The sequence below is a fragment of the Hymenobacter ruber genome (assembly GCF_054783255.1).
This window is the reverse complement of sequence record NZ_BAAGQX010000004.1, coordinates 2,506,427-2,561,267: the sequence shown is the minus strand read 5'-3', so window position 1 is coordinate 2,561,267 and position 54,841 is coordinate 2,506,427. Positions and strand designations below refer to the sequence as shown.

Genomic DNA, 54,841 nt, shown 5'->3' with positions numbered 1-54,841 from the left:
CGCACGATGGCGGCCGTGCCGTCGGGCGAGTTGTCGTCGATAATCAGCACGTCGAATTCCCGGGCCAACGACATCACCTTGCGGATAATCAGCTCCGCATTTTCGCGCTCGTTGTAGGTAGGAATCAGGACGAGGCCTTCGCTCATGGAATACAAATTGACCCCAAAGATAGGGTTTCGGGGCCCGAAGCTGCACGGCCGAAATATCCGAACGGTACTATTTAGCCCGCCGCCGCGGGCAGACTGCCTGACTAGTAAGGGGCAGGCAGGTTAAAACGGGCTATTTCTCAGTTGCTAACAGGCCCGCCCGCACCCGCGCCTGTCGGATGCAATCGGGCACGCTCACGCCCACGCGCCAGTTGGCCACCGCCACAATATTGTCGGCTTCGAGGGCATCGGCGGCGCGGTGGGCCTCCACAATCCGGGCGTCGAACTGCGGAATGCTGCGCGGCCAGGCGTAGCGACCCTGCCAGCGCGGCGCACCCGTGATGCCGTAAAACTTGCTCAATTCGGCGTGTACGGCGGCTTTTTGAGCCTCCTCGGGCTGGCGCGCCGCGTCCTCGTACTGCGCGCCACCCACGAAGGTGGTAAACAGCACCTGTCCCGCCGGCACCCGGTTGGGGTAAATGCTGCTGGTCCAGACGGAGCCGGCCGCATAGGTGCCCTCCACCTTGGGGTGCAGCGCCCCAAAACCGTTGAGCGGGTGCGCCACGGCCGCCCGGTCATAGGCCGAATACACGGCCGTCATGGGCGGATAATATACGGCCGCCAGCGCGGCGGCAGCTTTGGGAAACAACGACTCCAGCAGCGGTGCGGCAGCGTAGGCGGGCAGCGCCAGCGCCAGATGCGTGTAGCCGGGGGCGGCTTCCAGGCCCTGCGGCCCTTTCAGCTCCAGCTGGTACGTGCCATCGGCGGCGCGGGAAATGGCGGTGACGGTGGTGCCGGGCTGGTAGCTGGTGAGCCTGGCCGCCAGCGTGTCGGTGATGGTCTGAATACCGTTTTTGAGCGTGATGATGCGGCGGCGGCCCGCGCCCCGGCCACTTTTCATCAGCCCGCGCAACACCGAGCCGTACTGCTGCTCCAGGCCCGGCAGCTGCTTGAAGGTTTTGTTGATAAGTAGTTTTTCGGGGTCGCCGGCGTAGATGCCGGCCATGAATGGATTGACGGCGTAGTCCACGATTTCGGGGCCAAAACGGCGGCGGAAAAAGTGGGCCACGGTTTCGTTTTCATCAATGGGCGCGGCGGGCTGGCGGAATTCTTTCAGCAGCTGCCACTTGGCTTTTAAGCTGAAGAAGCTGTTGGTGAGCAGGCTGGGGGGCGAGCCGGGCATAATCTGGTAGCGGCCATCGCGCAGCACGTAGCGCTGCTGGCTTACGGCGGCGGCGTCCTGAATCTGGTCGGTGAGGCCGAGGTCGGCCAGCAACTCTTCCAGCTCGGGGCTTAGTTGCAGCGAGTTGGGGCCGGTTTCGAGCAGGTAGCCGCCCGGCGTGGCCCAGCTGCGCAGGTTGCCGCCGGGGCGGGCGTCGGCTTCGAATAAGTCGTAGGCCACGCCGTTTTTTTGCAGGTACCAAGCTAGGGTGAGGCCGCTGATGCCGCCGCCGATGATGGCAATTTTCATGATGTCGTCGCGCAAATGGAAGGGACAAAGGTACCGTCGGTATCCTGCGGGGCACCCGTAGCTTTGCGGCAATGACAACAAAAAACAAAGCCGTATTTCTGGACCGCGACGGCGTACTGAACGAAGAAATCGGCACCTACGTCTGGCAGCCCGAAAAATTCATCATCATCCCCGGCGTACCCGAAAGCCTGGCCCGCCTCAAAGCCGCCGGCTACCTGCTCATCGTCGTCACCAACCAAGCCGGCATCGCCAAAAAGCTCTACACCGCCACCGACGTGCGCGCCTGCCACGCCAAGCTGCAAGCCGCCTGCGATAATGCGCTCGACGCCCTTTACTTCAGCGAGGCCTACCCCAGCGTGAGCGAGTCCATCCTGCGCAAACCCGGCTCCGGCATGCTGGAAAAAGCCGTGGCCCGCTTCAACCTCGACCCCGCGCAGTGCTGGATAGTGGGCGACCGGCTCCGCGATATGGAAGCCGGAGCCAACATCGGCGTGCGCGGCATTCTAGTGGGGGAGGAGGAAACCAGTTTCACGCCCCACGTAGCCGATTTGCAGGCGGCCACGGATATTATCTTAGGCGAATGACAGTCGCCGAAAACAAGCCGGGTTGGCTCGCCAAAAACCGCAACATGCTGTTTTTGCTGGCGTGCGTCATTCTTGGCCAAGTGGTTTTTTATTTCACTACCACGGCCAACAGCAAGCGCGAAATCGAACGCTACAAAGCCCTGCAGCTAGCCAGCCGCGTGGAGAGAGTCCTGTCCTATTCCCACGGCATTCAGAAGGTGAAACTGGCCACCGGCGAAACGCAAGCGCTGGTCCTGACTGCCGCCGGGCAGCAATATATTCAGGTGGGCGACTCGCTGGTGAAGGCAGCGGGCAGCGACAGCATCACCGTGTATCGGCGGTTTCCGGGGTATATTGAGGTAACGGTTTTTGGCTCGAATTCAACGGGTAAAACGGGTGTCATTAGGCGCTACCAAACCAAACAGCAATAAAGAGGTCGGTGTTTCATTCAAGAGAATGGTTTTTATAGACTTTAGTCAGTAGCCTTACGGGCCGCACGAATAGTATTTCGAAATAATGGGAGAGGGAGACTGGGATTTAATCGAAACAAAACCAACGAAAGCACGGCTAGTCGGTATTGGCCTCACGTTATTGCTCGGCATAGGGCTCTTTTACTTAATAGCTGACCACAGCGATAAGGCTTACAAACGATACGATGAGCTCCGGTTGGCAGGGAGAATAGATTCGGTATTGTCCTACTCACGAGGGTACCCGCGCGTGAAGCTTGCTACCGGAGAGAACGAGTTGATACACATGCCGTATGCAGGCCAAAAATATTTGCGAGCTGGGGATTATTTGGTAAAAGAGTCTCATAACCAAAAGATTACGCTATATCGCCGTTTTCCTGCTTATACCGAAGTGTCGGTATTCGGCGGCGATAGTACCGATGAAGGTGGCCTTGCCAAGCGCTACCAAATCAAGAAGCCATAAAAAAGGCCGGCCTCCCACGCGGGAAGCCGGCCTTTTTACTTCAAACCTGAAAGCACTACTGGCGGGCCGCCGGGGTAGCCGCGCTGGCCGTGATGGGCGAGGAAACGCGGTTGGCTTCCTTGGTGCTGCTGTAGGCGGGGCACTTCTGGCGGTTGCAGGCGCCCAGGGAGAGGGCCGCGAAGCCGGCGGCGAGCAGAACGTACTTTTTCATAATTATATAAAAACGGGTGAGGGGTTGCGGGGTTGGGCTTCAAAGATAAGCAGAGAGCCTAATATTTCGGCACAACCCGCTAACGCCGAAATTGAATTATTCGTACCCGAGGATGCGCATCATGCTGCCGGCTTCCTGCTGGGGCGCGAAAACGGTATCGGTGAGGGTACCGTCTTCGGCGCGGTCCAAAATAATGTGCTGCGGGGCCGGGATGAGGCAGTGCTTGATGCCGCCGTAGCCGCTGAGGCTCTCCTGGTAGGCGCCGGTGTGGAAGAAGCCGACGTAGAGCGGCTGGGCATCGGCGGGCTTGCGCTCGGGCAGGAAGGTCTGGTAGATGTGCTTCTCGGAGTTGTAGTAGTCCTGCGAGTCGCAGGTGAGGCCGCCGAGCTGGATTTTCTTGTATTGCTTCTCCCAACCGTTGAGGGCCAGCATGATGAAGCGCTGGTTGAGGGCCCAGGTGTCGGGCAGGTTGGTGATGAAGGAGCCGTCAATCATGTACCAGAGCTCCTTGTCGTTCTGCAGCTTTTCGTCGAGGATGCTGTAGATGGTGGCCCCGCTTTCGCCCACGGTGAAGATGCCGAACTCGGTGAAAATGTGCGGCTCGGGCACGCCTTCCTGGGCGCAGATGCGCTGGATGGTGCGCAGGATTTCGGCCACCATGTAGGGGTAGTCGTAGTCGGGCTGGATGCTGGTTTGGATGGGCAGCCCGCCGCCGATATCAATCGTGGTGAGGGTGGGGCAAACCTTGCGCAGCTCGCAATACTTGTGCACGAAGCGGCTTAGCTCGGACCAGTAATAGGACGTGTCCTTGATGCCCGTGCTGATGAAGTAGTGCAGCATGGTGAGCGTGAAGCGCGGGTCGTCCTTGATGCGCTGCTCGTAGATGGGCACGGCATCGGCGTAGCGCACGCCCAGGCGCGAGGTGTAGAACTGGAAGCGCGGCTCCTCATCCGAAGCCAGGCGCATGCCGATGTTCACGTTTTCGCGCACGTGGTCGTGGTAGTACTCGATTTCGTTGGGCGAATCGATGATGGGCATGCAGTTCACAAACCCGTCGTTGATGAGGTCGGCAATTTCCTTCTTGTAAGCCTCGGGCTTGAAGCCGTTGCAGATGATGTGCTTCTGCTTGTCGACCTTGCCCTGGGCGTGCAGGTTGCGGATGATGCTGATGTCGAACCACGACGAGGTTTCGAGGTGGATATCGTTTTTCAGGGCCTCTTCCAGAATGAAGCGGAAGTGCGACGACTTGGTGCAGTAGGCGTAGGAGTAGGAGCCGGTGTACCCTGTTTGGGCGATGCCGTCGGCAAACCATTTCTTGGCCCGCTGAATCTGGGAGCTGATTTTGGGCAGGTAGGTGAGGCGCAGCGGGGTGCCGTATTTCTCCACGAGGGCCATCAGGTCGATGTCGTGGAAGCGCAGCTCGTGGTCCTGCACGGTAAAGTCGGCCGTGGGGAAGTCGAAGGTTTGGGAGATGAGGTCGTGGTACGTATCCATGCGGTTTTGAAAACGGCGAAAAAGCCCGACCTTTGCGGCGGGTGGTACAAAAGTACCGCCGGGGTCGGGTTAACGGCCGGGAACTCTCGGATGTTCTTGCATTATCCCGCCTCGCATCGTGACGATGGAATATTAGCGACTTGGCTACGGCAGATTTTTCTGCCGCAAGGCAGCGCTCGAAGACGGCCGCAAGGTTGTTTTGGAACGATGCCGCCATTCTGCTATCCCAAATTCCCACCCTCCGATGAAACGCATCAAATTACTGGAAGTCCGCTCCGAACTCGGGGCCGGCACCCGAGGTGCCGGCATGGGCATCGACGCCCTGCGCGTGGCCTGCCTCAACAAAGGCTCCGACTATTTCCGCCGGTTCAACTCCGTGGTCGTGCCCGATTTGAATCACGTCCTGTTCGACAAAACACCGTTTCCGTTCGCCAAGCACATCGACGCCATTTATACGGTGCAAAAGGGCATTGCCAGCGCCGTGGAGCAGACGCTGCGCTTCGGCGAGTTCCCGCTGGTGCTGGCCGGCGACCACAGCTCGGCCAACGCCACCATTGCCGGCATCAAGGCCGCGTATCCGCAGAAAACGCTGGGCGTTATCTGGATTGATGCCCACGCCGACATCCACTCGCCCTACACCACGCCCAGCGGCAACGTGCACGGCATGCCCCTGGCCGCCGCGCTGGGCGTTGACAACCTGGCCCACCAGCGCAATATCCCCGATGCCGAAACCGTCTTTTTCTGGCACCGCCTCCAGAACCTGGCCGAGCCCGGCCCCAAGTTGCTGCCCGAGCACCTGGTGTATGTGGTGGTGCGCGACACCGAGGAGGAAGAAGACGCCCTCATCGCCGAGCTGGGCATCAAGTGGATTCGGCTACCCGAAATCAAGGCCAAGGGCTCGCGCCGCCTGTCCCGCGAGATTTACGAGCACCTGCGCTTCTGCGACCTGGTCTACATTTCCTTCGATGTGGATAGCCTCGATTCGAGCTTCAGCATCGGCACCGGCACGCCCGTAGAGGACGGCCTCTACCTCTCCGAAGCCGAAAACCTCTGCCAGGACCTGCTGGAAAACGACCGGGTGGTGTGCTTCGAGATGGTCGAAATCAACCCCACGCTGGACAACGGCAACACAATGGCCAAGAATGCCTTCAACATCCTGGAAAAAGCGACGGATGCCATTGAGCGCCGGCTGCGGCTGGAGGAAGTGGTGAGCCGGTAGGGCGGATTTTTCGCTACTTCAATACCTTCACACTCTCACTCGCACCCGCACAACCATCCTCCGCAATGAGTAAAACAATCAACAATGCCGTTTTCTACGTCGAGTTTCCGGCCACTGACTTAGCCGCGACGAAACGCTTTTATGCCCAGGCGTTCGGGTGGTCATTCGAGGACTATGGTCCCGATTATGTGGCCTTTGAGGACGGGCAGCTAGCGGGCGGGTTTTACCGGGCTGAGAGCGTGCCGCCTAGCAGCCCCCTAGTCGTGCTTTGGGGCGATGCGTTGGAAGAATCGCAAGCGGCGGTGGAAGCGGCCGGGGGCATCATCAGCAAGCCAATCTTTGCTTATCCGGGCGGGCGGCGGTTTCATTTCACCGACCCGAATGGCAACGAATTATCCGTTTGCGGCGCGGTGTAGGGCAGGCCGTAACAGTTGTTGCCAGTGCCACATAAGGGACCTAAATTATTTGCAAACATCCTGTACCTTTGCATCGTACCGTACAAAAAATAAGGGGCCAAGCATACGGCCCAGCCCCTTACCCAAACTACCGGAGCAGCTGCGTGAGCAGGAACAGGCCAATGGCCTTCCCTACACCGCTTGCTACTCCCATCAAAACAGCCTTGCCGGCCATTTGAAGTAGTTTTAACACACGCTTCTTACTCATTTGCCAAGAGAAGTTAGGTGCTGAATCCACCTTCTTCTTTGAAACCTCGGTTGCGCCAACAACCGGGGTTTCGTCTTTTTAGGGACTAGCCGAGGTGAGGTGGAATAACCGTGCGATGCGGCGAAGATAGAAGCCCTCGCCTGCTGCGCCGCAACACCAACCTCATCAAGGCAATCCGGGTGCAGCTCAAGCCCTACCGAACTCGCCCACCAAGCACGCCGTCTGAGAGCGGTTCCAGGGCTACACCAAGCTCATCATCCTCGGCGGGGGCGGGCTGCAAGGCGACACCGCGAGCAAGCCGAACGCCTAAGCGGCGCTAAGAAACAGAAAGCCCCGCCAGTAGCTGGCGGGGCATTTTTGGTGTGGTTTCGTTAGGGGAATTACCTTGTAAAAAATTAGTAGGCTAGAAATTCTACCGTTTTTGTAAACAGCCTGTTAAGAACTACCGGTGCGTTGCCCTAGCTTTGGCCATGCAACGATATTGCGCTCTATGGGCTTTGGGGGGACTATTGGCGGCGTGCACGCCCGAAGAGGGGTTGAACCCGGAACACCCGGATACTTCCTTCACCTTCTACCCGGCGGCGGCCGGACTCTTGCGGGCGCGGAACACGAACGGGGAGGGGGTTCGCACGCTCCGTGACCGGCGGGGACCGGGAAGAAATCACGATGCACAATGAGCCCTTTGTGGTTCGCAGTTGGGTGGGCAACGTCATTACGGTGAGCTACCGCACCAGCGACAAAGGGCGCTTCCTGCCGTGGTTTCGAAGCCGCAACAACAAGCCCACCACCCTCGTGGGGCAAGCACTGAGGTACACCTACGAGGTCATGACCGAGTCCAGTGAAGTGAGGACGGTGCCGGTGGATTCGCTGTCCGTTGACCTGGTGCACGACCGCATTGGCTTTTTTGACCACGGCAAGGCGCTCGGCACATACCCCATTCCGCTCGTGAACTTTTACGTCGACCGGGCCGAGGTCTTTTCCCCTACAACCCATTCGGTTTACGAGTATCGGCCCCGCAACGAAGAGTTGATTGGCAAATGCATCCTCAACCTGACACAGGAATACAAATAACCCTCTTTTCAGTAAACTACTAATCAAAAGCGCTGCCTGAATCTATAAGGGGCAGAAACAGACCTTAACAGGCAGGCCCGAGTTTAAGAAACCCATCCACTAATCAAAGTTTAAGAAATGCTGTTCGAACATGAGTTTCGTAAACTTCAATAGAGCAACAAAAAACCATCAGCCACTGACGGGGCTTTCTGTTGCTTTAAGTTTCGGGCATTCGGCCGGCGGTGGGCCATCATACATCCACCACTTGTCGCCCTTGCCACAGCGCCCACAGCCCCAGCGCCGGCCCCACGGCCAGCGGGAGCAGCAGTAGCTGCGGCGGCAGTAGCAGCGCCAGCCGGTTGGTGAACTGAATGCTGCCAATGGTGAGGGCAAAGCCCAAGCAGTTGACGATGGTGAGCGCGGCCCCGCGCGTGGTAGCGGGGGCGTGCCGGGCCACCAGCGTGGAAAACATCGGCGAATCGGCCACCACCACCAGCCCCCAGAGCCCCAAAAAAGCCCCCAGCACCGCCCCCGAGCCCGTGCCCAGCACCAGCCCCGAAGCCAGGCAGCAGCAGCCCGACAGTCCCAACGCCGCCCCCGCCACCCGGGCCGGCCCCAGCCGCCGGGCCAGCAGCCCCGCGCCCACACAGGCCAGGCTGCCCCCGCCAATGATGCCGAACGACAGCAGCGGCACCGGCACGCCCGCCCCCGGATGCCGGGCATTGAAGGCCGCCAGCACCACCGGCACAAAGGCCCAGAACGTGTAGAGCTCCCACATGTGCCCGAAGTAGCCAAACGCCGCCGCCCGAAACGCCGGCTGCCGGAACCCCGCCAAAAACGCCGTGAGCGCCGGGCGTGCGCCGGCCCGGCGGTAGGGGCCATCGGGCACCAGCACCAGCATGGCCGCGCCGCCCAGCAGCGCCAGGCCGGAAGTGGCCCAGGCCACCGCCTGCCAGGGCAGCGGCCCGCCCACGCTCTTAAGCAGGTGCGGAAACGCGGTGCCCAGTACCAAGGCGCCCACCAGCCAGCCCAGCGAGCGGCCCAGCCCGGCCTCGTAGTAGTCGGCCGCTATTTTCATGCCCACCGGGTAGATGCCGGCCAGGAAAAACCCCGTGAGCACCCGGCAGCCCAGCAGCGCCGCCACCGGCAGGCCCGGCAGCACCAGCCCCAGGTTGCAGAGGGCCGCCAGCGCCGCACTCAGCGCGAATACCCGCGACGGGGAGAAACGGTCGGCCACCGCCAACAGGGCAAAAGCCAGGGTGCCGGCAATGAAGCCCAGCTGCACGGCGCTGGTGAGCGCGGCCACAAAACCGGGCCCCTGGTGCAGGCGCGCCGCCATATCGGGGGCCACGGCATTGCCGGCAAACCACAGCGAGGTGCAGCAAAACTGCGCCCCCACGATGGTGGGAAGAATACGGGACATGAACGAGAGCGGGTGGGAGTGAGAGCCGGCAAAGTACCGCCATTTCGCAGAATGCCTTTTCAGTCCTTTCCATTGGCCATCGGTTGGGGCGTAGTGCCGGAATACATTGCCACGGGCGGCCGGCGAAAACCGAAGCCAGTGCTCCCGCTTTTTGGAAAGGGGGCAGGGGTGCGCTTACCGCCAGCCCGTACCTTTGCCCCGTGCAACAGTTAGAATCCTCCCTCAAAACCGCCCTGCAAACCGCCGCTCAGGCCGTTTTTGGCGTTGAAATCCCCGCCGCCAGCCTCACGCTCCAGCCCACGCGCAAGGAGTTTGCCGGCAGCTTCACCCTCGTCACGTTCCCGCTCACCAAAGCGCTGGGCAAAGGCCCCGAGCAAATCGGCCAGGCCCTGGGCGAGTGGCTGAAAGCCCACGAGCCCCGCGTGAGCGGCTACAACGTGGTGAAAGGCTTCCTCAACCTCGAAATCGCCGATGCCGAGTGGCTGGCTGTGTTTGAGCAGCTGCGCGCCCAGCCCGCCACCGCGCCCGTGGCCACCGACGGCGGCCCGCAAAATGTGGTGGTCGAATACTCCTCGCCCAACACCAACAAGCCCCTGCACCTGGGCCACCTGCGCAACAACTTCCTGGGCTACTCGGTGGCCGAGATTCTGAAAGCCACCGGCGCCACGGTTTCCAAAGTGAACCTGGTGAACGACCGGGGTATTCACATCTGCAAGTCGATGCTGGGCTACCAGCGCTTTGGGCACAACGAAACGCCTGAAAGCGCCGGCATCAAAGGCGACCACCTGGTGGGCAAATACTACGTGCTGTTCGAGAAGCACTACCGCGAGGAAGTGAAGCAGCTCGAAGCCGAAGGCGTAGCCGCCGACATCGCCAAGCGCCAGGCCCCGCTGATGCTGGACGCCCAGCAGATGCTGCAGCAATGGGAAGCCGGCGACGAAGAAGTGGTGGCCCTGTGGCGCCAGATGAATGGCTGGGTGTACGAAGGCCACAACGCCACCTACAAGGCCATTGGCGTCGATTTCGATAAGTTCTACTACGAATCCGGGACCTACCTGTTGGGTAAGGAGCGCGTGGAAGAAGGCATGAACAAAGGCGTGTTCTTCAACAAGGAGAACGGCTCGGTGTGGGTGGATTTGCAGGCCGAGGGCCTCGACGAGAAGCTCCTGCTGCGCGGCGACGGCACCAGCGTGTACATCACCCAGGACTTGGGCACGGCCGAGCTCAAGTACCAGGATTTCGGCTACGACAGCAGCATCTACGTCATCGCCGACGAGCAGAACTATCACATGCAGGTGCTGCAAGCCACGCTCAAAAAGCTGGGCAAGCCCTACGCCGACGCCATCCACCACCTCAGCTACGGCATGGTGGACCTGCCCACCGGCAAGATGAAAACCCGCGAAGGAACCGTGGTGGACGCCGACGAGCTGGTGCGCGACGTGGAAGAAGCCGCCAAAGCTGCCACCCTCGAAAAAGGCAAAACCGAAGGCCTCAGCGATACCGAGCTGGAAGAGCTCTACCACATGCTGGGCCTCGGCGCGCTGAAATACTACCTGCTGAAAGTGGACCCCAAGAAGCGCATGCTCTTCAACCCCGAAGAGTCGGTGAGCCTCGAAGGTCACACCGGCCCGTTCATCCAGTATTCGCACGCCCGCATTGCCGCCATTCGCCGCAAAGCCGCCGAGCTGGGTATTGATGAAACGGCCGATTGGAGCCAGATTTCCAGCCTCGAAGGCACCGAGCGCGAGCTGGTGCAGGAATTGGCCCGTTATTCGGCTGTGGTAGCCGAAGCGGCCCGCAACCTCTCGCCCGCCGTTATCGCACAGTACGCCTACGATTTGGCGAAGGCCTACAATCGGTTCTACGCCGAAGTGTCGATTTTCCAGGAAACCGACGTGGCTAAGCGTAGCCTGCGGGTGGCTCTGTCGGCCCGGGTAGGCGAGCAGATTAAGCAGTCGCTGAAGCTGCTGGGCATGCAGGTGCCCGAGCGCATGTAGAGACGCAATATTTTGCGTCTCGTCGTTGAACGGCTCGCGTTGAACGGCCGGAATTACGCTATTTAAACAACATCAGCAACGACGAGACGCAAAATATTGCGTCTCTACATCGTTCCAGAACATGAAAAATATTGCCGTGTACTGTGGTTCCAGCGCCGGAACCAATCCGAACTACATCATCCAGGCGCAGGCTCTTGCTAAGGCAATGGTAGCGCAAGGCCTCACGCTGGTGTACGGCGGCGGCCGGGTGGGCCTGATGGGCACCATCGCCGATGCCGTGCTAGCGGAAGGCGGCCAGGTTATCGGCGTCATTCCTGATTTTCTGGATGCTAAAGAACTGGCCCACAAAGGCTGCACGGAGCTACACGTCGTAAAATCCATGCACGAGCGCAAGCTCATGATGGCCGACCGCGCCGATGGCTTCATTGCCATGCCCGGCGGCTACGGCACCCTCGAAGAGCTGTTCGAAGTGCTGACCTGGGGCCAGCTCGGCCTGCACCAGAAGCCCGTGGCCCTGCTGAATGTAGACGGCTACTACGACCTGCTCCTGCAATCCCTTGACCGCATGCGCGACGACCAGCTGCTGCGCGCCGAAAACCGCGCCCAGCTCCTGCAATCGGCCAACCCAGTGGAATTATTGGCGCAGATGATGGCGTATAAGCCAGTGCAATTGGAGAAGTGGCTCACGCCGCCCACCACCTGATTGTAGCGCGGACTTTGGAGTCCGCGAATCGGTTGCTGGAACTCGCGGACTCCAAAGTCCGCGCTACAAACCACCGTCCGAAACCCTACTGGCCTTCGTATGGTTACGCACGCAACTGCGCAATCCATTACCTTCAACTCATGAAAAATTCCCTTCTCCTCACGCTGGCCACGGCCGCTACGGCCGTAGTCTTTATCGCCGCCAAACCGGCTGCTCCCACCGCCATGACTGCCCCCGCCGAAACCGCCGCTGCCCCCGCTTCCGTGTATGATTTCACCGTGAAATCCATCGACGGCAAAAACGTGAAGCTGAGCAAATACAAAGGCAAGAAGCTACTGATTGTGAACACCGCCTCGAAATGTGGCTACACTCCGCAGTACAAGGAGCTGGAGGAACTGTCGAAGAAATACGGCAACAAGGTAGTCGTGCTGGGCTTTCCCTCGAATAGCTTCAACCAGGAGCTGGCTTCCAACTCCGAAGTGGCCTCGTTTTGCGAGAAGAACTACGGCGTGACCTTCCCATTGTTCGAAACCGTAGCGGTCAAAGGCGACGACGCTACGCCGCTCTACAAATACCTGTCGGACAAAACCAAAAACGGCGCGGTATCGGACGCGCCGAACTGGAATTTCTGCAAATACCTGGTCGATGAAAAGGGCCACGTGGTGAAGTTCTACAGCTCGAAAGTGACGCCCCTCAGCCCCGAGCTGGTGGCTGATATCACGAAGTAATTTTTTTGACGAAATGCATTTTGAAAGAACGTCGTGCCCCGCATGACGTTCTTTTGTTTTTATTTCCGTTTGCCCCGTTGCCCATGTCGCCCTGGATTTCTGCATTCCGCCCCCGCACCCTGCCGCTGGCCCTGGCCAGCATCCTCACGGGTGCTTTCCTGGCTGCCGCCAACGGCCATTTTAATGGCCTGGTGGTCGGCCTGGCGGCCCTCACCACCATCCTGCTCCAAATCCTCAGCAACCTCGCCAACGACTACGGCGACTCGCAAAACGGGGCCGACAGCATCCACCGCGAAGGCCCGCAACGCGCCGTGCAAAGCGGGGCCATCACGCCCGCTCAAATGAAGCGCGGCATGTGGATTTGCGGCCTGCTGGCGCTGGGCAGCGGCCTCGCGCTGCTGTGGGTGGCGCTGGGCGCGGCCGGGCTGGGGCTGTTTCTGGCGTTTCTGGCGCTGGGGCTGGCGGCCATCTGGGCGGCGGTAAACTACACAGCGGGCTCCAACCCGTACGGTTATGCCGGTTTTGGTGACATTTCGGTGTTCCTGTTTTTTGGCATTGTCGGCGTTTGCGGTACTTACTTCTTGCAAACCCGGATGCTGCCGCTCCAAGTGCTGCTGCCCGCCGCCGCGCTGGGCTGCTTCGCCACGGCGGTGCTGAATGTGAACAACATCCGCGACATCAATTCCGATGTGCTGGCGGGCAAAATCACCATTCCGGTGCGGCTGGGGCCGGTGCATGCCCGGCGCTACCACTGGCTGCTGCTGGTGCTGGGCGTGGGCTGCGCCACGGTATTTGTGGCCCTCACGTACCATTCGCCGTGGCAGTGGCTGTTTGCGCTGGCCACGCCACTATTTGCCTTCAACGCCATCCAGGTATGGCAGCGCAAAGAATCGATGCAGATTGACCCGCTGCTAAAGCAAATGGCGCTGAGCACGCTGGTGTTTACGGTGCTGTTTGGGGTGGGGCAGGTGCTGGGGTAGAATGAAGAACATGGATAATCAACCAAATACCCTTTCCGCTGCTAATAACGTGCTGGCACCGGCCTTCTATTTGTTACAAGAACAAGGCTATGCAGTTTCTTATGATGCCACCCAAGAATGGTGGATAGCAAGAAAAGGCGAATTACGGTTTCTTGCTTACAGCACCATTGAGTTATGCGGGTTGATTTACATCTATGAGCAGAAGGGTGATGAATGGGCTGTATCAGATGATAAGATTAACGAGTTTTTGAAAATAGATTAAAAGCCGATGCTTTCCGAGAAGGAAACTACCCGCCGCAGTAAGCTGCTGAGCCTGGTATTGCGCCACGACCCCGCCCACATTGGCATTACCCTAGACGAACAAGGGTGGGTTGCCGTGCCCGAGCTATTGGCGCACCTGGCCCAACACCAGCAGCCGCTGACGCTTGAGCAGTTGGTTTACATTGTGGAAACGAATGCCAAGCAGCGCTTCCGGTTCAACGACGACCGAAGCCGAATCCGGGCCAGCTAGGGTCATTCCGTCGAAGTGGAACTGGGCTACACGTCGGTGGTGCCGCCTGAAGTGCTTTATCATGGCACGGCGGTTCAGCATCAGGCCGCTATCCTGCGCGACGGGCTGCGGAAAATGTCGCGCCACCACGTTCACCTGAGTGCCGATGTGGCTACGGCTCGCACGGTGGGCCGTCGGCACGGCCGGCTGGTGCTATTTGAAGTGGCCGCCGGGCAGCTGCACCGCAACGGCCAGGCCTTCTACCAAGCCGATAACGGCGTTTGGCTGACGGATGAAGTGCCGGCTGGTTACCTGCGCCAAATGCCCGAAATAGCGTAACCGTCGCGCAGTAGGCATTAGGCAGAATAGCGGATTTACCTTGCAGGCTCTACCCACTACCGCATGCAACGCGCCTACTACCACGCCCTAATTGCCGACTTTCTCGGCCACCACGAAGACCGAATTATGGGGGCGCTGGCGGTGGCGCACCAGCACGCGCTGGAGGAGCAGCAGAAAGGCGCTTGGCAGCAGCAGATTCGCATCCTAAAACGTGAGTTGGCCGGATTCGCGCACGGCTACGTGTTGTTTGAAGTAGCAATTCCGCGCATGGGCAAGCGCGCCGATGTCATCGTACTGCTGAATGATGCTGTATTCGTACTCGAATTCAAAGTAGGTAGCGACACCTATGACCAGAGCGGCCAGGACCAGGTGCTTGACTACGCGCTCGACCTGAAGAATTTCCACGCCGGTAGCCACCACGCACGCATCTTGCCGGTGTTGGTTGCCACCCGGGCGGCCGAATATGCCAACCAGCTTCAGCCTTATGCGGACGGGCTTTATGAACCGCTCTTGGCCAATGCCACGCAGCTGACGGCCGTGCTGCAACTGGGCTTGGCCGCGGCCACCAACGCGCCGCTGAATCCGGCCGAATGGGTGCAGGCCGGCTACCATCCCACGCCCACCATCATCGAAGCGGCCCAGGCGCTCTATAAGGGCCACCGGGTCGCGGACATTACCCGTTCCGATGCGGGAGCGGCCAACTTAGCCATCACCGGGACGTGCATTTCCGCCATCATCGACCGCGCCAAAGCTGCTGGACGCAAAGCCATTTGCTTTGTGACTGGCGTGCCGGGCGCGGGCAAAACCCTGGCCGGCCTCAACATTGCCAACGAGCGCACGCAGGTGGATGCGCAGGAACACGCCGTGTTTCTTTCCGGCAATGGCCCGCTGGTGGAAGTGCTGCGCGAAGCCCTGGCCCGCGACAAAGTGCAGGATGAGAAACAGCGCGGCGGTCGCCTCAACAAGAAACAGGCGGTATCGCAGGTGCAGTCGTTTATTCAGAATATTCACCATTTTCGTGACGAGGCCCTGCGCCACGCGGGGCCGCCCATCGAGAAAGTAACGGTGTTTGACGAGGCCCAACGGGCGTGGTCGGCCCAGCAGGCCAGCAAGTTCATGCAGCAGAAACGCGGGCAGGCTGACTTCTTCATGTCGGAACCCGAATTCCTGGTGGAAGTGATGGACCGCCACCCTGACTGGTGCACGGTGGTCTGTTTAATTGGTGGCGGCCAGGAAATCAATACGGGCGAGGCTGGCCTCGAAGAGTGGCTGCGGGCTTTTGAAACGCGCTTTTCGGCGTGGGATATTTACTATTCCCGCCGCATTCGGGACGACCGCAACTACCTGCCCGGTGCCAGCGCCGTAGCCCGATTGGATGCCCTGGTGGCTGAGCCGCTGGATGACTTGCACCTGGCCGTTTCAGTACGCTCCTTTCGGGCCGAGCAGTTGGCGGCCTTTGTACAGGCTGTGCTCGATACCAACCTGACCGAAGCCCGCCGGCTCTATACCAGCCATTTGCAGTCGGTGTATCCGCTATGTCTCACACGCCGGCTCGAAACGGCCAGAGAATGGCTTCGGCAGCGCGCCCGCGGCACCGAGCGGTGCGGGCTGGTGGCCTCATCGGGCGCACACCGGCTCAAGCCGTTGGGGTTGAATATTAAAGATAAGATTGACGCGCCCGTGTGGTTTTTGAACGACCGGGCCGATGTGCGCTCGTCGTACTACCTCGAAGACGTGGCCACCGAATTTGATATTCAGGGCCTGGAGCTGGATTGGGTGGGCGTGGCCTGGGATGCGGATTTGCGGCTGCACCAGGGCCAGTGGCACTACCAGAAGTTTGTGGGTACCAAGTGGCAGCAATGCCATACCGCCGACAGCCGCCGCTACCTGCTCAATGCGTATCGGGTATTGCTGACGCGCGCCCGGCAAGGGATGGTTTTATTTATTCCGGAGGGTACTGCGGCCGACCCAACGCGCTTGCCAAGCTTCTACCAGGGCGTTTATGAATTTTTTCGGGCAATAGGCATTCCCGAACTGGAGCAAGTGCAGAATTAAAGCAAAGCGGGCCCCCATCCGTCACGGATGAAACACGCTTAACAACTCCCAACCATGCCCAAAACCGCTTTTATCACCGGCACTTCCACTGGCATTGGCGCGGCCGCCGTGCGTCTCTTTGCCCAGCACGGCTGGCAGGTGGCCGCCACCATGCGCAACCCCGCCGATGCCAAATTCGAAGACCTGCCCAACGTCCGCGTCTACGCCCTGGACGTGACCGACGCAGTGGCCGCCCCCCGCGCTATCCAGCAGGCCCATACTGATTTTGGCAGTCTCGATGTCCTCATCAACAACGCTGGCTACGGCCTCGTCGGCCCTTTTGAAACGGCCACCGACGCCCAGATTCAGGAACAATTTGCCACCAATATGTTTGGCGTTTTTGCCGTGACGCGGGCGGCTCTGCCCCTGATGCGCGAGCAGAAATCCGGCGTTATCATCAACATCACCTCGGTGGGCGGCCGCACAGCCTTCCCAATGAACTCGCTCTACCACGCCACCAAATTCGGCCTCGATGGTTTCTCCGAATCCTTGTGGTACGAGTTGGCTCCTTTCGGCATTCAGGTGAAAGTAGTGGCCCCCGGCGGCGTGGCAACGGACTTTGCCACCCGCTCCCTCAAAATGACCATCGACCCGGCCAACGATGCCGACCCCTATGCCAGCCAGGTGCGCAGCGTACTGGCTGCCTTCAGCGCGCGCGGTGGCGCGGCCAGCCAGCCCGAGCAGATTGCCGAAGTCATCTACACCGCTGCCACTGACGGCACCTCACAGCTCCGCTACATTGCCGGCGACGATGCCAAGGGTATTCTTGGCGCTAAAGCTCAAATGAGCGAAGCCGATTTCGCCGCCATGATTAAGCAGAATTTCGGGGTGTAAAGCTGGCCGGTTTCGACCGACGTTGCATAAAAAAAGCGGCCTCCAGGGGCCGCTTTTTTTATTTGATATCGCGCTTTATTCGGCCGATGTTGCCGGAGCGGCGGGAGCATCGCCAGCAGCCGGAGTTGCCGAGCCTTCGGGCTTCGGCCCGCGGCTGCGGTTGCGGCCGCCACGGCTGCGGCGGCGTTCGCCGTCGGCGCGAGGCTCGCGGGTTTCGCCTTCGGGCCGCGGCTCACGTGGCGGCCGGGATTCGCCTTCCGGCCGGGGAGCGCGGGGCTCACGCGGTTCGCGCGGTGGGCGGGATTCGCCTTCGGGGCGCGGTGTGCGCTCGGGGCGGGGGCCACGGTCGCGGCGCTCTTCGCCTTCGGGGCGGGGCGGGCGCTGGTAGGGCACGGCGGGCGCGTGGCCGGCATCGAGGGCGGCCAAGGCATTTTTGGCGGCGGCGAGGCGCTCTAGGTGCTTGGGGTCTTTGGGGTCGGGGGCGTCGCGGCGGGGCGGGCGGTTGCCGTCACGTCCGCCATCGCGGCCACCGCCTTCGCGGCGCGGGCCACGGTCGCCACCTTCGGGGCGAGGACCACGGTCGCGGCCTCCGCCGCCTCCGCCGTGGCCACCACGGGCCGGGCGGCCGCCAATTTTACCACCCAGGCCAGCGAAGCGCTTGGGGTCGAACTCCGGGGCGGGGCCTAGGCCCAGCTCCTCGGTAATGGCGCGCTTCTCGATGTCGCGCTCGATGAGCTTTTCAATCTTCAGTACCCGGTCCTGGTCCTGGTCCGAGATGAAGGTGATGGCAGTGCCTTTGGTGGCGGCGCGGGCCGTGCGGCCGATGCGGTGCACGTAATCCTCGGCGGCGCGGGGAATGTCGTAGTTCACCACGTGGCTCAGCGAGTCGATGTCGATGCCGCGGCTGAGCACATCGGTGGCCACCAGAATGGGAAACTGCTTGTTTTTGAAGGCGCGCATGATTTCCTCGCGTTCTTCTTGAGTGCGGTCGGAGCTGATGCCGCGGGCTTCGATACCGAGCTTGTTCACGGCCTTCACAATGCCGCCCACAGCCGCTTTCTGGCTGGTGAAGAGTACCATGCTCTGCACGTCCTGGGTTTTGATGATGTGCTCGAGGATGTAGATTTTCTGGCGGTCGAAGGCCATGTAAAACTGCTGGTCAATACCAGCGGCGGGCTTGGACACGGCCAGCCGGATTTCGTCAGGATTTTGCAGAATCTGCTGCGAGAATTCCCGGATTTTCTGGGGCATGGTGGCCGAGAACAGCAGCGTCTGGCGCTCTTTGGGCAGCTGCCGCACGATGTTGAAGATGTCGTCCGAGAAGCCCATGTCCATCATCTTATCGGCCTCATCCAGCACCAGGTACTTTATTTGGTCAAACTTCACGTAGCCCATTTGCAGGTGCGCGATGAGGCGGCCGGGCGTGGCAATGATGATGTCGGCCCCGGAGGTGAGGGCGCGCTTCTGCTGCTCCCAGTTCTCGGATTTGCCGCCGCCGTAAATGGCTATCGAACTGGCTTCCACGTAGTAGCCGAAGCCCATCACCTGCTCGTCAATCTGGGTGGCCAGTTCGCGGGTGGGCACCAGAATGAGGGTGGTGGTGTGGCCGTGCTTGGCGTGTGAAATCTTGTCGAGCAATGGCAGCAGGTAGGCGGCGGTTTTGCCGGTGCCGGTCTGGGCGCAGGCAATCAGGTCCTTGCCCTCAATGATTTTGGGAATGGCCTGCTCCTGAATGGGGGTGGCCTGCTGGTAGTTCATGGCGTCGATGCCAGAAAGCAGGTCGTCGTGGAGGTTGAATTCGTGAAACGTCAAGGTTCAGCTGTTGAAAGTTGTTAAAGGGCTGACCTTGATGCCGTGGTCAGCAAACCGCTTGATTTGAGGTAAAGATACGGCGGGCAGCGGGTGTTGCGCGGCGGTGGATAATGGGGTGATGGATTGAAAAAGTATGTGCCATGCTGAGTGGAGTCAAAGCATTTCTGCTGCTTTGTGGTGTCGATTGGGATTACTCCTGCGGTAGAGATGCTTCGACTCCGCTCAACATGACGTTCTTTGGGGCTCCCGATAATCCCGATTCTTCATGCCCACCCTCGACCGTTTCTCCACCCAGGCCGCCGACTATGCCCGCTACCGCATTGCCTATCCCGCCGAGCTCTACGACTGGCTGCTGCCGCAGGTGCCGGGCCGCGAGCGGGCCTGGGACTGCGCCACCGGCAACGGCCAGGTAGCGGTTGTGCTGGCCGAATCATTCGTGCGGGTTGACGCTACCGACCTCAGCGAAAACCAATTAGCCCAGGCCCCGGCGCGGCCCAACATCCACTACCAGCGGGCTACTGCCGAGCACACACCTTTCCCCGACCAGCGCTTCGACCTCATCACCGTGGCCCAGGCCGTGCACTGGTTCGATAGCGAAGCCTACCACCAAGAGGTGCGCCGCGTGGCCCGCCCCGGCGCGGTACTGGCCGAGTGGGGCTACCAGCTGTGCCGCCTCGAAACGCCCGAGCTGAACCAGGTGCTCGATGGGTTTCACGACGTGACCTCGGGCCCGTATTGGGACGCCAACCGCCGCCACATCGAAAACGAGTACGCCAACCTGCCTTTCCCCTTTGCCGATGTGCGGCAGGCCCGCTTTGCTGTGGTAAAGCATTGGACGGTAGATGATATGCTGAATTATTTGCGCACCTGGTCGGCCACGGCCAACTATGCCCGGCAGCACGCCGGGGCCGATATGGTGGCCCTGGTGGCCGACGAGCTGACGCAGCTGTGGGGCCCGCAGGCGCGCCCCGCCACGTTCCCGGTCTTTGCCCGGGCCGGGCGGGTAGAATAATTGGCCGGCCGCCGCGTTGGCAAGCCAAATCAAGCCTTGTTTATGACCATTCTGGCTACCCAACTGCGGGCCGTGGCCTTGTTCTACCGCAGTGTCGTGCCCTTCATGGCAGGCGTTTCGGCCCTGATATTGCTGGCCGTGCTGCTGCCCGCATTGCGCGAGGGCTGGGGGCACAGCCTGCTGCCAGCACTGCTGCTCATTAAGCTAGCCACCGCGCCGGTGGTGTGGTACCTGTCGGAGCAGCTGCGGCCAGGGCAGTATTGGTTCTACTTCAACCTGAATATTTCGCGCCGACGATTATGGGCTGGGGTAGTGGCACTTGATGGCGGGCTGTTTCTGGGGAGTGCTTTGCTCATGCGGACGGCACTGTCATGAGCCGGAATTCAGATAAGCCAGCTGGCCCGCAGGTGCTGGAGGCGGATGGCATTCGCATCGGGTTTGGTGAGCGGCAAGTGCTGAGCGACATCTACCTGCGCGTGCAAACCGGCCAGATTGTGGGCCTGCTGGGCCGCAACGGCAGCGGGAAGTCGATGTTGCTCCAAACCATTTTCGGTGCCCGGGCGGTAGCCGATGCCTCGGTGCGGGTGAACGGCCGGCGCGTGGTACCGGCCTTTCGCCACCCGGGCCTGTTGAACTATCTGCCGCAGGAACCGCTGTTGCCGCCTTCGCTTTCAGTGATGCAGGCGGCTGATATGCTGGGTGTCGACCTCGTAAAAGCCACCGCTGGTTTTCCGGAGCTGCGCCCGCAGTTTGGCCGGCGGCTGGGCGAGTTGTCGGGGGGCTCGGGCCGGCTGGTGCAGGCGCTCCTGCTTTTGCACGCTGATACGGCTTTTTCGCTATTCGACGAACCGTTTTCGGGCGTGATGCCGGTGCACGTCGAAGCCCTGGCCGAGGAAATGCAGCACCTCAAGCACCGTAAAGGCCTGCTGATTACCGACCACCGCTACGCCGAGGTGCTGCCCATCTGCGACGTGGTGTACCTGCTGCACCAGGGCCGCCTGCTGAAGCTGGATGGCGACGTGCGCGAGCAGCTGCGCGATTATGGATATTTGGCGACTTAAGCCAATTTGTGGCCCGGCGCGTAGCTTGCCGGTTTTCCAAGCAGTCTGATATGTCGTTGCCGCTTCCCTTTGCCCATCTTCGCGTTCTCGAACTCGCTTCCGTGCTGGCCGGCCCACAGGTGGGCCAGTTTTTTGCCGAGTTGGGGGCTGAAGTGCTGAAAATCGAGAGTCCGGCCGGCGACGTTACGCGCACCTGGAAAACCAGTGCCGAAACAGCCGCTTCCCAAGCCGCTGCAGATGCTTCGGTTTCGGCCTACTTCGCCGCTTCCAACTGGGGCAAAAGCTCGCTGGTGCTCGACCTGACCACCGTCCCCGGCCAGGCAGATTTGCACCAACTAGCCGCCCAAGCCGATATCGTGCTGGCCAGCTATAAGCCCGGCGACGCCGAAAAGCTGCGCGCCGACTACGCCACGCTGTCCGCCCAAAACCCGCGCCTGCTCTACGGCCACCTCACCGGCTACGGCCCAGCTAATGCCCGCGCCGGCTACGATGCCGTGCTGCAGGCCGAAGCCGGCTTCATGTACCTCAACGCCGCCGGCCCCGGCCAGGCACCCCAGAAAATGCCCGTGGCCATGGTCGACCTGCTGGCCGCGCACCAGTTAAAGGAAGGCTTGCTGACGGCTCTGTTTCAGCGCGAAAAAACCGGCTGCGGGGCACTGGTACAAGTCAGTCTGCTCGACAGTGCGCTCTCGGCCCTGGCCAACCAGGCGGCTACTTTCCTCGTCACTGGGCATGACCCGCAGCCGCTGGGCTCGGGCCACCCCAGCATCGTGCCCTACGGCCCCGTTTATCGCGCCGCCGATGGCCGGGCTATGGTGCTGGCCGTCGGCTCCGATGGGCAATTCCGGCAGCTCTGCGCCGCGCTGGGCCGCCCCGAGTGGGCCACCGATGTGCGTTTCGCTACCAACCCGGCCCGCGTAGCGCACCGTCCCGAACTGGAAGCCTTGTTAACCGCAGCCATCGCCGCGGTGAGTGGCGACGAGCTGCTGGCCGAGCTGGAGTGCCGTGCCGTGCCCGCCGGAGCCGTGCGCACGGTGGGGGAGGCCCTGCGCCATCCCTCGGCTCGGCCCATGCTGCTGCCGGGGGCCAGCCCCGGTCCACATGGCCTGCGCACGGTAGCTTTCCGCAGCCCGCAATGGGCCGTAGCAAGCCAGCTGAGTGCGCCCCCGGGCCTGGGAGTGGCCGCAATTGCCACTTTTTCGCCGGGCTCATTGGCATCGGATGCAACTACGGCCTCGCTTACTTGCGTACCCCCTGCAACCTGAGTGGCGGCTAGTGGCCGCGCCTTGTTGTGCTTTTAATAGGTAATTTTCTGCCCCGTGCCGCGCTTATTCGTGGCTTATTCCCCTTTCGCATGGCTAAATCATCCCCCAAAAAAAGCGCCGCGCCCGCGCCGTTAGTCACTCCTGAACCAACGACTACGCCGAAGCCCGCACCCGCGCCGGCCCGCCGTAAAGCCGCGAAAACTTCTAAAGACAGCAAAGCAACGGCCGCCAAACCCAGCGCTCCTCGGCCGGCGGTGCCCGAAACCGTCCATACCGGGGCCACCGCCACCAACAACCACCCCACGGCCGCAGCCGGCTCGCCCACCGAGGCCCCGGCCGACCGCCTCAACCAGATTTTTGAGGGCCTCAAGCAGAAATCCACGGCCAAGCAGGCCATCTTCCGCAATACCCAGGCTGCATTCGACTGCTTGCGGCTGGTGTCGCAGGAGCTGGTAGTGGAGCTCAGCCGCAAGCTCACGCCCCTCGATTCGAGCGTGGTCATTGAGTACCGCTCCATCAACGACATGGAGTTTCACATCCGGTTTTCGGGCGATTTGCTGGTGTTCGTGATGCACTCCAACATCGTGACCTTCCCCGACGACTACGGTCCCATGCCCAGCAAATACGTTGAAGCTGACTTTCGCCGCCGCTTCTTCGGCCATATCATGGCCTATAACTTCATGGCCGACAGCATTAAATACCAGCGCCTTAACGACCCCGGCTACCTCGTGGGCCGCCTGCTCGTCAACATCAACAACCACTACTTCCTCGAAGGCGTGCAGCAACTCGAGCTGCCCGACAACGACATGAGCGACAACCCGGTAACGCCCGAGTCCATGCGGCTCTTTGTGGAAAGCGCCATGATTGCTGCTGTCAACAACGACCTCATTGCGCCGCCGCTGCCCGAAATCCAGAAAATATCGGTAAAGCAAAAGCTGGAAAATCAGCAGGTGAGCCGCGGCAGCAAGGTCGGCTTCAGCTTCTCGGCCCAGCAGGCATTTTAGAGCAGTCTGTCATTGCGAGGCATAGCAGAAGCAATCAGTCCTGTCAAAGCCAGTCACTTTCTTGATACCAAAAAGGCTATGTCACATCTCAGGGCGGGTCGCATTGGAAGGACGGATTGCCGCGTTGCGTCTCTGCTTAATGCGCAGAATGCTCCACTCGCAATGACAGGCAAAATCTACCGCCCGTAGCCCACTTTCTGGCGCACTTTGGCCAGTACGCCCGCGCCGTACTCCTGTGCTCGCGTTGCGCCAATGGCCAGCGCCGCATCCAGTTCGGGCAGGTTGTTCATGTAGAAATCGAACCGCTCCCGCTCCACGGCGAAGCGGCGCAGAATCAACTCGTACAGCTCCTTTTTGGCGTGGCCGTAGCCGTAGCCGCCGGCCAGGTAGTTGGCGCGCATCGTCTCCGTTTCGGCCGGCGTGGCCAGCAGCGAGTAGAGCTTGAACGTCACATCAGTGTCCGGATTTTTGGGCGCTTCCAGCGGTGTGCTGTCCGAAATAATGGTTTTGATGGCCTTCAGCAGGTCTTTTTCCGGCAGGAAAATATCGATGATGTTGCCGTAGCTCTTGCTCATCTTCGCGCCATCGGTGCCGGGAATAGTCATCAGCTGCTCGTCGGCACGGGCCTTGGGCAGCACCAGCGTCTCGCCGTAGCGGTTGTTGAAGGCGCTGGCAATGTCGCGGGCAATTTCGAGGTGCTGAATCTGGTCTTTGCCCACGGGCACTATTTCCGCATCGTAGAGCAGTATATCGGCCGCCATCAGCACCGGATAGGTGAACAGGCCGGCGTTCACGTCCGACAGCTTGTCGCTCTTGTCCTTGAAGCTGTGCGCGTTGGCCAGCATGGGGTAGGGCGTAAAGCAGCTCAGGTACCAGGTCAGCTCCGTCACTTGCGGTACGTCGGACTGCCGGTAAAACAGGTTTTTCTCGGTATCGAAGCCGCAGGCCAGCCACGCGGCGGCCACGGCGTAGGTATTGGCGCGCAGCACCTCGGGGTCGCGCACGGTGGTGAGCGAGTGCAGGTCGGCGATGAAATACAGCGAGTCGTTGGTCGGGTTTTTCGACAGCTCGATGGCGGGCAAAATGGCTCCAAGCAGGTTGCCGAGGTGCGGCCGGCCGGTGCTCTGAATGCCGGTAAGAATGCGTGACATGTAGATAATTAAGGAGTTAAGCGCACGCCCTGGTTGTAGGCGTGCACAGTGGCAACCAGCTGGGCCCGGCTGACCGCGTTAGTAGCAAATTGGCGCTGCAGCACCGGGTCGGCCGGAAACAGGGCGGCCACGAAGCCGCCGGGCGCCAGTTTCGGGTCGAACCCCGGCGTGCGGCCGGGACTGTACGCAAAGAACGTACTCGTGCCGGCTTTGCGCAGCACCGGCAGCTTCACGTGGGCCTTAAAATTGGTGCCCATCTCCACCTGATAGTAATAATAAAACAGCTCCACCGGGCCGGTTTCGAGGATTTCGAGCAGCGCGGGTTCCTTAAAATCCGCATCGGTGCCGCTGAGGAAACGGAAATCATTTACCCGCACAAACCGATGGTTTTCCACGGTGAAGGCCGTGACTTCGGCGGCGCGAAACTTGCGCTCCTTGCCGTTTTTCACGCCCACCATCATGGTGGGGCTGCCGTTTTCGGCCAGGGCCAGCTTCAGCGAAGCCTCACCTTTGGAACCGTTGGCCAACTGGTAGGTGCCGGGCGCAAAATTGAACTGGGCGCGGGCCACGGCGGGCAGCAAAAAGGCCCCGGCCGCCAGTAGAAAGTAAGAAAGTCGCATGGCGGTGAAAGGCTGGCGCGCGGGAAAAAGTTACACGCTCACGTTTTCTACGGCTTCTTCCTGTAGTTCGGCGGTTTCCTCTTTGCCTAAGTATTTGTCAATGAGGAAATGCGCCAGGTACAGCACCGGCGTGAGCAGAATGGCCGCCGCAAACTTGTACCAGTAGTTGGTGTTGGCCACGCTGATAACCTGGTCGAAACTCCAGTTGCCGAACACATAAAACGCCACGTACAGCACCACAAACGAATCGACCAGTTGTGAAATCAACGTCGAGCCCGTGGCGCGCAGCCAGATATAGCGCCCGCCTGTAGCCTTGCGCAGGGCCGTGAAAATAGTGGCATCAAGCACCTGCCCCACCGCAAATGCGGTGATGGACCCCGTGATGATGCCCAGCCCTTGCCGGAAAATGCTCTGGTAGGCAAAGTCGATGTTGAAGGGCCGCCCAACATTATCCGTCTTGTTGACATCGAGCCAGAAATCGGCCGGCGGCAGCTTGGTGGTGAGGTAGATAACCCCAAACGCGAACAGAATAAGCACCACCGTCAGGTAGCTGATGCGCAGCACCCCGGCTTTGCCGAAATACTCGTTGATGATGTCGGTGGTCACGAACACGACGGGCCAGATGAGCACGCCCGCCGTGAGGTTGCCGGGCAGCCCCATGAGCTTGTCGGCCGAGAAAATTTTGACGCCGATGATTTCGGCCAGCAGCGCATTTACCAGAAAAATCCCGCTGAGCACGAGGTAGAGCTGCTGCTTTTTATTGGCGAAGGTGTTCATAGGAAATTGGCTACAGGCTCACAACCAAGCCCTCCGTCGCCAGTTCGGCGGTGGGAAACACGGCCTGGGCCTCGTGCAGCAGCGGCTCCAGCGCCTTGTAGCGGCTGGAGAAATGGCCCAGCAACAAGCGCTTCACGCCCGCATCGTGGGCAATGGAAGCGGCCTGGCGGGCGGTGCTGTGGTGGGTTTGGGCGGCCCGCTCCCGCAGGTCTTCCAGAAAAGTAGCCTCGTGGTAAAGCAAATCGACGCCCTCAATGAGCGGCACCAGCGCGGGCGTATAAAGCGTGTCGGAGAAGAAGGCGTAGCGGCGCGGGGTAGGAGCGGGGCCGGATACATCGGCATGGCGCAGGCCGGGCTGCTGGTCGTCGGGCGGCAGGTCGTCGCCCTGGGCCAGGCGGGCCAGCTGGGCCGGGGCGAGGCCGGCGGGCAATTTCTCCTTCAGTAGGTTGGCGCGGCGCGGTCTTTCCGAGAACAGGTAGCCGGCGCACGGCACGCGGTGGCGCATGGGCAGCGTGGCTACGGTCAGGTTTTCGTCTTCGTACACCACGGCGTGGGCTTCGGTGTTTACCGCCGTGAAATCCATGGCAAACCCCAGCTGCATGTTAGAAACACGGGCCTGGGTCACCAGCACCTCATCAAGGCCGGGCGGGCCGATGATGGCCAGCGGCTGGGTGCGGCCTTGCAGGTGCATGGTGCCCAACAGCCCAAACAGCCCGAAATAATGGTCGCCGTGCAGGTGCGAGATAAAGATGGCCCGGACGTGGTGCGGCCGCACGCGGTACTCCAGCATCTGCCACTGGGTGCCTTCGCCGCAATCTATCAGGTAGTTCGATGCGCCAACGGTGAGCACCTGGGCCGTGGGGTGGCGTCCGGCCGTTGGCGTGGCCGAAGCCGAACCCAGAATCTTCAGCTCAAAAGTCATGCGTTGGGAAAAGGCTACAAGCCATAAGCTGCAAGCCGCAAGCCATTGTCCTGGCTAAAAGCAGAACAGCAGCTTGCGGCTTGCAGCTTATAGCGCGCGGCTAAAAAATTACTCTTTGTCGGTCAGGTCGCGCTCGATGGCGTGCAAAAACACGCGGTCGATGCCTTCTTCTACCGTGGGCAGAATGTGCAGAACCGACTCCAGCTTGCTGATGGTGATGAGTTTCAGCACGTGGTCTTGCAGGCCGGTGAGGACCAGCAGGCCGCCCGTGGAGTTGCACAAGCGGTTGGCAATAAGGATGGAGCTGAGGCCCGACGAGTCCGTGTACTTAACATTCGTGAGGTCGAGAATCAGGTTGTTAATGCCTTCAGCGTTGAGCTTCACGAACTCCGACTTAAGGTCGGGCGCGACGGTGGTGTCGAGCTTCTTCTCCTCAATCGTGATGATGGTGTAGCTATCTTTTTTATCAATCGTGTACTTCATACAACGTAAGCGAGGGAGGGTAAGAGAACGGCGAAGGTAAAGAAAAAACCTAAAATGTTCGGTGAAGTTTGGCTAATGTTTTGTGGGAATTCGCAACGCGGCAGCCGGACCGGCGAAAGTTAGCGATGCCCAGGTGGATTGCCAATCGGCGCGGGCGCGCAGTTTAGCGGGGGCAGCACTCATGTCCACGGCGGCCAGCAGGTAGGGGCCGGGTCCGGATAAGCGTAACAGGATTCGGCCGTTTTGGTTGGCGCGGGTGGTGTAATGGGTGGTGGGCAGACCACCGGGCTGGCGCTGCCACACCTGCACCGCTGCCCCAAACGCGGGTCGGCTGGCCCGCAGCACGCGCACGGTCAGGGCTTTGTCGGCGGCCAGTCGATAGGGGTTTTGCTCGGGCACCAGTTCCAGCGGCAGGCCGTAGACGTGGCGGCAGGCGCTGTCGGTAGCTGCCGCGGTGGCTGCGGCCTCGCCCACCTGAATCAGGGTTTTGGCGCAGCGGCGGTAGGTTTCGCGGCCGGGCTTGGCCATTTCTTCGTTTTCCTGGCGCAGCTTCAGGGCGTAGTCGAGGCCTTCTTCGCGCAGGTAGGCAGTAAACTGCTCGGCGGGCAGCTCGATGAAGGAATTGGTGGAGCGCAGCAGCACGACGTGGGTGCCAGGCTGGGCGAAGGTGAAGCCGGTGCGGAAAGTGTCGGTCTCGGTGGCGTTTTGGGGCGTGAGGTCAGTCGAATCGGTGCGGGTGGGGCCGAAGCGCACGAGGCGCTGAATTTTGACGGCTTTGGTGGTCCAAGGCTCGCCTTTGAAATCGGCCCCAATGAGGGTGTGGACGTTCACCGTTTCGCCCGGCTGCAGGCGGAAGCGCGGCGCTTCAAGCCAGAACTCGTGGGCGAGGGCGGCGGTGGTTAGAACGAGGAAAGGGAGTAGCTTGAGCAGTTTTGTCATTACGAGCGAAGCGCGGCAATCCGTCCTCTCCCTGCGACCAGCCTGATGAACCCAAAAGGCCTTCTGCGAAAAGATAAGAGGGTGAGTTTTATAAAAGGCTTTCTGGGCCAAGGGCGTTTACCACATCGGTAGGAAGGATTGCCGCGCTTCGCTCGCAATGACAGGCATTCCCTTACTGCCGCTCCAGTGCCAGCGCGTAGGCCCGGTCGTAGTGTACGCGGAGGTTTTTCCAGTCGAACAGTTCGGCTGAGCTTTCCACGGCGTTGCGCTGCATAATGCGGTCGCGGCGGTTGAGCTGCACGAATTGCCAGAGCATGTCGCACAGCTCCTCGGCCGATTCGTCGAAGGATTTTTCCTGGCGGTGGACTACGAAAATACCTTTGCCTTCGGGGTCGGGCACGTTTTGCAGGGCGTAGTCGCCGAAGCCGGAGAGGTCGGAGGTGATGGCGGGCACGCCGCGGGCCACGCATTCGAGCGGGGTGTAGCCCCAGGGCTCGTAGTAGCTCGGGAACACGCCCATGTGGCAGCCGCGCACAAACTGGCCGTACTCCATGCCCAGCAGGGGCGAGGCGGGCGACACGAAATCGGGGTGGTACACCATTTTCACCCGGTCGTGCTTGTGGTTGAGGAGTTTGGAGCGGCGCAGGTAGTTCAGGATGTCGTCGTCGGCATCGTTCACCAGGTTGTGGGTGATGACGGGGGGCAGGGCGTTGGTTTTCCAGCTCTGGAGCTGGCGACGGTAGCGCAGCTTCCAGTAGTCGTCCACCATCGCGCCGAGCTCGGGCAGCTTGTGGTCCTGGCTGGCGGCGGCGGCGTAGAAGAGGCGCTCGCCCACCTGGCGCTCGATGGCCTTGCAGGTTTCGTGCACTTCATCGAGCATGGCGCGGCGCTCCAGCACCTGCGGGTTGATGCTGGTAAAGGGCCGCTTGGTGATGAAAAACATCACCACCTGGGTTTCGAGGCCGCTTTGCTGGAGGCGGTAGTTGAGGCGGGCCAGGGCCTCGAGGGTCAGGTCGAAGCCTTTGTTGTGGTATTCATAACGGCCCGAGGTGAAGAAATACAGCGTCTTATCCAAGTCAAAAGCATAGGACTGGAAAAAGTGGGCCATCACGAATTCGTGGATTTTGGCCTTGTACTGCTGGTGCAGGTTCTGGAACTCGTGCAGGGCCACGAAGCGCTCGATGTTGAGGCCATTGGGCAGCACCGCGTCGGGAATCCTATCCAGTAGGTAGATGCACTCGCGCACCGTCAGCTCACTCACGGTGGTGAACACATGGCTGCCGTGGGCGGCGGCACGTTCCATGCGCACGGCCGGCTCGATGTTGAAATGCTTGGCCTCGGCCTCCCAGTTCACCCACATGAGGTGGTCGTAGAAGGCGGGGTCATTCATGGCCAGGTAGCGGCCCAGTAGCGTGGCGTGGGTGGTGAAGAGCAGGTGCGCAGGCACCTGCAGGCGGCGCAGCTCGGGGATGGCCACGCCGGTCATCCACTCGTGGAAATGGCCTAGCAGGCGCTGCTCGGCCGGTTTCTGGGCGGCCAGGTGCTGAAAGAAAACGGTGGTGAGGTGCCCAAAGGCGACGACCTGGTGCAGCAAGTCGTCATTGTCGGGCGCCGGGATGCCGTGGCGGCCCCAGAGGTCGGTTTTGAGCTGGCCCAGCCGGTCATAAGCCTGAAACGGGTTGATGAGCACCACCCGGGGCCGGCCGGTGATGAGCCAGGTCCCAATCTGCACGTCGTAGCCCTGGGCGCGCATGGTGCGCACGGCAGCCATGAAGGGGTCGGCGCCGGTGTGCACCGTCAGTTCGTCGTAGGGCTCAAACTCGCCCTGGGCCATGTTGGGGAAGTAGGGGCCCAGCAGGCAGTACCGCTCGCCCCAGGCGGGCACCGTGGCCGGCACCTTACTGCGAATGACGGTGTAGATGCCGCCCACTTGGTTGCAAACTTCCCAGGCCACTTCAACCAGCAGCGAATCGGGAAACAGGACGTCGGAAGCGTCGGGGGCGTGGGATATGAGCTGCGTAGGCATAAGGAAGGGGCCGGGCGGGAACAAGAACGTGGCGAAAGGTAAGCCGATTGGGGCTTAGTTGGCATAGGGGGGCATATTTTTTCAAATAATGCGGAGGGGGGCACCAAGGCAAGGGAGGGAGGTTTCGGTTGCTAGGTTTGCGCTACCTCCAGCATCCCAGGAATCATTATTGGGGCTGACATTATGCCGGTGCGCGCGAAATCAGCCCAGAGCTGCCGCACCTGCCGGCCGGCCACGTTAAAGTCCTCCCAATTGGCCTGGCCCAGCAGCGGGGTGGCGGCCCAACTGGCCTTCGTGCCCAACAGCAGCGGCAGGTCGACGACGTGCGCCGCTCCGAACGGGCTGCCGGGTGGTTGGTACGTGAGTAAAAACTGGTAGGCCCGGCCGCCGGCCCGGACCTGCTGCTCGGCAAAAGCCCGTGCGGGGTTCAGGTAGATGCGGCGCGACGTTACATCGGTGAGCAAACGCACCAGCCGCCCACCCGCCAGCGGCAGGCGCTGCAACCAATTAAAAGTGGGGTCGATGACGGCGAAAAAACGGGTTTCTTCGGCCGTAGCCCCAATGAGCACATCGATGTGCGGGGCCAGGGCCGCCCACGTTGCCTCAATCTCGGTTTCGGGTGGCAGCGGCGCGGCGCCGTATTGCGGCCCGAAGGGCATGCCGCTTTTCAAACCCTGCCAGCGGGCGGCTTTTATCACGGCGCTTTCGCGGGCCAGCACTTCGGTAGCAGAAGCGGTGGGCGGGATTTTGCCGACGGCCGCGCTCATGGCCCGCAGCATAGCCTGCCGGTTGCGGGTGAGGCCCAGCGGCGCGCTATGCAGCATCACGCGGCGGAACAGGCCCGAGGCCCTGGGTACCAGCATGAGCTGGGCAATGGCATCGGCCCCCGAGGAATGGCCGAACATCGTGACCAGTGTCGGGTCGCCGCCAAACGCGGCGATGTTGCGTTGCACCCAGCGCAGGGCTTCCAGCAAATCGAACAGCCCCAGGTTGGGTGGTGTGCTGCCGCTGCCCAAAAAGCCAAACAGCCCCAGCCGGTAGGTAACGGCCACAAACACCACCCGTTGCTCCGCTACCCAAACAGCCGGGTCGTAAATGGCCAAATCGCCTGCGCCCGACACGTAGGAACCACCGTGCACCCACACAATGACGGGCAGAGTTTCACCGGGCCGGTAGTCGGCTGGCCGCGTGATGGACAGGCGCAGGCAGTCTTCGTCGAAGCTGAGGGCGGCGAACAGCTCACCCAGCACTTGGTCCACGCGCGGGTCGGCGAGCTGCGGACAGGCCGGCGCGGGCGCGGTGGCGTGAATGGGTTCCGTGGCCGGCGGCTCGGGTTCGGGTGGGCAAAACCGGGCGGCCCGGGCGTAGCGGATGCCCGTGGCGCGCACCACCGGCCCATCGGCCCAGCCGATGATGGTGCCGGCTGGGGTGTGGAAATGGGGTGCGGTGGAGGCGGGTTGCAAAGGGATGTTTAGTAATGGTTTGGATTTAAAAGTCAGTCATGCAGAGCGCAGCGAAGCATCTTGCCCGCTACCACTAACCCTTCTCCTTGCGATTGGATTAGTGACGGCGGGCAAGATGCTTCGCTGCGCTCTGCATGACCGTTCTTTTGTGACAAGCAACCTCTAGTGCAGCGCCCGTTTCTTGATGATGCCGCCCTGCGCGTCATCGATGCGGTACTGCACGATGAAGGCATTTGGGTCGACTTCCTGCACGGCCGTGCGCAGGGCGGGCAGCTCCAGTCGGGTGACCACCGTGAACACGATGTCGCGCTCCAGGCCCAGCTCGCCGCGCTTGCCGTAGCCCGATTTGCCCTGGTACATCGTCACGCCCCGGCCCAGCTTCTCGGTGATGACTTTGCGCACAGCGTCGCTGTACTCCGACACAATGGTGACGCCGGTGTACTGCTCGATGCCGTTGAGCACGAACTCGAGCACGCGGGCGGCGGCGAAGTAGGTGAGCATGGAGTACAGGGCCGGCTCGGTGCCCAGCACCAGCACGGCCACGCCGAAAATGATGACGTTGAGAATCAGAATCAAGTCGCTCACTTTGAGCAGCACCAGGAATCGGCTCACGAGCAGGGCCGCGATTTCGGTGCCGTCCAGCACGGCGCCGCCGCGCATGGCCAGCCCGATGCCCGCCCCGATGAACACCCCGCCGAACACGGCCGTGAGCAGCAAATCGTGGGTCACGTCGGGGAAGGGCACAAAGGCCAGCATCAACGCCAGTCCGCCGATGCCCAGGGCGCTACGCAGGGCAAATCGGCGACCCAGCTGGTTGTAGCCCAGGGCAATGAATGGCAGGTTGATAATGAGAATGAACACCGAGAGCGGGAGCCGGAAGCCCGTGGCCAGCAGCATTGAAACGCCCGTAACGCCGCCATCGATGAAGTGGCTGGATAGTAGAAATGACTTCAGGCCAAACGCCGCGGAAATGACGCCCGCAATGATGAACGCCGCGTTGGTCAGCTCAGAGTTGGGGCGATTGATGGTTTTTGCAGAGGTAGGGATGTCCATGCGGATGGGTTAGGTGAATAGGTATATCAGGAGAAGGCAATAATATCAAAGAACGTCATGCTGAGCGCAGCCGAAGCATCTTGCGTGGGGTAGTAATCCAATCGACAGGTTTACTACCACGCGCGAGATGCTTCGGCTGCGCTCAGCATGACGTTCACTTGTACGGCAACGAGGCGAGCGTTACCCTTCCTGCGACAAAATCAGCACCGCATACGGCGCGATGGCAATGCTGCCGTGCCAGCCGAAGCCGTCGTATTCGCCTTCCTCGGCATCGATGCCGAAGCTTTCCATGTCGCCAAACTCGCCGTCGTAGCCCTGCCAGTCGCTGTTGAAGCGCACCTGCCAGTGGCCGGGGCCGGGCAGGCCGATGGTGTAGGCCTCGTGGGCTTGGTTAGCAAAGCTGGCCAGCACCACGGTGGTATCGCCGGGGCCGCCTTCGCCGGCCTGGCGGGCAAAGGCCACCAGCTTGGCGTCGTTGTTGACGTGAAAAACCTTGGTGTGCTGGCCGCCCAGGCCACGCGTGGTGCCGTGCAAATTGCGGCGCAGGGCAATGAGGTCGCGGTAGAGGTGCACCAGGCCGCCGCGCTCCTGCAGGCGCTGCCACTGCACGGGTTCGGTGTCGACAAAGGCCCCATCGGCCAGCATTTCCTGGCCCTGAAACAGCATGGGGATGCCGGGGGCCGTCATCACCAGGGCCGCGCCCAGGGTGGTGCGCTTCTTGGCGAACCAGTGGTCGGCCGCGCCGGGCATGATTTCCTCGGCCACGCGGCTCTTGCCGTTGGCCACTTCGTCGTGGCTTTCGGTGTAGATGACGCGGCGGAAAGCGTTGTCGTTGTAGAGCTGCGTCAGGGCCTGGGCCACGGCGTTCATGTCGCGGTCGGCGTCGTTGGGCGTGGTCAGCGCGTCGCGGATGGGGTACACAAACGAGCCGTCCCACTGCGAGTCGAAGCCTTGGCCTCCGTTGGCGGTGGTTTCGGTGATGGCGGGATTGCCGCGCAGGTCCTCGGCGATGGTGATTTTCCAGGGCATCGTCTGGTCGATTTCCTCGTTAATCCAGCGCATCAGGCTCCAGCCGTCGGGCAGGTCGTCGCCGGGGTTTTCCTCGCCGTTCACGTTGCGGATGAAGGCAATGGCGTCGGCGCGCAGGCCGTCGCAACGGTACTCGTTCAGCCACATCAGGGCGTTGTCGCGGATGTACTGGCGCACTTCGGGGCGGCCGTAATCGGGGCGGTTTTCGCCCCAGGGCGTTTTGGCGCGCCAGTCGTTGTAGAAGTAGATGCCGCCGCCGCCGTTTTCGCTCCAGCCATCAAACTGCCAAAGGTCGAGGTCGCCGGGGCCGAAGTGGTTGTACACCACATCCAGTACCACCGCGATGCCGTGCTGGTGGGCTGCTTTTACCATTTCCTTGAAGGCCACCGGCCCGCCGTAGTCGCTTTCGAGCGCAAATGGGTTGGCCGGGTTGTATCCCCACGAGCGGCTGCCCGGAAACTCCGTAGCCGGGAGCAGTTCGATGCAATTGATGCCCAAATCGCGCAGATACGGCAGCTTTTCGGCCACGCTCATAAACGTGCCCACGTTGTCGGCATCGGGGGCGTTGAAGGTGCCCACGTGCAGCTCGTATATCACCAGCTCGTTCCAGGCCGGCATCTGGAAGTTGTCGTCGCCCCAGTCAAAATTGGGGTCGTGCACCACCGACGAGCCGGCCGAATTTGTGACCTGGCGGGCGTAGGGGTCGTTGCGGTCGAAGGTCTGGTCGCCGTTGGTGAGGTGGAATTTGTATTCATCGCCCACTTTGGCCCCGGCCACATCGACGGCCCAATAGCCGTTTTCTTCGGCCTGGAGCGGGTTTTTCTCGGCCTGCCAGTCATTGAAAGTGCCGACCACGGAAACCGCATTGGCGTGGGGGGCCCACACCCGGAACGTGGTGCCGGCCGCGTGGGGCACGGCCCCCATGCCGGGCTGGAGGTTGGGGCCGAAATCGGCTTTCGGCGTTTTCGCCGGGGCTGGTTTAGAAGGGGCTTTCGGGGCAGTTTTAGTGCGGGAAGCGGGTTTGGGAGCGGAAGCGTTAGACATCGAAAAAAAGACTGCCTACCGCACAGGCAGCCGAAAATGCGGCAGATAAGGGGCGGCAGGTACCCCCAGCATACGTAACTGTAGCACTTTTGGCCAACTATGCGCTGCCCCGCCGGCGCACCCGCTGGCCCTCAACTAAATTAAGCTGCTACTATATTTCAACCGGAAAAATATTTTGCCGACTTTTCGGGCATGGACACCGCCGCACCCACCGCCGCCGAGGGCCGCACCACCCTCTACCACCGCCGCCACGTCTGGCAGCAGCGCGTCAAAACGCTGAGCCACCTGAGCCCCGCTCTGGTGCTGCTTCTTGCCGTGCAGCCCGTGCTGATGGGGGAGGAGCCCTTCACGCCCCTGGTGGCGCTGGAGTTTGGGGTGGGCGCGACCTACCTCGTGCTGATGGTGCGCGAGCTGTGGCACCTGCGCCACAACCCCTTTCACCAGGAGCGGGTGGCGTGGCTGGAGCTGGCCGCCGCCGGCATTCTGGCCCTCGAAAGCTACCACATCTGGCACCGCCACCACGTCGCCGACCTGGCCCGGGGTGTGCACAAAACCCACTTCCTGCCCTGGGTGTACGCCGCCCTGGCCGTGGCCTACGTGGTCATGGCCTTCCGGACGCGGCAAATGGCCGGCCGCCGCTTTCTGCACCTGCATCCCGGGGGCTTTGCCGCCCGCACCAAGCCCCTGGGCCGCGCCCACGAGCTGCGCTGGGCCGACCTGGCCGCCGCCGAGCCCGCCGGCCCCGCTGATGTGCTGCTGCACCGCCACGATGGCCAGACCCAGCGCATTTCCTTCGCCGACCTGCACGACGGCCCCGCTCACCGCGACCGCCTGCTGGCCCACGCCGCCCAGGCGCTGGCCCCCGCCCCGGAAGGTGCCTAAGCAGCCTGCGCGGGCAACTTTAGCCCACAGTTTGGGGTTTTCAGGGTAATCTTTGCCCTCGATTTACCGCCCCTATGCCCCGTCCCAAACCCGTTATTTTTGGCCTCTACGGCTGGTCGCCCGACTACGGCTTCCGCTACATCCACCCCGCCAACCGCCGCGCCTTCGAGCTGTTGGAGCCCGTGGGCAAGCTCTTCGAAAAGATTGCCGAAGACGAAGAAGGCGAGTGGATAACCATTCGCTACGACGAGCAGCAGTTCCTTGTGCGCCCCGAGCTGTTCAAGGAGATTTACCACAAGCCCAAGTTCAGTTTCGGCGACGCCGTGGAGGAAACCACGCCCCAGCCCGGTCAGTACCGCCACTTCGGCCACGTGTCCGACGTGTTCTGGAACGAAGCCACCGACACCGCCACCTACCAGATTGTGGAGCGCAAGCGCAAGCTGCCGCGTGTGTTTGCGGCCGCCGAGTTGCGGGCCGACTAGGGATAGGATAGGAGGGTGTGAGGGTGCGAATGGACAAGGCAGCCGTCTGGGACTGGTGTGTTTGCCCTCCTGCCTTCTTCCCCTAAAATCACATCCCCACGGCAATACCCACCACCACCGCCACGGCCCCCAGCGCAAACAGCGCCGCCCACAGTGGCGCGGCAAACTTCACCCACTGCTCAAACCGCACGCCCGTGGCCGCCAGCATGGCCATGAGCGTGCCGTTGGTGGGCGAGATGAGCTCGCACAGTCCCGCCCCGTACTGAAACGCCAGCACCGTGACCTGCCGCGACAGGCCCAGAATATCGGACAGCGGCACCAGCAGCGGCATGGTGAGGGTGGCCTGCCCGCTGCCGCTGGGCACCGGCAGGTGGAGCAGCGTTTGCACGCCCATCATGCCCAGGGCGGCCAGCGCCACGGGCAGGTGCCCCAGCGGCGCGGCCAGCCCGTTCACAATGGTGTCGACGATGTGGCCCTGCTCCAGCACCACAAAAATGGCCCGGGCAAACCCCACCAGCATGGCCGAAAACGCAATGTCGCGGAAGCCGGCGATGAAGCCCTCGGCCGTGCCCGTGAGGCCGCGCCCGCCCACCAGCCCGGCCACCACGCCCAGCCCCAGAAACAGCGCCGACATCTGCTCGAACTCCCAGTGCAGCTGCACCACGCCGTAGGCAAACACCGCGAACGCGCCCAGCATCAGCAGCAGCACCAGGCCAGCTCGGGCGCTGCTGGCGGCCGGGCCGGCGGCGGCTTCGTTGGCGTCGAGGCCGAGGTCGGGGGCCAGGCGGTGGCGCACGGCGTGGCGGGTGGTAGCCCACAGCCACAGCCCCACCGCTACCAGCAAAAAGCCCATCCGAAACGCCCCGCCCGAGAGCAGCGGCAGCTGCGCCAGCTTCTGGGCAATGCCCACCTGGAACGGGTTTATGGGGCTAAATGATGCCCCCACGAAGGCCGCCCCCACGCTGGCCGCCACCGCCGTGAGGGTGGGGTAGCCCAGCCGCCGCATGAGCACCAGCAGCACCGGCACCAGCGGAATTATCTCCTCGCCCATGTTTTCCAGCGCCCCCATGGTGGCGAAGAGCGTGCCCACCAGCGGTATCACGAGCACCTCGCGGCCGTGGGCGCGGCGCAGCAGCCAGTCGACCCCGAAGCGGAGCGCCCCGGTTTGGTCCACCACCGTGAAGGCCCCGCCAGCCAGGAAAATCAGGAACACCACGGCGGCCGCATCGGCCAGGCCTTTGGGCACGTCCACCAGCACGTCGAGCGGGCTCACCGGGGTGGCGGGCACGGCGTGGTAGGAGCCGGCCACCACCACCTGCCGCCCGGTCACGGCGTCGAGGTGGCGCGTGAATTCGCCGGCCGGCAGTACGTAGCTCAGCGCCGCCGCCAGGATGATAAAACCAACAATGAGCACCAGCGGATGCGGAAAACGAAAACGATTCATGACGCGAACTTAGGGCGGCCGCGCACGAACTTTGCAAAACCGCCGTTTCGTCTCCCATGACCATCACCGCCTTCAAAGCCCTGCACCAGCGCCGCCAGACCGAGCACCTCGCCCGGCACGGCACCCGCCTGGCTGAGCGCCAGGAAGACAGCTTCGAGCTCACGCTCTATGCCGTGGAGGGCTTTTATGCCGAAACCTGGCGCAGCCGGGGCGAGGAGCACATCCTCTTCATCCACGTGTTTCAGAAGCCCGCCGGGCTGGGCGAGTACCTGGCCCGCGTGCAGCTGCCCACCAACCTCTGAAGTCCGTTCTTGGTGCTGCCCGGGCTTATTTTTCCAGCCGGTCCACGTCGGTGAGCTGGCCTTTGTTGTGCATGATTTGCAGGTCGAGCACGGTGAGCGACTCGGTTTCTTTGCTGTATTTCTCGGGCGCGTTGAGCTCGTTGATGGGCGACTGGTCGTCGGTTTCGTACTCGTTGGCGGCCACCTCCACGGTGTTGCCTTTGGCGCTCAGTACCTTCAGGAGCGAATACTTGGTACTGTCACCGGGCGAGTGAATGGTATAGATGTCGCCGGCGTGCGGGGCGGCCAGGTAGGTGAGGCGGTCGCGCTCGTGGTAGCGGCCGGCAACGGAGGCCGCGGCCAGTCCCAGAACCACCACGCCCACGCCGGCCCAGTTCCAGAGTGGGAAGCGGGTACTTTTCTTGAGGGCGCGCACGGCGGGGTGCAGCTCAGTGGGCAGGTTTTTTTCTTCCCAGCCCTGTTGGCAATGGTTGCACTGGGCCACTACCGATTTGCTGAACGGAAAGAATGGAATCCAATAAACGTGGGCGTAGCGGCCGTACACGCTGGCTTCCATTGTATTGGGGGTGGCGCAGGCCGGGCAGTTGGTGCCAACGGGGAGGGGGGCAGTGCGCAGGTGCGCACCCTTGAAGCCGTAGATAATCATGCGGGGTAAACGGTGGCGGCGATAGCGCTTGGGAAAGGTGAAGCCGCAAAATAAGGCAATGATTTGCAAAAGGAAAATGTGGGTCTAATGCAAAATTCCCGAGGTCAGAATCCGTCGATAATAGCAGTAGCTCTGCTACCTTGCCGGGCATGAAACGCCTGCTCCCGCTCGCCTTTGCCCTGCTCAAGTTCGCCTCCGGCTATTTTCTCACGAGCCCGCAGTATGACCTGCACCGCGATGAATACCTGTACCTCAACCAGGGCCAGCACCTGGCCTGGGGCTACCTCGAAGTGCCCCCGCTGATGGCCGCGCAGGGCTGGATGAGCATGGCGTTAGGCGGCAGCTTTTTCTGGGTGAAGTTCTGGCCGTTTCTGTGGGGCGCGGCCACGCTCTATCTCGTGATGCGGCTGGCGCAGCGGTTGGGCGGCGGCTGGTTTGCCACGGCGCTGGCGGGTACCTGCTACCTGGGCACGGCCTTCGCGCGGCTCAACCTGCTGTTTCAGCCCAACTCATTTGAAGTGTTTGGCTTCGTGTTCTGCCTGTATGGGCTGGCGCGGTACGTGCAAACGGAACGGCCGCGCTTCCTGTACTGGCTGGGCCTGGGGCTCGGGCTGGGCCTGCTGAATAAGTACACCACGCTGTTTTTCATTGTGGCGCTGGGCGGGGCGCTGCTGCTCACGCCCTGGCGGCGCCTGCTGGGGCAGCGGCATTTCTGGGGCGCGGCGGGGCTGGCGCTGCTGCTGTGGCTGCCCAATGTGGCCTGGCAAATCCGGCACGGCATCCCCTTTCTGCACCACATGCAACTGCTGCACAACACGCAGCTGGTGCACGTGGAGGCAGCCGCTTTCTGGAAAATGCAGTTGCTGATGTGCGTCGCGGCCGTGTGGGTGTGGGTGCCGGGCCTGCTGGCCCTGCTGCTGGTCCGCGCCCTGCGGCCCTACCGGGTGGTAGGGCTGGTGGTGGTGTTTGGCATTGGCCTGCAGGCGCTGTTGCACGGCAAAGACTATTACACATTGGGGTACTATCCGGTGCTGTTCAGCTTCGGGGCGTGGTGGTGGGAACAGCGGTTTCGGCAGTTTGGACGGTGGCGGCCGGGAGTACCGGCCTGGCGGCCGGTGGTACAGGTGGCGCTGCTGAGCCTGCCGCTTCTGCTGCTTTTGCCCATCTTGCCGTTCATCTACCCGCTGCGGTCACCGGCGGCCATGGCGGCCCTGCGCCCCCGCTACGCCCCCCTGGGCCTCTACCGCTGGGAAGACGGCCACGACCACGCTTTGCCCCAAGACTACGCCGACATGCGTGGCTGGCGCGAAATGGCCGATAAAACCTGGGCGGCCTACCAGAGCCTGCCCGATTCGGTGCGCGCCCACACCCTCATCAAGTGCGACAATTACGGACAAGCCAGCGCCCTCAACTACTACAACGCCCGCCGGCCCATGCCGCCGGCGCAGAGCTTCAACGGCAGCTTTCTGTACTGGTACCCGGTGCGGCCGGACTGGCAGGCCATCATTATGGTGGACGATGAGCCCGACACGGAACTGATGTCCCATTTTGCCAGCTGCCGCGTATTCGGCCGCGTGGAGGACCCTTATGCCCGGGAAAAAGGAACTGTCATTGCTATTGGAATAAAGCCGGATAGCGAAATAATCAGTCGGGCTAATAATGAGCACCGCGCCGCCCTGGCCGAGTGGGAAGGTCCCGCCCGGCCCCGCTAGCCGGCAAACGGAAATTCGGCCAGGCTTTCCCAGGGCCCATTGCGGTAGGCCCACAGGTGCAGGCCGGTGCCCACGGCTTCAAACGGGGTGAAGTCGGCCTGCAAATCGGCCAGGAGCGCGCGGGCTTCGGCGGGGTCCACCTTGTTTTGGACGGTGACGTGGGGCTGGAGCTTCTGCTGGTCCTGGGGCGTGAGGTGCGGGGCAAAATCAGTTTGCAGCCGGCGATGCAGGGCGCGCAGCTCGTCGTTTTCGAGGGTGAAGGCCACGCCCCGGCCCAGCGAGCGCAGGCCCGTGACCGATAGCGGAAGGGGGCGTTGGCTGGCCGCGATGGCCTTTAATTGCGCCTGCACGGCGGCCAGCTCTGCGCCGGGCAGGTGATGAAACAGCGTGAGGTGGGCCGCGAGGTAATTGATTTTGGGCGGGAAGTGCCGTCGGCGCAGGTCGTTGAAATAAGCCTGCGCACCGGCATCAAGCGCGAGGGTGAGAATGAGCGGAGCGAGGATGGAATCGGGCATAAAAGATGGAACACGTAGCGCAGCTACCTACGCAAAGCTGCCCGCCAGGGCCGTAATTTGCCGTCCCACCTACCCGCAGTTCCCATGCCGCACCCTGCCCCCTACACCCTCCTCATTCAGCACGCCGCGCAGGTGCTCACGCTGGCCGGCGGCCCCACCGACCGGCCCCTGGCCGGCCCCGCCCTCAGCGACTGGACGATAATTGAGCGCGGCTACGTGGCCTGCGCGGGCGATAAAATTGTGGCCGTTGGCCCGATGGACGAGCTGGACCTCTCGCATATCGGCCCCGAAACCCGCCTCGTGGACGCCACCGGCTGCGTGGTGATGCCCGGCCTGGTGGAATGCCACACGCACCTAGTGTTCGGCGGCAACCGCGCCCACGAGTTCGAACGCAAGCTGCGCGGCGAAAGCTACCTTGACATTCTGGCCAGCGGCGGCGGCATTCTGAGCACCGTGCGCGCCACCCGCGCCGCCTCGGAGGCCGAATTGCTGGCCAATGCCCTGCACCACCTCGATGGCTTCCGGCACTATGGCGTGACCACCGTGGAGGCCAAAAGCGGCTACGGCCTCGACCGCGACACCGAGCTGCGGCTGGTGCGCGTGGCCCGCCAGGCCGGCCGCCAGCAGGCGGTGCGGGTGGTACCCACCTTCCTGGGGGCGCACGTGGTGCCGCCCGAGTTTAAGGAAGCTGGCCCACAGGCCTACGTCGATTTCATTTTGCGCGAAGTGCTGTCGGACCTGAAAGGGGAGGCGGCGTTTGTGGATATTTTCTGTGAACAGGGCGCGTTTCCGCTCGAAGTGGCGCGTTATTACCTGGAGCAGGCCCACCACATGGGCTTCGGCCTGAAAATCCACGCCGAGCAGCTACACGACCTCGGCGGCTGCGAGATGGCCGCCGCGCTGGGCGCCGTGAGCGTGGACCATTGCGACTACCTCACGCCCGCCGCCGCCGGCCGCATTGCGCAGCACACCCAGGGGCAAACCGTGGCCGTGCTGCTGCCGCTGGTGCCCTTGTTCCTGCGGCAGGAGAAATACGCGCCCGGCCGCGAATTCATCGAAAAAGGGTTGCCCGTGGCCCTGAGCACCGATTTCAATCCCGGCTCGTGCCCCAGCAAAAACCTCTGGCTGGCCCTGTCGGTAGCCTGCCTCAAAATGGGCTTCACGCCCAAGGAAGCCGTGGCCGCCGCCACCCTCAACGCCGCCTGGGCCATCGGCCATCAGCACGACTGCGGCAGCCTGGCCCCCGGCAAGCGCGCCGACGTGCTGGTGCTGAACGTGGGCAGCGTGGCCGAAATCCCGTACTGGCTGGGCGAAAACCCGGTGCGCGACGTGATAATCGGTGGAGAATAGCCGGGAGGCATTCAAAAGCAAAAAGGCCGGTCCGAAGCTTTGGACTGGCCTTTTTTTGTGGAAAAGGAAGGAAAAAGACGCTTATAATTGGCGGATGCGCTGAATGATTTCGGCGGCGCTCAGGGCTTCCAGCGTGGGCGTGACGGTGGTGCCGGCGGCCGTGGTCAGGCGCTGAGTGCCGTAGTAGAGCAGGCCGTCTCGCTCCTGGAGCACAATGGCAATGACATCGGCCCCGTAGGGCAGGTAGCTGCTCCAGGTAGTGGGCGTGGCGCTGGAAGCGTAACCGCGGGCCAGCCCGTTGTAGCCCACCGGGCGGAAATACACGCGCGTGCCGGTAGTACTGCTGGTGAAGGGCACCGTGACCCCGATGGGCCCGGAGCTGTTGGCCGAGTAAGCGTGCCAGAACTGGTCGAGGTTCCAGAGGCTGAGCGAATCGAGCGGGAGAGAGGTGTTATAGTAGCTAGCAGTAGTGGCTGGGCCGGTAGTGGTAGTAACCTGGACGGCCCGACCGGTCGAATCGGCTCGCAGCAGCCAGGCCGACGAATCGGAGATGGTGCCGGCCACACTGGGGACCGCCGCAGGTTGCTGCCAGAGCAGCATAGGCGTGGTGTCGAGGCCGGCCGGGGGCACGGGGGAGGTGAGCGTGAGGAACTGCCGTCCCGCCCCACCGGCCGACCACCCCGGGTACATCCGCAGCCGCGTGCTGCCCTGCCATACCTGAATATCAAACTCGCCACCGGAAATCAACATTTGGCGCGATGAGGCCGCCGTGGTGGGCAGGTTGGTCAGCACCATGTCGGGCACGGAATATATTTCGCGCACCCGCAGCTGGGCTTGGCCCGTGGCCAGTTGGCGGTTAGACAGCAGGTAAACATTGGCCCCGAAGGCCAGCGTGGCCCCGCCCTTGGTGCGGAAACTCTGGGCCTTGTTGAGGTCGAAGGTGAAGGTTTGAACGGCCGGCGCGGCGGCCCGCAAATCGGCGAAGGTGGCCGGCGCCACCGCCGGGGCACACTCCACCACGTCGTCGTCTTTGCGGCAAGCGGCCAGCAGGGCCACGCCCAGGCATAAACATGCGAAATGCTTCATAGAAATCAGGAAGGAAAAGTGATTGGAAAGTCCCCATTGGTCGCGGGGGCTTTCGGCCGCTGGCCAGCCAGCCGGAAGCCCCGCGCCATGGCATTAGGGCAAATTGATTGACACCCCCAGCAGCGCCGCGCCGCCAAATAAATGGCGTTGGTAGTAAGGCGTATAATTAGCCAGAGGCGTGAACAGGTAGGTGGCCGAGGGCTGAGCCAGCAGCTCCCAGCGCTCGGAGAGGCGGTAGCGGGCTTCGGCCCCCAGGCTGGCCCCCAGGTTATAGCGCCGGTAGGGGCTGCCCGAAAAGCCCCAGGTCTGACTCTGGCAGGCGCAGGTGCTGCCTTCGGTGCTGCTGCCGCCCACGTACACGGCGGCTTCGGCCCCAGCCAGCAGGCCCACGCGCCAGCGCCCCGAGAGCGTCCAGCCATAGCCTACCCGCACCGGCACCGTCACAAACCGGTAGGTGTCGCGCCGATGAATGCCGGTGGAATCGGAGGTTGGGCTATTGGCGACCGCGCTGGTGGTGGCGCTGTGCACCTGTTGCAGAGCCAGGGCGCTGGCATATTCAACGTAGCCCAGGCCCGCGTTCAGGCTCCAGTGCCCGCCCAGGGTGCGCCGCACGGATACCTGCGCCGAGCTGCCTGGGGCCGGCCGTTCCAGCGTGGCCACCGGCGTGGCGGTGCGATTGTTCGGCGTGTAAATAAGGGGAGGTGAAGTCGATATAGGGGCGCCTGAACTCGCTACCGAAACCAGGTTCCGGTAGGTAATGGCCGGCCCGGCCAGCACCTGCACCGCCCAGCGCGACGCGAATGGCAGCATCAGCGGGCTGGACACCACGGCCACCGGCTGCGGAGCCGCCCGCTCCGGCCCTTCGGCCAGCTGCACGGCTACCACGCGAGCGGGCAGCGTGGCCTGGGCTGCGCGTTGGATGAGGCGGTCTGCAGTGGAGCGGGCACCGCCGGCTACAACTGCTGCCGGGGCCGGGTGGGCGTTTGGCTGGTCCGCAACTGGCGGCGTGGAAGCTGATGGCAGCGGCTGGCTTGCGGTTGGTCTGGTTGCCACCAGTGCCGCAGCGGGCTGGTGGCGGTGCCGGGCCAGGGGCATTTTTGAAACAGCCAGTGCTTGCGAGGGCCGTGCAATTGCAGCGGTTGAAGCAGGGCGACTCAGCCGGGCTGCGCCGGCCGCTGCTGGTTCAGCGGTTTCGGGAAAATGACGAGCGGCAGTGGCTACGGAGGCAGCCTGCTTGCCCAGTCCCTGTGCTTGCCCGCGAGCGGCCTGGGGCGATGAATTACTCCAGCGGGCACTGTTTGAAGCCATTTCTTTAGCAGCGGGCGCTGCTACACCTCCGGCCGGTCTAACGGAAGCCGGCTGAGCTGTCGAAGCAGCTGCAAGAGCCTTCGCCGAAGCCGAAACTGCCGCGCCAGCCGGAGCCGGGGTAGCTGCCGATGCCGGTGTGGCTGTCGATTTGGAGGCATTTTTCGCAATCAGGCCAGCGGAAGATGCCGGCCCGGCTACATGGGAGCCAACCGGACCCGTTGCCGCATCGGTAGCTAGCCGTGGCGCAGCGGCCGTAGAAGGTTGAGATGCTATTGGCGGGCTCACAACCACTGCCGATTGGTGGGCACTGGAGGCCTGTGGACTGGCAGGGCTGGTCCGGGCATCGTTCGAAAGTGGAGGGTGGGAAGCCTTTTTATCTTTTATAGAAGCAGTAGTGGTAGCCGGCTTGGCGCCCCACCAATGCCAGCCCGCGGCCCCGCCCACCATCGACAGTGTCATCAACAACAGCCACGCTGCCGGCACCCGCCGCCGACGCTTTCGCAGCTGCGGCGCGGCCACGGGCGGCGGCAGCTGCGCCCGAATACTGGCCCACAGCTGCGCCGGCGGCTCCTGGCCGTAGTCGGCCAGGCGGTCGCGCAGGGCATCGTACAAGTCGTCGGGTTTGCGGTCGGTCATGGCAATTGGGGGTGATGGTGGGCCGCCAGGCGGGTTTCGAGCAGGCGGCGGGCCCGTGCCAGCTGAGATTTGGAAGTGCCTTCGGCGATGCCCAGCAGTGCGCCGATTTCCTGGTGCGAGTAGCCCTCCACGGCGTAGAGGTTGAGCACCGTGCGGTAGCCGGGCGGCAGGGTGGCCAGCAGGGCCAGCAGGTCGTCGGCGGCCAGGTGGTCCAGGGCCGAGGGCTCGGCAGTGGGCAGGTCGCCGGCCAGCTCGTCGAGGGCGTCGCCGGCGGGGCCGGGGTGGCGCAGGCGGTGCTGCTCCAGGGCGTGCAGCGAGGTGGTGACGGCAATGCGCCGCGCCCAGGCCTCGAATGGACCCTGCCCCCGAAACTGGTCGAGGCGGGTGAAGATTTTAACGAACGTGTTTTGCAGGGCGTCCTCGGCTTCGGCCCGGCTGGGGCAGTAGCGCAGGCACACGCCCATCAGGGAGTAAGAAAGTTTCTGGTAGAGTTGGTACTGCGCCGCCGGTTCGCCCCGCCGGCACGCAGCCAGCAGCGCCTCATCGACCAGGGTAATGGGTGGCGGCATGCAGTGGAAAAGTAGGCGTGAAGGCAAGCGGTACCGGCCCGCCTTATACCCCCCTGACCGGCCAACGCCGGCCGGGGTTGCGTGGAGTTATAAAGATTTTAAAAATAATTCGTCAACGCGCCCCGCGCCGTATTCTTGCCAAAAGAATTCCGCGCCCATCCACCAAACCCGCCCGCACCCGCCATGCGCTACTTCCACGTCGACGCCTTCGCCCAAACGCCCTTCACCGGCAACCCCGCCGGCGTGTGCCCGCTCGAAGCCCCGCTACCCGCCGCCCTCATGCAGCAAATTGCGGCCGAAAACCACCTGGCTGAAACTGCCTTTTTCGTGCCCCGCCCCGGCACCCCGGCCGAGTTCGATATCCGCTGGTTCACGCCGGCCGTCGAAATCGACCTGTGCGGGCACGCCACGCTGGCCTCGGCCCACGTCCTGTTCACGCACCTCGGCTTCGCGGGCCCCGAAGTCACCTTCCATAGCCAGAGCGGCCCGCTACGCGTGTCCCGCGCCGCCGACGGCCGCCTCACCCTCGATTTCCCCTCGCGCCCGCCGCAGGAATTGCCCGTCCATCCCACCGGCCTCACCGATGCCCTCGGGGCCACGCCGCTCCGCGTGCTGGTCGCCCGCGACTTGCTGGCCGTGTTCAATTCCGAAGCCGAAGTGCGCGCCCTGACCCCCAACTTCGCCCGTATCGCGGCCCTGGAGTACGTGGGCGTCATCGCCACCGCGCCCGGCTCCAATGGCATCGACTTCGTGTCGCGGTTTTTCGCGCCCCGCGTGGGCATCAACGAAGACCCCGTCACCGGCTCGGCCCACAGCATCCTCATTCCCTTCTGGGCCGAAAAGCTGGGCAAAACCGAGCTGCGCGCCCGCCAGATTTCCCCCCGTGGCGGCGACCTCTGGTGCCACCTGCGCGGTGATAGAGTGGATATCAGCGGCTATGCGGTGACGTATGCGGCGGGGGAGTTGCTGGTGGGGTAAGGATAGTTGAAGCTATCCATTTTCAGGTGCTATTCCGTGGTAGCATTATACAAAAGAGATGAGTTAAGTAATAGCCAAATTCGGCTAGCTAAAATAGAATCAGGTAATGATAAACTGGTTTAAAAAAGACTATTCGGAATATAAGGGCAGGCTGCTTAACGCTTTTCCTAATGTATTGAAAAATGACGTTGAATCGGTATTAAATATTTTGCCGTTTAATATCAATAACGTGAGACTGGTAGATGGGCAAATTCATAAGGTTGATAATCTAATCCACCCATTTTCTTTAACAATACAATTGGACAATGAACTATTAGTTTCTCCTTATAGGCTCTATTTCAACGAGCCAGATACGGAAATGGAGAATAAATTAAGCGAGCTTCAAAAAACAATTTTGAACTGCATATACCTGCGGCACCACAACGGTTATTTGCGACAAAGGAGACTGGAAAAGCTAGTTGATAAAAATGAGGATTGGGTAATGCCTTTTAAATTACAATTGTTAGGTGAATATGTTTTTGAAATTTTGGAAGTGTTGGACAAGCAAATAAATGATAAATCAATTGCCAGCTATAAGAAATTAGTGAGTGAAAATCCCAGATACTGGCAACAGACAGAAAGTAGAATGATAAGCTATTGGAATGAATATTACAGATGGAAGTTTCCAAAGATTAGAAAATACCTCGGACGACAAATTGTAGACAGAATAAAAAAAGCTAATGTGTAACATCAGCTTTCTAAAAATCGCTGAAATACGGAGTTAGGGCAGCTAACAGGTTAGCAACCGAAAGCCATGCCTCTGGCAAACGTTGTATTTAGAAAGACTCCCGCAACTACGATTTCGTCGATGCTTTTTTCTTGCCCGTACTAGCCCCCAGCCGCTCCGGATTCTCGGCCAGAAACTTGCCCCAGCTTTTGCCGCCGCTGGCCGTTACGTTGTTGCCTTTCATATAATGGTGGCACAGGGCCACGGCCAGGGCATCGGTGGCGTCCAGAAACTTGCTGGCCTCGGCAATGGGTGGCAGCGTGAGCGTCTGGCGCAGCATGTGGGCCACCTGCTCCTTGGTGGCCGAGCCCGAGCCGGTCACGGACTGCTTCACCTTGGTGGGGGCGTACTCCACGTAGGGAATCTGGCGGGAGAGGGCGGCCGCTATGGCCACGCCCTGCGCCCGGCCCAGCTTGAGCATGCTCTGCACGTTGACACCGAAAAAGGGGGCCTCGATGGCCAGCTCGTCGGGCAGGTACTCGTCGATGAGCTCCAGCATGCGGTCGAAAATCCGCTTTAGCTTTACGGCGTGATTCGAGCCCAGGGCCTTCATATTGATAACGTCGTAGCACAGCACGTCCACGCGCTGGCCGCGCACCTCAATCAGGGCGTAGCCCATAATCTGGGTGCCGGGGTCGACGCCCATAATGATTTTGGGCAGCAGCTCGACGGCGGGAGCGGGGCGGGGGCGAAGGGGGGCAGGCATCTTTCACAAAGTTACGACCCCGGGCAGGGCGAAGTGCCCGCCCCGGCTGTTTCTTCGGCAGCCGAAGCTTCTGCGCCGCGCCCAGGCCGCGGCAACGGCCTGGACGAGCCCGAAAACCGCCGCGCCCGGCAGTGGAAACGCATCGTGTTCTGGGGCAAAATCGGGGTCACGCTGCTCACGCTGGGGCTGCTGTATAATTCCATTTTCGCCGCGCCCGACACGGCGGCGGCCTGGCGGCACCTGCTCAGCACCACGCTCAGCGGGGCAGGGCGCGGCCCGGTGCTGCTGGCCCTGGCCTTGGTGCCTGCCAACTGGGGCCTGGAGGCCTGGAAGTGGTACCGCCTAGCCCGGCACCTGGAGCCCGTCACGTTCGGGCGCAGCTTCCGGGCGGTTCTGGTGGGCCTCACGCTGGGCTTCGCCACCCCCAACCGGGTGGGCGACTACGCCGGCCGCATCATCGAGCTCAAAAGCCGCCGGGTGAGTGCGCTGGGGGCCGTTTTTCTGGGGCGCTACTGCCAGTTGGTGGCCACGGTGCTGGCGGGCGTGGCGGGCCTGCTGTACTTCCTGCTGAAGTTTTACCTGAACGGCTACCCGGCGGCCGGGCTGGGCGTGGCGGCCTCGGCGCTGCTGCTGAGCGGGCTTGTGCTGGTGCCGTTGTACCGGTCGCGGCTGCTGCTGGCGGCGCTGGGCGTGTGGCGGCCGTTGCGGCGGTTCCGGCCGGCGCTGGCCATTATGCCCACGTATCCGGCCACGGCACTGCACGCGGTACTGGCCATTTCGGGACTGCGCTATTTGGTGTTCTGCGCGCAGTTTATGCTGCTGCTGGCGGCGTATGGCGTGGGCGGGCCGTTGGGGCCGGGGCTGGCTGCGGTAGCGGGTACGTTCTTTTTGAAGTCGCTGGTGCCCTCGCTCAATGCCCTGGCCGATGTGGGCGTGCGGGAGCTGTCGGCCACGCATTTGTTTGGGCTGTTGGGGCAGCCGGCGCTGCCGGTGCTCTCGGCCAGCCTGAGCTTGTGGGTTATCAATATTGCCCTGCCCAGCGCGGCCGGCCTGCTGCTGGTGCCCGGCTTGCGGGTGTTGCGCGAGAAGCGCGCCGGGAAATGATGGTAGCGGTTGGAGTTGCCTTGCTGGTGCTGCCGGCGCTGTACGCGGCGCTGATGGGGTGGCTGCGCGGCGGGTGGGACGCTTCCCTTAATGAAGAATTGGGAGTGAAGAATAAAGAATTGGGGCCGCCTGATAATTCCTCATTCCTCATTTCTCATTCCTTGTTGAGCGAAGCGCCGACTTTCTCCATCCTCATCGCCGCCCGCAACGAGGCCGAAAACATTCCCCAGCTCCTGCGTGACCTCGCTGCCCAAACGCTGCCGGCCGCCCGCTTCGAAGTCCTCATCGCCAACGACCACTCCACCGATGCCACCGCCGCGCTGGTAGCGGCCGCCGCTCAGGAAACTAGCTTTACGCTGCGCCTCATCGAGCTGCCCACTGGCCAAACCGGCAAAAAAGCCGCCCTACTCAAGGCCCTGCACGCGGCCCGCGCCCCCTGGCTGGTGTGCACCGATGCCGACTGCCGCCTCGGCCCCGGCTGGCTGGCGGCCTACGCGGGGCTGCTGGCCCGACAGCCGCAGGCCAATTTCATCAGCGGCCCGGTGCTGCTCACGGGGCCGGATACGCTTTTTATGACACTCATGGGGCTGGAATTTGCCGGCTTGGTGGGCGTGGGGGCGGCCTGCCTGGCCCGCCAGCAGCCCACCATGTGCAACGGGGCCAACCTTGCCTACCGCCGCGCCGCCTTCGACGCTGTGGGTGGCTTTGCGGATAACGCCCACCTCGCCAGCGGCGACGACGAGTTTCTGCTCCACAAAATCCACGCGGCCTTTCCCGGCACGGCCCATTTCCTGACCGCTGCCGCTGCCATTGCCCGCACAGCCGCGCCGCCTTCGCTGCGGGCGCTGCTGCGGCAGCGGGTGCGCTGGGCCAGCAAGTGGCGGCACTACCAAAGCGCGGCCTCGCGCAACCTGGCCCTGCTGGTGCTGGGGGCCAATGTGGCACTGGCCGCTGGTGCCGTCGTCCTGCTGAAATGGCCCGCCCTCTGGCCCTGGGTGCTGGCGGCCTGGCTGCTTAAGCTGGGCGGCGATGCCTGGCTACTGTGCCCGGTGCTGCGGTTTTTCGGGCGGCGGAAGTGGCTGTGGGGGCTGCTGCCGCTGCAGCTGCTGTACGCGCCGTATGCGCTGGCGGTAGGGGCGGCCGGCTGGCGCGGCGGCTACGAGTGGAAGGGGCGGGCGGTGCAGTAATTGAGAGCATGTGACGGGCGGAAATCAGCGTCAAAAAAGATGCTCCCGCGGGCTTGGAAGGTAAATTTGCCGCACATATATTCCACCTAAGCCCAACGCGTTATGCGCTTCAATTCGGTTGGTTTCGCCCTTTCAGTCGGCATGCTCTTGGTCGTCGTGCTCATTGGTTTCACCCTGTTGAGCGCCGCCGGGCTGGTGGGCTTTTCGGCCGATGATGCCGAGGCCGCGCGTATCGAAACTGAAAAGCCACTGGTTGAACGTAACTCTGCCTTGCCACAAGTGGCCGTTAGCCTGTCACGCCCGGTGTCCGGTTCGGAAGCGGCCGAAGTAGCGGCGGGCGACGCCCTATTTAAAGGCAATTGCGCCCAGTGCCATGCGGTGAATGAGCAGGTGGTAGGCCCGGCGCTGGCCGGCATCACCAAGCGCCGGCCCATGAGCTGGATTTTGCCGTGGGTGAGGAATTCCAGCAAAATAGTGGCCAGTGGCGACGACTATGCCGTGGTGCTATTCACCAAATTCAACAAGCAACAAATGCCCTCTTTTGCGCTGTCGGATAAAGAAATTGCTTCGATTGTAGCCTACATCAATTCGGAAGAATCGGCGCACATGGTCGCGGCTACGGTCGCAGCTCGGTAACACCCAAGTCGCTGGCTGGCTACGTCAGGCCGGAGCTGGGGCGTAGGTGCGCGACACAAAACCACTGAGGTAGAGGGCCTGCTGGCAGCCCGCGCGGCCAGGCTGTTTGTCGCGCCAGCCCGCTCAGCCAAGAGCCAGGAGCAGTGCTCGGAACTGGGGCATTGGCGGGCTGTGCACTCGGGGAGGGGGGCTTCAGCGCGCAACAGCTGCACTCCTTCGCCGCAATGCCTTATCAGGAGGCCGCCACGGGCTTTTCGTCGGCTACATACTCCAGCAAGTCACCCGGTTGGCAGTCCAAAGCTTTGCAGATGGCATCGAGGGTGCTGAAACGAATGGCTTTCGCCTTCCCGGTTTTCAGAATGGAAAGATTGGACAACGTCAAATCAACCCTTTCCGAAAGCTCGTTCAGCGAGATTTTTCGCTTCGCCATCATCACATCTAGGTTCACAACGATTGGCATAGCTTAAATGGTCAGGTCATTTTCCGATTTCATATCGATAGCATTCTGCAGTATTTTCTCGAATATGGCCGCTGCAGTGGCCGCCACCACCGATGCAAGGGTTGTGGCCATGCAAATGGCCAGGAAACCCGCGGGGTCGTCATTCTTGTCATGAAACAGCCTGATGTACACCCCGGCGGCCACAATTAACACACTCAGCACAAGTGCGCAGTGCTTGATGCTCCGCAAAGCCCCGACGGAGCCCGGGGAGAATACCTGGTTTTGGCCGATGTACCGAAGCAAGGTAAATGCTTTATAGAGCGCTACAAAAAAGGCGATGGAGGCGGCATAGCCATACAGAATGAGTGGGTCGGAATAAATGTGGACCAAATCCAGATTTGCCGCTCTGCCTTCGGTTAAGGGAAGTCGAATCAGAAGAGCAAGCATCACGCCGCCAATAAGCACGACGATAACCTGTAGAAATACCGTTGAGATTTTTTTCATGGCGGTTCATGATATAAGGTTCTATTGCAAACATAATAAAAATTTATTGCTTATCAATAAATTTTTGCCCCATATCAGATAAAGTAGATTCAGCCGTTGCTGTGTCGCTACTTTATATGTGGAATGCTCAGCGTGATGGTTCTGATTTTTTACCCCATAATTTCCCAATGCATCAGGCAGCCGTTGGGGGCAGGGATGCGCGCGTATGGACCCGCTCGGGGGCGGGCAAAATATTTGGCCAAGGCCCGGCCAGTGGAAAAGCAGGGCCCCGGTGCCGCTCCGCCGGCTTACATTTGCCCAAACGCCCCCAAGCGTCCGCTTTCTGCTGTGACTGACCCCGAATTCGACCTGCTCGACGAACTGTATTTCGTCACCCCGTTCCGCACGCTGCTTCAGAAAACCGGCCTGCCCGCCGCCGAGCTCGAAGACCAGCTCCGCACCTTGCTGGAGCAGGGCCTCATCCGCAGCTATTGGCCCGACCCCGACACCGAACTGGCCTACGAAACCACGTCCTTCGGCGCCATCGCCCGCGATGCGTCCTACCTGGCCTCGAAGGAAGGCCTGCTGCAACACAACACCCGCTAACGGTGGCGACGACGGCAGTACCGGTAGCACCCCCCACCACTGCGGCCGCCGCCCGGCCGCCCGGCTACTACGTGCGCCAGCGCCTGTGGCAAAATCGCCCCGCCGTGGCCGGGCTGGCCTTTATTGCCCTGTGCACGCTGGTAGCGCTGCTGGGCTACTGGGTGTTGCCCGACAATTCGCCCAACGCCAACCACGGCTTCGTCCAGATTCAGAAGGAGCGGCCCGGCTTGCGCGTACTGCTATTGCGCCAGCCCCTGCCCGATTCGGCCCGCACAGGCCTGGCCCCGGCCAACATCCTCAGCACCTGGCTGCGCGGCCGCGAGCCCGAAGTGCAGGAAACGCCCATCGGCGGCTACCAGTTTTCCGGCGATTCCATCATCCTCAAACCCCTGGGCCAGCACTCGGCCGAGGCGGGCCGGGCCCGGCGGCTGGCGCTGGCGGCCGTGACGGGCCACGCCGGCCCGGCGGCCGAATTGCAGCGCGAAATCAACGCCCGTCATCTCGTCACCCGCACCTACGCGCTGGGCACCGACAAAGCCGGGCGCGACGAACTGAGCCGGCTGCTGCTGGGCACGCGCATCTCGTTGGGTATCGGCTTGGTAGCGGTGCTGATTTCGGTGGTGCTGGGCATGGCCGTGGGCGCGGTGGCCGGCTATTTCGGCGGCTGGGTCGATTCCGTTTTGCTGGGTTTGATGACCGTGGTGTGGAGTATTCCCGGCATCATGTTGGTTATTGCCATTTCGCTGGCGCTCGATAGCAAGGGCGTGTGGGTCAGCTTTGTAGCGGTAGGCCTCACAATGTGGGTCGACGTGGCCCGCGTGGTGCGCGGGCAGATGCTCAGCCTGCGCTCGGCCACCTTCGTGGAGGCCGGCCGGGTGCTGGGGCTGCCCACGTCGCGGCTCATTGCGCGACACCTGCTGCCCAATATGCGCGGGCCGCTCATTGTGCTGGCTACTAGTAACTTTGCTTCGGCTATTCTGCTCGAGGCAGGGCTGAGTTTCCTGGGCCTGGGCGTGCAGCCGCCGGCTCCAAGCTGGGGCCTAATGGTGAAGGAAGGCTACGATTTGCTTGGCACCGAGGCGGGCCTGTGGCTCACACTGCTGCCCGGCACGGCCATTTCGCTGCTCGTGCTCAGCTTCAACCTGCTCGGCAACGGCCTGCGCGATGCCTACGACCCCAAAACGCCCGTAGCGGTGTAAGTTTGTGGTTCTGCGCCCTCATTTCCGGCGCATTGCTTACCTTGCTGTATGCCTGCTGTCGCTCCCAATTCTCCCACCGAACCACTGGCTGATTCTGCCGCTCAGCTCGCCCTGCGCGACGAGCAGCTGAAGCAGATGCGTCGCCAACTGCAACTCAAACAGTTCGAGCTGGATACGGTGCTGGGCGTGGCCCATGACATGACGGCCCGCGACCACTCCGTCGATGAGCTTTACCACATGCTACGCCTCACCCTGCAGGGCCAGCGCAACGTGGTGCAGCTGGTACTGTTTGCCCGCGAGGACAATCATTTTCGGGCCCGCCTCGCGCTGGGCTGCGACCTGGCCACGGCCGAAAAACTGACCCTTTCGCCCGCCTTGTTGGATGGCGAAGTGAGAGAGCCGCAAGCGGTGGAAGACCTGCTGCTCGGGCCAGCCTGGGACAAATACGAACTGGTGCTGCCCATTCTGCGGCAGCGCCAGGTGGTGGCCTACGTCTTTGTGGGCGGCCTGCGCACCGATTTCGACCGCCAGCAGCTCATTCCCTTCCTCACCTCGCTGGCCAACACGCTGATGGGGGCCGTGGAAAACCGCCGCCTGCAGGCCCAGCGCGTGGCCGATGCCGCCGTGCGCAAGGAAATCGAAATTGCGCAGGAGGTGCAGGCCATGCTTTTCCCACGCAAGCTGCCCAATGATGCCGATTTGGCCATCGAGCGCAGCTATGTGCCGCACACAGAAATCGGGGGCGACTACTACGATGTAGTCGAGATTGACGCTGACCGCCTGCTGCTGTGCGTGGCCGACGTGAGCGG

56 protein-coding genes and 1 pseudogene (2 of these 57 cut by a window edge) are annotated in these 54,841 nt (G+C 62.1%); 32 read left to right on the top strand and 25 right to left on the bottom strand.

Annotation, left to right across the window (positions count from 1 at the left end):
- A protein-coding gene (locus ACYVM5_RS21645) for a polyprenol monophosphomannose synthase (RefSeq protein WP_460620164.1) crosses the window boundary here: on the bottom strand, positions 1-146 show its start. It extends 598 nt beyond the left edge of the window; the window shows 146 of its 744 coding nt (coding positions 1-146); it begins with the start codon at positions 144-146; the stop codon falls past the left edge of the window.
- 133 nt (positions 147-279) lie between these two features.
- On the bottom strand, positions 280-1,632 hold the full coding sequence (gene hemG / locus ACYVM5_RS21640; RefSeq protein WP_460620163.1) for a protoporphyrinogen/coproporphyrinogen oxidase: 1,353 nt from the start codon (positions 1,630-1,632) through the stop codon (positions 280-282).
- A gap of 56 nt (positions 1,633-1,688) precedes the next feature.
- On the opposite strand from hemG, the gene ACYVM5_RS21635 reads away from it, so the two are divergent.
- The 3 genes from ACYVM5_RS21635 (at position 1,689) to ACYVM5_RS21625 (ending at position 3,110) form a co-directional block, all read left to right on the top strand.
- Complete coding sequence (locus ACYVM5_RS21635; protein ID WP_460620162.1) at positions 1,689-2,201, top strand: D-glycero-alpha-D-manno-heptose-1,7-bisphosphate 7-phosphatase; 513 nt, start codon at positions 1,689-1,691, stop codon at positions 2,199-2,201.
- Positions 2,198-2,611 carry a hypothetical protein gene (locus ACYVM5_RS21630; protein WP_460620161.1) on the top strand — a complete coding sequence of 138 codons (414 nt, stop codon included), beginning with the start codon at positions 2,198-2,200 and terminating at the stop codon, positions 2,609-2,611. The genes ACYVM5_RS21635 and ACYVM5_RS21630 overlap by 4 nt, the downstream gene beginning before the upstream one ends.
- 286 nt (positions 2,612-2,897) lie before the next feature.
- Positions 2,898-3,110 (top strand): hypothetical protein, encoded by a 213-nt coding sequence (locus ACYVM5_RS21625; RefSeq protein ID WP_460620160.1) that lies wholly within the window; start codon positions 2,898-2,900, stop codon positions 3,108-3,110.
- Between the two features lie 55 nt (positions 3,111-3,165).
- On the opposite strand, the gene ACYVM5_RS21620 is transcribed toward ACYVM5_RS21625, so the two are convergent.
- Both ACYVM5_RS21620 and ACYVM5_RS21615 read right to left on the bottom strand, forming a co-directional pair.
- A complete protein-coding gene (locus tag ACYVM5_RS21620; protein WP_198070108.1) occupies positions 3,166-3,321 on the bottom strand; it encodes a hypothetical protein in 156 nt (51 codons plus the stop codon).
- A gap of 96 nt (positions 3,322-3,417) precedes the next feature.
- Positions 3,418-4,815, bottom strand: a complete 1,398-nt coding sequence (locus tag ACYVM5_RS21615) for a type III PLP-dependent enzyme domain-containing protein (protein ID WP_460620158.1) — start codon at positions 4,813-4,815, stop codon at positions 3,418-3,420.
- Positions 4,816-5,059: 244 nt separating this feature from the next.
- Between ACYVM5_RS21615 and ACYVM5_RS21610 the strand changes: the two genes are divergently transcribed.
- The 3 genes from ACYVM5_RS21610 to ACYVM5_RS21600 all read left to right on the top strand — a co-directional run bounded on the left by ACYVM5_RS21610 (position 5,060) and on the right by ACYVM5_RS21600 (position 7,768).
- Positions 5,060-6,034, top strand: a complete 975-nt coding sequence (locus ACYVM5_RS21610; protein WP_460620157.1) for an arginase — start codon at positions 5,060-5,062, stop codon at positions 6,032-6,034.
- A gap of 65 nt (positions 6,035-6,099) precedes the next feature.
- On the top strand, positions 6,100-6,450 hold the full coding sequence (locus ACYVM5_RS21605; RefSeq protein WP_460620156.1) for a VOC family protein: 351 nt from the start codon (positions 6,100-6,102) through the stop codon (positions 6,448-6,450).
- Between the two features lie 913 nt (positions 6,451-7,363).
- Positions 7,364-7,768, top strand: coding sequence for a hypothetical protein (locus ACYVM5_RS21600; protein ID WP_460620155.1), 405 nt, complete (start codon positions 7,364-7,366; stop codon positions 7,766-7,768).
- A 229-nt stretch (positions 7,769-7,997) separates the two neighbouring features.
- Here the strand turns inward: ACYVM5_RS21600 and ACYVM5_RS21595 are convergent, their stop codons facing one another.
- On the bottom strand, positions 7,998-9,170 hold the full coding sequence (locus tag ACYVM5_RS21595; protein ID WP_460620154.1) for an MFS transporter: 1,173 nt from the start codon (positions 9,168-9,170) through the stop codon (positions 7,998-8,000).
- A 200-nt stretch (positions 9,171-9,370) separates the two neighbouring features.
- Between ACYVM5_RS21595 and argS the strand changes: the two genes are divergently transcribed.
- The 8 genes and pseudogenes from argS to ACYVM5_RS21555 all read left to right on the top strand — a co-directional run bounded on the left by argS (position 9,371) and on the right by ACYVM5_RS21555 (position 17,335).
- A complete protein-coding gene (gene argS / locus ACYVM5_RS21590; RefSeq protein WP_460620153.1) occupies positions 9,371-11,167 on the top strand; it encodes an arginine--tRNA ligase in 1,797 nt (598 codons plus the stop codon).
- A gap of 121 nt (positions 11,168-11,288) precedes the next feature.
- Complete coding sequence (locus ACYVM5_RS21585; protein ID WP_460620152.1) at positions 11,289-11,870, top strand: LOG family protein; 582 nt, start codon at positions 11,289-11,291, stop codon at positions 11,868-11,870.
- Positions 11,871-12,010: 140 nt separating this feature from the next.
- The gene (locus ACYVM5_RS21580) at positions 12,011-12,598 is read left to right on the top strand and encodes a glutathione peroxidase (RefSeq protein WP_460620151.1); all 588 of its coding nucleotides are present in this window, start codon (positions 12,011-12,013) and stop codon (positions 12,596-12,598) included.
- Between the two features lie 83 nt (positions 12,599-12,681).
- A complete protein-coding gene (locus ACYVM5_RS21575) occupies positions 12,682-13,578 on the top strand; it encodes a prenyltransferase (RefSeq protein WP_460620150.1) in 897 nt (298 codons plus the stop codon).
- Positions 13,579-13,588: 10 nt separating this feature from the next.
- Positions 13,589-13,840: a hypothetical protein gene (locus ACYVM5_RS21570; RefSeq protein ID WP_460620149.1), complete on the top strand. Its 252-nt coding sequence runs from the start codon at positions 13,589-13,591 to the stop codon at positions 13,838-13,840.
- Positions 13,841-13,846: 6 nt separating this feature from the next.
- Positions 13,847-14,407 (top strand): annotated as a pseudogene (locus tag ACYVM5_RS21565) (RNA 2'-phosphotransferase).
- Positions 14,408-14,470: 63 nt separating this feature from the next.
- A complete protein-coding gene (locus ACYVM5_RS21560; RefSeq protein WP_460620148.1) occupies positions 14,471-16,462 on the top strand; it encodes a DUF2075 domain-containing protein in 1,992 nt (663 codons plus the stop codon).
- Positions 16,463-16,516: 54 nt separating this feature from the next.
- Complete coding sequence (locus tag ACYVM5_RS21555) at positions 16,517-17,335, top strand: SDR family oxidoreductase (RefSeq protein ID WP_460620147.1); 819 nt, start codon at positions 16,517-16,519, stop codon at positions 17,333-17,335.
- Positions 17,336-17,410: 75 nt separating this feature from the next.
- Here ACYVM5_RS21555 and ACYVM5_RS21550 read toward each other — a convergent pair whose 3' ends face one another.
- A complete protein-coding gene (locus tag ACYVM5_RS21550) occupies positions 17,411-19,147 on the bottom strand; it encodes a DEAD/DEAH box helicase (protein WP_460620146.1) in 1,737 nt (578 codons plus the stop codon).
- A gap of 265 nt (positions 19,148-19,412) precedes the next feature.
- Here ACYVM5_RS21550 and ACYVM5_RS21545 point away from each other — a divergent pair, with 265 nt between their 5' ends.
- The 5 genes from ACYVM5_RS21545 to ACYVM5_RS21525 all read left to right on the top strand — a co-directional run bounded on the left by ACYVM5_RS21545 (position 19,413) and on the right by ACYVM5_RS21525 (position 23,489).
- Complete coding sequence (locus tag ACYVM5_RS21545; RefSeq protein ID WP_460620145.1) at positions 19,413-20,159, top strand: class I SAM-dependent methyltransferase; 747 nt, start codon at positions 19,413-19,415, stop codon at positions 20,157-20,159.
- Between the two features lie 42 nt (positions 20,160-20,201).
- A complete protein-coding gene (locus tag ACYVM5_RS21540) occupies positions 20,202-20,534 on the top strand; it encodes a hypothetical protein (RefSeq protein ID WP_460620144.1) in 333 nt (110 codons plus the stop codon).
- On the top strand, positions 20,531-21,220 hold the full coding sequence (locus tag ACYVM5_RS21535) for an ATP-binding cassette domain-containing protein (protein WP_460620143.1): 690 nt from the start codon (positions 20,531-20,533) through the stop codon (positions 21,218-21,220). Before ACYVM5_RS21540 ends, ACYVM5_RS21535 begins: the two co-directional genes overlap by 4 nt.
- Before the next feature lie 50 nt (positions 21,221-21,270).
- Positions 21,271-22,485, top strand: coding sequence for a CaiB/BaiF CoA transferase family protein (locus ACYVM5_RS21530; protein ID WP_460620142.1), 1,215 nt, complete (start codon positions 21,271-21,273; stop codon positions 22,483-22,485).
- Between the two features lie 89 nt (positions 22,486-22,574).
- Entirely contained in the window at positions 22,575-23,489 is a 915-nt protein-coding gene (locus tag ACYVM5_RS21525) for a hypothetical protein (protein ID WP_460620141.1), read from the top strand.
- Between the two features lie 176 nt (positions 23,490-23,665).
- Here ACYVM5_RS21525 and trpS read toward each other — a convergent pair whose 3' ends face one another.
- From trpS to ACYVM5_RS21475, 10 genes are all read right to left on the bottom strand, one after another.
- The gene (gene trpS, locus ACYVM5_RS21520) at positions 23,666-24,640 is read right to left on the bottom strand and encodes a tryptophan--tRNA ligase (protein WP_460620140.1); all 975 of its coding nucleotides are present in this window, start codon (positions 24,638-24,640) and stop codon (positions 23,666-23,668) included.
- Between the two features lie 8 nt (positions 24,641-24,648).
- Entirely contained in the window at positions 24,649-25,260 is a 612-nt protein-coding gene (locus tag ACYVM5_RS21515) for a hypothetical protein (protein WP_460620139.1), read from the bottom strand.
- A gap of 30 nt (positions 25,261-25,290) precedes the next feature.
- Positions 25,291-26,037 (bottom strand): VUT family protein, encoded by a 747-nt coding sequence (locus tag ACYVM5_RS21510; RefSeq protein ID WP_460620138.1) that lies wholly within the window; start codon positions 26,035-26,037, stop codon positions 25,291-25,293.
- Positions 26,038-26,047: 10 nt separating this feature from the next.
- Positions 26,048-26,959 carry a ribonuclease Z gene (locus tag ACYVM5_RS21505; protein WP_460620137.1) on the bottom strand — a complete coding sequence of 304 codons (912 nt, stop codon included), beginning with the start codon at positions 26,957-26,959 and terminating at the stop codon, positions 26,048-26,050.
- A gap of 108 nt (positions 26,960-27,067) precedes the next feature.
- A complete protein-coding gene (locus ACYVM5_RS21500; protein WP_168675310.1) occupies positions 27,068-27,442 on the bottom strand; it encodes an STAS domain-containing protein in 375 nt (124 codons plus the stop codon).
- Positions 27,443-27,514: 72 nt separating this feature from the next.
- Entirely contained in the window at positions 27,515-28,381 is an 867-nt protein-coding gene (locus ACYVM5_RS21495) for a DUF4198 domain-containing protein (RefSeq protein ID WP_460620136.1), read from the bottom strand.
- Positions 28,382-28,553: 172 nt separating this feature from the next.
- Positions 28,554-30,407 (bottom strand): glycosyltransferase, encoded by a 1,854-nt coding sequence (locus ACYVM5_RS21490; protein WP_460620135.1) that lies wholly within the window; start codon positions 30,405-30,407, stop codon positions 28,554-28,556.
- A gap of 131 nt (positions 30,408-30,538) precedes the next feature.
- Positions 30,539-31,870, bottom strand: coding sequence for a carboxylesterase/lipase family protein (locus tag ACYVM5_RS21485; RefSeq protein WP_460620134.1), 1,332 nt, complete (start codon positions 31,868-31,870; stop codon positions 30,539-30,541).
- Positions 31,871-32,032: 162 nt separating this feature from the next.
- On the bottom strand, positions 32,033-32,923 hold the full coding sequence (locus ACYVM5_RS21480; protein ID WP_460620133.1) for a YitT family protein: 891 nt from the start codon (positions 32,921-32,923) through the stop codon (positions 32,033-32,035).
- Positions 32,924-33,103: 180 nt separating this feature from the next.
- Entirely contained in the window at positions 33,104-34,996 is a 1,893-nt protein-coding gene (locus ACYVM5_RS21475; RefSeq protein ID WP_460620132.1) for an alpha-amylase family glycosyl hydrolase, read from the bottom strand.
- 192 nt (positions 34,997-35,188) lie between these two features.
- Here ACYVM5_RS21475 and ACYVM5_RS21470 point away from each other — a divergent pair, with 192 nt between their 5' ends.
- Positions 35,189-35,878 (top strand): hypothetical protein, encoded by a 690-nt coding sequence (locus tag ACYVM5_RS21470; protein WP_460620131.1) that lies wholly within the window; start codon positions 35,189-35,191, stop codon positions 35,876-35,878.
- Positions 35,879-35,952: 74 nt separating this feature from the next.
- On the top strand, positions 35,953-36,360 hold the full coding sequence (locus ACYVM5_RS21465) for a DUF6960 family protein (protein ID WP_460620130.1): 408 nt from the start codon (positions 35,953-35,955) through the stop codon (positions 36,358-36,360).
- A gap of 88 nt (positions 36,361-36,448) precedes the next feature.
- Here the strand turns inward: ACYVM5_RS21465 and ACYVM5_RS21460 are convergent, their stop codons facing one another.
- The gene (locus tag ACYVM5_RS21460) at positions 36,449-37,804 is read right to left on the bottom strand and encodes a YfcC family protein (RefSeq protein WP_460620129.1); all 1,356 of its coding nucleotides are present in this window, start codon (positions 37,802-37,804) and stop codon (positions 36,449-36,451) included.
- Positions 37,805-37,860: 56 nt separating this feature from the next.
- Here ACYVM5_RS21460 and ACYVM5_RS21455 point away from each other — a divergent pair, with 56 nt between their 5' ends.
- Complete coding sequence (locus ACYVM5_RS21455) at positions 37,861-38,106, top strand: hypothetical protein (protein ID WP_460620128.1); 246 nt, start codon at positions 37,861-37,863, stop codon at positions 38,104-38,106.
- A 25-nt stretch (positions 38,107-38,131) separates the two neighbouring features.
- Here the strand turns inward: ACYVM5_RS21455 and ACYVM5_RS21450 are convergent, their stop codons facing one another.
- Positions 38,132-38,821 (bottom strand): hypothetical protein, encoded by a 690-nt coding sequence (locus tag ACYVM5_RS21450; protein ID WP_460620127.1) that lies wholly within the window; start codon positions 38,819-38,821, stop codon positions 38,132-38,134.
- 80 nt (positions 38,822-38,901) lie between these two features.
- Between ACYVM5_RS21450 and ACYVM5_RS21445 the strand changes: the two genes are divergently transcribed.
- A complete protein-coding gene (locus tag ACYVM5_RS21445; RefSeq protein ID WP_460620126.1) occupies positions 38,902-40,464 on the top strand; it encodes a glycosyltransferase family protein in 1,563 nt (520 codons plus the stop codon).
- Here the strand turns inward: ACYVM5_RS21445 and ACYVM5_RS21440 are convergent.
- Positions 40,461-40,979 (bottom strand): 2'-5' RNA ligase family protein, encoded by a 519-nt coding sequence (locus tag ACYVM5_RS21440; protein WP_460620125.1) that lies wholly within the window; start codon positions 40,977-40,979, stop codon positions 40,461-40,463. The genes ACYVM5_RS21445 and ACYVM5_RS21440 overlap by 4 nt on opposite strands.
- 84 nt (positions 40,980-41,063) lie before the next feature.
- Here ACYVM5_RS21440 and hutI point away from each other — a divergent pair, with 84 nt between their 5' ends.
- Positions 41,064-42,329 (top strand): amidohydrolase family protein, encoded by a 1,266-nt coding sequence (gene hutI, locus ACYVM5_RS21435; protein ID WP_460620124.1) that lies wholly within the window; start codon positions 41,064-41,066, stop codon positions 42,327-42,329.
- 81 nt (positions 42,330-42,410) lie between these two features.
- On the opposite strand, the gene ACYVM5_RS21430 is transcribed toward hutI, so the two are convergent.
- The 3 genes from ACYVM5_RS21430 to ACYVM5_RS21420 all read right to left on the bottom strand — a co-directional run bounded on the left by ACYVM5_RS21430 (position 42,411) and on the right by ACYVM5_RS21420 (position 45,928).
- Positions 42,411-43,415 carry a hypothetical protein gene (locus tag ACYVM5_RS21430; protein WP_460620123.1) on the bottom strand — a complete coding sequence of 335 codons (1,005 nt, stop codon included), beginning with the start codon at positions 43,413-43,415 and terminating at the stop codon, positions 42,411-42,413.
- Between the two features lie 93 nt (positions 43,416-43,508).
- The gene (locus tag ACYVM5_RS21425; RefSeq protein ID WP_460620122.1) at positions 43,509-45,359 is read right to left on the bottom strand and encodes an outer membrane beta-barrel protein; all 1,851 of its coding nucleotides are present in this window, start codon (positions 45,357-45,359) and stop codon (positions 43,509-43,511) included.
- Positions 45,356-45,928 carry an RNA polymerase sigma factor gene (locus ACYVM5_RS21420; RefSeq protein ID WP_460620121.1) on the bottom strand — a complete coding sequence of 191 codons (573 nt, stop codon included), beginning with the start codon at positions 45,926-45,928 and terminating at the stop codon, positions 45,356-45,358. Before ACYVM5_RS21420 ends, ACYVM5_RS21425 begins: the two co-directional genes overlap by 4 nt.
- A 183-nt stretch (positions 45,929-46,111) precedes the next feature.
- Between ACYVM5_RS21420 and ACYVM5_RS21415 the strand changes: the two genes are divergently transcribed.
- Both ACYVM5_RS21415 and ACYVM5_RS21410 read left to right on the top strand, forming a co-directional pair.
- Entirely contained in the window at positions 46,112-46,906 is a 795-nt protein-coding gene (locus ACYVM5_RS21415; protein ID WP_460620120.1) for a PhzF family phenazine biosynthesis protein, read from the top strand.
- Between the two features lie 106 nt (positions 46,907-47,012).
- Entirely contained in the window at positions 47,013-47,633 is a 621-nt protein-coding gene (locus ACYVM5_RS21410) for a hypothetical protein (RefSeq protein ID WP_460620119.1), read from the top strand.
- Positions 47,634-47,739: 106 nt separating this feature from the next.
- On the opposite strand, the gene ruvC is transcribed toward ACYVM5_RS21410, so the two are convergent.
- Entirely contained in the window at positions 47,740-48,378 is a 639-nt protein-coding gene (gene ruvC / locus ACYVM5_RS21405; RefSeq protein WP_460620118.1) for a crossover junction endodeoxyribonuclease RuvC, read from the bottom strand.
- 33 nt (positions 48,379-48,411) lie between these two features.
- On the opposite strand from ruvC, the gene ACYVM5_RS21400 reads away from it, so the two are divergent.
- The 3 genes from ACYVM5_RS21400 to ACYVM5_RS21390 all read left to right on the top strand — a co-directional run bounded on the left by ACYVM5_RS21400 (position 48,412) and on the right by ACYVM5_RS21390 (position 51,305).
- Positions 48,412-49,482: a lysylphosphatidylglycerol synthase domain-containing protein gene (locus tag ACYVM5_RS21400; RefSeq protein WP_460620117.1), complete on the top strand. Its 1,071-nt coding sequence runs from the start codon at positions 48,412-48,414 to the stop codon at positions 49,480-49,482.
- The gene (locus ACYVM5_RS21395) at positions 49,479-50,669 is read left to right on the top strand and encodes a glycosyltransferase (protein ID WP_460620116.1); all 1,191 of its coding nucleotides are present in this window, start codon (positions 49,479-49,481) and stop codon (positions 50,667-50,669) included. Before ACYVM5_RS21400 ends, ACYVM5_RS21395 begins: the two co-directional genes overlap by 4 nt.
- A 102-nt stretch (positions 50,670-50,771) precedes the next feature.
- Complete coding sequence (locus ACYVM5_RS21390) at positions 50,772-51,305, top strand: c-type cytochrome (protein ID WP_460620115.1); 534 nt, start codon at positions 50,772-50,774, stop codon at positions 51,303-51,305.
- A gap of 232 nt (positions 51,306-51,537) precedes the next feature.
- Here the strand turns inward: ACYVM5_RS21390 and ACYVM5_RS21385 are convergent, their stop codons facing one another.
- Together ACYVM5_RS21385 and ACYVM5_RS21380 are read right to left on the bottom strand one after the other, a co-directional pair.
- Entirely contained in the window at positions 51,538-51,765 is a 228-nt protein-coding gene (locus ACYVM5_RS21385) for a helix-turn-helix domain-containing protein (RefSeq protein ID WP_460620114.1), read from the bottom strand.
- A gap of 3 nt (positions 51,766-51,768) precedes the next feature.
- Positions 51,769-52,248: a DUF2975 domain-containing protein gene (locus tag ACYVM5_RS21380; protein ID WP_460620113.1), complete on the bottom strand. Its 480-nt coding sequence runs from the start codon at positions 52,246-52,248 to the stop codon at positions 51,769-51,771.
- A 327-nt stretch (positions 52,249-52,575) separates the two neighbouring features.
- Here ACYVM5_RS21380 and ACYVM5_RS21375 point away from each other — a divergent pair, with 327 nt between their 5' ends.
- The 3 genes in view from ACYVM5_RS21375 to ACYVM5_RS21365 are tightly spaced (at most 48 nt apart) and all read left to right on the top strand, a layout consistent with a single transcriptional unit that may run on beyond the window.
- A complete protein-coding gene (locus tag ACYVM5_RS21375; protein ID WP_198070155.1) occupies positions 52,576-52,833 on the top strand; it encodes a hypothetical protein in 258 nt (85 codons plus the stop codon).
- Between the two features lie 2 nt (positions 52,834-52,835).
- Complete coding sequence (locus ACYVM5_RS21370; RefSeq protein ID WP_460620112.1) at positions 52,836-54,032, top strand: ABC transporter permease; 1,197 nt, start codon at positions 52,836-52,838, stop codon at positions 54,030-54,032.
- Positions 54,033-54,080: 48 nt separating this feature from the next.
- Positions 54,081-54,841, top strand: the 5' portion of a protein-coding gene (locus ACYVM5_RS21365) for a PP2C family protein-serine/threonine phosphatase (protein WP_460620111.1). Its footprint extends 544 nt past the window's final position; the window shows 761 of its 1,305 coding nt (coding positions 1-761); its start codon is at positions 54,081-54,083; its stop codon lies beyond the right edge, outside the window.

What these genes read in the sequence shown, in the direction of transcription:
- ACYVM5_RS21635 (WP_460620162.1), top strand. Translation starts at nt 1,689, where the DNA reads ATGACAACAAAAAACAAAGCCGTATTTCTGGACCGCGACGGCGTACTG.
- ACYVM5_RS21630 (WP_460620161.1), top strand. Translation starts at nt 2,198, where the DNA reads ATGACAGTCGCCGAAAACAAGCCGGGTTGGCTCGCCAAAAACCGCAAC.
- ACYVM5_RS21620 (WP_198070108.1), bottom strand. Translation starts at nt 3,321, where the DNA reads ATGAAAAAGTACGTTCTGCTCGCCGCCGGCTTCGCGGCCCTCTCCCTG.
- ACYVM5_RS21615 (WP_460620158.1), bottom strand. Translation starts at nt 4,815, where the DNA reads ATGGATACGTACCACGACCTCATCTCCCAAACCTTCGACTTCCCCACG.
- ACYVM5_RS21610 (WP_460620157.1), top strand. Translation starts at nt 5,060, where the DNA reads ATGAAACGCATCAAATTACTGGAAGTCCGCTCCGAACTCGGGGCCGGC.
- ACYVM5_RS21605 (WP_460620156.1), top strand. Translation starts at nt 6,100, where the DNA reads ATGAGTAAAACAATCAACAATGCCGTTTTCTACGTCGAGTTTCCGGCC.
- ACYVM5_RS21600 (WP_460620155.1), top strand. Translation starts at nt 7,364, where the DNA reads ATGCACAATGAGCCCTTTGTGGTTCGCAGTTGGGTGGGCAACGTCATT.
- ACYVM5_RS21595 (WP_460620154.1), bottom strand. Translation starts at nt 9,170, where the DNA reads ATGTCCCGTATTCTTCCCACCATCGTGGGGGCGCAGTTTTGCTGCACC.
- ACYVM5_RS21585 (WP_460620152.1), top strand. Translation starts at nt 11,289, where the DNA reads ATGAAAAATATTGCCGTGTACTGTGGTTCCAGCGCCGGAACCAATCCG.
- ACYVM5_RS21580 (WP_460620151.1), top strand. Translation starts at nt 12,011, where the DNA reads ATGAAAAATTCCCTTCTCCTCACGCTGGCCACGGCCGCTACGGCCGTA.
- ACYVM5_RS21575 (WP_460620150.1), top strand. Translation starts at nt 12,682, where the DNA reads ATGTCGCCCTGGATTTCTGCATTCCGCCCCCGCACCCTGCCGCTGGCC.
- ACYVM5_RS21570 (WP_460620149.1), top strand. Translation starts at nt 13,589, where the DNA reads ATGGATAATCAACCAAATACCCTTTCCGCTGCTAATAACGTGCTGGCA.
- ACYVM5_RS21560 (WP_460620148.1), top strand. Translation starts at nt 14,471, where the DNA reads ATGCAACGCGCCTACTACCACGCCCTAATTGCCGACTTTCTCGGCCAC.
- ACYVM5_RS21555 (WP_460620147.1), top strand. Translation starts at nt 16,517, where the DNA reads ATGCCCAAAACCGCTTTTATCACCGGCACTTCCACTGGCATTGGCGCG.
- ACYVM5_RS21545 (WP_460620145.1), top strand. Translation starts at nt 19,413, where the DNA reads ATGCCCACCCTCGACCGTTTCTCCACCCAGGCCGCCGACTATGCCCGC.
- ACYVM5_RS21540 (WP_460620144.1), top strand. Translation starts at nt 20,202, where the DNA reads ATGACCATTCTGGCTACCCAACTGCGGGCCGTGGCCTTGTTCTACCGC.
- ACYVM5_RS21535 (WP_460620143.1), top strand. Translation starts at nt 20,531, where the DNA reads ATGAGCCGGAATTCAGATAAGCCAGCTGGCCCGCAGGTGCTGGAGGCG.
- ACYVM5_RS21530 (WP_460620142.1), top strand. Translation starts at nt 21,271, where the DNA reads ATGTCGTTGCCGCTTCCCTTTGCCCATCTTCGCGTTCTCGAACTCGCT.
- ACYVM5_RS21525 (WP_460620141.1), top strand. Translation starts at nt 22,575, where the DNA reads ATGGCTAAATCATCCCCCAAAAAAAGCGCCGCGCCCGCGCCGTTAGTC.
- trpS (WP_460620140.1), bottom strand. Translation starts at nt 24,640, where the DNA reads ATGTCACGCATTCTTACCGGCATTCAGAGCACCGGCCGGCCGCACCTC.
- ACYVM5_RS21515 (WP_460620139.1), bottom strand. Translation starts at nt 25,260, where the DNA reads ATGCGACTTTCTTACTTTCTACTGGCGGCCGGGGCCTTTTTGCTGCCC.
- ACYVM5_RS21510 (WP_460620138.1), bottom strand. Translation starts at nt 26,037, where the DNA reads ATGAACACCTTCGCCAATAAAAAGCAGCAGCTCTACCTCGTGCTCAGC.
- ACYVM5_RS21505 (WP_460620137.1), bottom strand. Translation starts at nt 26,959, where the DNA reads ATGACTTTTGAGCTGAAGATTCTGGGTTCGGCTTCGGCCACGCCAACG.
- ACYVM5_RS21500 (WP_168675310.1), bottom strand. Translation starts at nt 27,442, where the DNA reads ATGAAGTACACGATTGATAAAAAAGATAGCTACACCATCATCACGATT.
- ACYVM5_RS21495 (WP_460620136.1), bottom strand. Translation starts at nt 28,381, where the DNA reads ATGACAAAACTGCTCAAGCTACTCCCTTTCCTCGTTCTAACCACCGCC.
- ACYVM5_RS21490 (WP_460620135.1), bottom strand. Translation starts at nt 30,407, where the DNA reads ATGCCTACGCAGCTCATATCCCACGCCCCCGACGCTTCCGACGTCCTG.
- ACYVM5_RS21480 (WP_460620133.1), bottom strand. Translation starts at nt 32,923, where the DNA reads ATGGACATCCCTACCTCTGCAAAAACCATCAATCGCCCCAACTCTGAG.
- ACYVM5_RS21475 (WP_460620132.1), bottom strand. Translation starts at nt 34,996, where the DNA reads ATGTCTAACGCTTCCGCTCCCAAACCCGCTTCCCGCACTAAAACTGCC.
- ACYVM5_RS21470 (WP_460620131.1), top strand. Translation starts at nt 35,189, where the DNA reads ATGGACACCGCCGCACCCACCGCCGCCGAGGGCCGCACCACCCTCTAC.
- ACYVM5_RS21465 (WP_460620130.1), top strand. Translation starts at nt 35,953, where the DNA reads ATGCCCCGTCCCAAACCCGTTATTTTTGGCCTCTACGGCTGGTCGCCC.
- ACYVM5_RS21460 (WP_460620129.1), bottom strand. Translation starts at nt 37,804, where the DNA reads ATGAATCGTTTTCGTTTTCCGCATCCGCTGGTGCTCATTGTTGGTTTT.
- ACYVM5_RS21455 (WP_460620128.1), top strand. Translation starts at nt 37,861, where the DNA reads ATGACCATCACCGCCTTCAAAGCCCTGCACCAGCGCCGCCAGACCGAG.
- ACYVM5_RS21445 (WP_460620126.1), top strand. Translation starts at nt 38,902, where the DNA reads ATGAAACGCCTGCTCCCGCTCGCCTTTGCCCTGCTCAAGTTCGCCTCC.
- ACYVM5_RS21440 (WP_460620125.1), bottom strand. Translation starts at nt 40,979, where the DNA reads ATGCCCGATTCCATCCTCGCTCCGCTCATTCTCACCCTCGCGCTTGAT.
- hutI (WP_460620124.1), top strand. Translation starts at nt 41,064, where the DNA reads ATGCCGCACCCTGCCCCCTACACCCTCCTCATTCAGCACGCCGCGCAG.
- ACYVM5_RS21430 (WP_460620123.1), bottom strand. Translation starts at nt 43,415, where the DNA reads ATGAAGCATTTCGCATGTTTATGCCTGGGCGTGGCCCTGCTGGCCGCT.
- ACYVM5_RS21425 (WP_460620122.1), bottom strand. Translation starts at nt 45,359, where the DNA reads ATGACCGACCGCAAACCCGACGACTTGTACGATGCCCTGCGCGACCGC.
- ACYVM5_RS21420 (WP_460620121.1), bottom strand. Translation starts at nt 45,928, where the DNA reads ATGCCGCCACCCATTACCCTGGTCGATGAGGCGCTGCTGGCTGCGTGC.
- ACYVM5_RS21415 (WP_460620120.1), top strand. Translation starts at nt 46,112, where the DNA reads ATGCGCTACTTCCACGTCGACGCCTTCGCCCAAACGCCCTTCACCGGC.
- ACYVM5_RS21410 (WP_460620119.1), top strand. Translation starts at nt 47,013, where the DNA reads ATGATAAACTGGTTTAAAAAAGACTATTCGGAATATAAGGGCAGGCTG.
- ruvC (WP_460620118.1), bottom strand. Translation starts at nt 48,378, where the DNA reads ATGCCTGCCCCCCTTCGCCCCCGCCCCGCTCCCGCCGTCGAGCTGCTG.
- ACYVM5_RS21395 (WP_460620116.1), top strand. Translation starts at nt 49,479, where the DNA reads ATGATGGTAGCGGTTGGAGTTGCCTTGCTGGTGCTGCCGGCGCTGTAC.
- ACYVM5_RS21390 (WP_460620115.1), top strand. Translation starts at nt 50,772, where the DNA reads ATGCGCTTCAATTCGGTTGGTTTCGCCCTTTCAGTCGGCATGCTCTTG.
- ACYVM5_RS21385 (WP_460620114.1), bottom strand. Translation starts at nt 51,765, where the DNA reads ATGCCAATCGTTGTGAACCTAGATGTGATGATGGCGAAGCGAAAAATC.
- ACYVM5_RS21380 (WP_460620113.1), bottom strand. Translation starts at nt 52,248, where the DNA reads ATGAAAAAAATCTCAACGGTATTTCTACAGGTTATCGTCGTGCTTATT.